Origin of the sequence: Ancylobacter gelatini (genome assembly GCF_022601675.1) — a bacterium.
Classification (GTDB): Bacteria; Pseudomonadota; Alphaproteobacteria; order Rhizobiales; family Xanthobacteraceae; genus Ancylobacter; species Ancylobacter gelatini.
Map to the genome: position 1 here is coordinate 334,908 of NZ_JAKVIL010000004.1, position 57,084 is coordinate 391,991.

Below are 57,084 nucleotides of genomic sequence, written 5' to 3' on the forward strand. Positions count from 1 at the left end.
ATAAGGGCCGGCGCGCTCCACCATCTCGATCAGTTCCGGCGTCGCCCCGCCGGCCGACAGCGCGCCGTCGATCGCCAGTTCGTCCACCGCGCGGGCGACATCCACCGCACTGGAGAGCACCTCCTCCAGATAGGCGCGCAGATCACCCAGCCGCTCGCGCTCAATGGTCAGTCCCGCCGCCATGGCGTGGCCGCCGCCCTTCACCAGCAGGCCGCGCTCCACCGCGCCGCGCACGGCGCGCCCGACATCGACGCCGGGGATGGAGCGCGCCGAGCCCGCTCCCGTGGTGCCGGTGAAGGCGATGGCGAAGGCCGGGCGGCCGAACTTCTCCTTCAGCCGCGCCGCCACCAGCCCGACCACGCCGGGATGCCAGCCCTGCCCGCTGGAGAGGATCACCGCCCCCTCCCCCGACAGCCCAAGCGCGGCGTCTGCCTCAGCCTCGGCCTGCGCCACGATGGCGCGTTCCACCTGCTGGCGCTCGGCATTGAGCCGGTCGAGTTCCACCGCCAGCGCAGCCGCCTCGATCGGGTCCTGGCACAGCAGCAGCCGGGCCCCGAGCGCGGCATCGCCGATGCGGCCGCCGGCATTGATGCGCGGGCCGAGCAGGAAGCCGAGATGCCACGCCTTGGGCGGGCCGGAAAGCCGGGCCGCGTCCATCAGCGCGGTCAGCCCCGGTCGCTGGCGCTTGCGGAGCTGGATCAGCCCCTTGGTGACATAGGCGCGGTTCAGGCCGATCAACGGCACCACGTCCGCCACCGTGCCGAGCGCCACCATGTCGAGCGCGGCAAGGAGGTCGGGTTCCGGGCGCGAGGGGTTCCACCAGCCGCGCCGGCGCAGCTCGCGCACCAGACCGACCGCGACGACGAACACCAGCCCCACCGCGCAAAGGTGGCCAAGGCCTGAGAGATCGTCCGCCCGGTTCGGGTTCACCAGCGCCGCGACCTGCGGCAGCTCTTCGCCGGTCTGGTGATGGTCGATCACCACCACGTCGAGCCCGATCTCATGAGCGCGGGCAAAGGGCTCGAAGCTGGCGGTGCCGCAATCCACCGTCACCAGCAGCGTCGCGCCATTGGCGGCCAGCGCCTCGATGGCGGGGATGTTCGGGCCATAGCCCTCGAATATGCGGTCCGGGATATGGAAGGCGGGATCCAGCCCCCCGGCGCGCAGCACCTCCACCAGCAGCGCGGTCGACGTCGCGCCGTCGACATCATAGTCGCCGAACACCGCCACCTGTTCGCCCGTCACCACCGCGTCGGCGAGCCGGGCGACGCAAGGCTCCATGTCGGTGAGCGTATCGGGATCGGGCAGCAGGCGCTTGATGGTCGGGTCGAGCCAGGCCTCCACCTCGTCTATGCCGACGCCACGCCCGGCAAGCACGCGCGCCAGCAACTCCGGCACACCATGGCGCTGGACGATGGCCATGGTCGCCTGCGCGCCGCGCACGTCGAGGCGCTCGCGCCAGAACCGGCCGATCACCGAACGGGCGACGCCGAGAAACGGCCGGGGTGCCGGGGCGGCGGTGGGAAGAACGAGACTCATGGGGAGAGATAAGCCTTAAGCCCGCCCCCGCGTCGAGCCCGGCGGCAGGAGATGCCGGCACATTCCGCGCCCGGAGGCCGGGGAGACGTCATTCAGCGGTCATCGAAACGTAGCGCAACGGACACGGGTGACGGTCAGGAAAGCCGCGTCGACCGCCCGGTCGATCGTCGACAAGGAGAACCGCTCATGTCTCGCACCCGCCTGCTCGCCAGCGCCGCGCTCGCGCTGATCGCTCTCAGCACCGGCGCGATTGCCGACCAGACCTTTCCGGCGACGCTCGCCGGCCATGCCGTGCTGCCCGCGGCCAGCTTCATCGAGATGCCGGCCGACGCGCCCGAGGACCTGAAGACCTGAAGACCTCCGGCAAGTTCACCACCGGCACCCGCGTCGAGGCGATCGGCTCGGTGATGGGCAAGTCCGCCGGGCGCCCCACGGGCGTGGCGCTGCCGTTCAAGGGCCAGCCGCGCCAGGGCCATTCCGGGATCAAGACCATGCCGGACGGCTCGTTCTGGATCATCACGGATAACGGCATGGGCTCGAAGGCCAACAGCCCGGATTCGGCGCTCTACCTCAACCGCTACGCCATCGACTGGAAGACCGGCAGCTTCACCCCGCTGGAGACCGTGTTCCTTACCGATCCCGACAGGAAGGTGCCGTTCCGCATCGTTCATGAAGGCACGGAAAAGCGCTATCTCACCGGCGCGGATTTCGACCTCGAGAGCTTCCAGATCATCGACGGGAACTTCTGGATCGGCGAGGAATTCGGCCCCTATCTGATCAAGGCCGACATGAGCGGCAAGGTGCTCGGCATGTTCGAGACCGTCGCCGGGGAGATGCCGGTGCGCTCGCCCGATCATTATGCCGTCGCCTCGGCCGGCGCGCCGAACGCCCCCGCCAGCTTCAATGCCCGCCGTTCCAAGGGGTATGAGGGCATGGCCGCCTCCAAGGACGGCAGGTTCCTCTACGCGCTGCTGGAGGGCCCGCTCTGGGACGCCGACAAGAAGGATTGGCAGAAGACCGCCGACGGGCGCGAATTCCTGCCCATCCTCGAATTCGACGTGGCCGCGCAGAAATGGACCGGCCGCATGTGGCAGTACGTGCTGGAGCGGAACGGCCTTGCCATCGGCGATTTCAACATGATCGACGCCACCACCGGCCTGATCATCGAGCGCGACAATGGTGAAGGCACCGCCGACAAGGCGTGCGCCGCGGGCACCAAGGGGCCGGACTGCTTCCACGACCTCGCGAAGTTCAAGCGCGTCTACAAGATCGAGATGACCGACGCCAATGCCGGCGGCCCGGTGCGCAAGATCGGCCATATCGACCTGATGAAGATCGCCGATCCCGACAAGCTGGCCCGTAAGCCGCTCAATGACGGCGTGCTCACCTTCCCGTTCTTCACCATCGAGAATGTCGATGTGGTCGACGCCACCCATATCTTGGTCGGCAACGACAACAACCTGCCGTTCTCGTCCTCGCGCGATCCGGCGAAGGCGGACGACAACGAGATGGTGCTGCTGGAAGTCGGCGATTTCCTGAAGGCGAAGTGAGGCCTCAACCGATGCACAAGCTCCCCGGGCGCGCGTCCGGGGAGCCCCGCGGTCTCAGGCGGTGTCGGGCAATGTCGGCGCGGTCACGGGCCGGCGCAGGATCAAGGCGACGCCGACCAGCATCACCAGTGCCCCGGCGATTTTCACCGGCGAGGGCGCATCGCCGAGCAGCACGATGCCCAGCAGCACCGTCAGCAGCGGGTTGAGCATCGAGAACGGCACCACTGAATTGATCGGGTAGCGCTGCAGCAGCCAGTACCAGATCCCATAGGCGACGATCGACGAGGCGATCGCGCTGTAGATCACCGCGATCCAGCCCCAGGGACTGGCGTAATTCGCGGTGAACCAGCGCTCGCCCTCCAGCAGCCAGGAGGCCGTGAGCACCTGCGGCACCGCGAACAGCGACGACCAGCCCATCATCGTCATGGGCGAGATGCCGGGAATCGACTTGATGATGAGATTGGTCACCGCCCAGGCCGTGGCGCTGATCATCAGCAGCGCGAAAGGCAGCGGCGACGGCATGGTCGGCCCGACCGCCAGCACCGCGATTCCCGCGACCGAGACCGCGAGCCCCAGCAGCCGCATCGGCCCCAGCCGCTCCTTGAGCACGAAGCAGGCGAGAACGGTGGCGATCGGCGCGCCGAGCTGGATGAGGATCGCGCTCGTGCCCGCCTCCGCACGCTCCAGCGCGAGGAACAGCACGCCGAAATGCAGGGTGCCGAAGGTGACGGACACCAGCACCACGCCTTTCCACTGGTCGCGCCGGATGCGGGTGAACGGCACCAAAAGCGCCGCCACCAGCGTGAAGCGCAGCGCGCTCATCAGGATCGGCGGGATATCCGCGACCCCGAGCTTGATGACGATCACGTTGAGCGCCCAGAACAGGACGACCAGCAAGGCGAGAAGCTTGAACCGGAAAGGCATGTCGGACCGCAAGGAAAGGCCCCGCCGCCGGAAGCGGTGGACGGGCCGGGAAGACTGTCGGGGAAGACGTCCTCCGCCGAATAGACCCGATCCCCGTCCCTGCATAGGACGATCATCCCCCGCGCGGTGCGCCGCGGCTGTGCCGTGGCGGCGACGACACGGCGCACCGAGGTGCAGGGGCACGATATCCTGGCTGGTAAAGGGCGCGAAAAGCGGGAGCCACCCTGCGACGTAGAAGTTGCGGGACATAGCGCAGCCGTCTCTTGCGGCTCGTGGATGACATCGCGACGGTTGACCGCGTGAAGAGCCGCCTTGCCGATGCCGGCGCGCGGCTGGAAAGTGGGTCGGCCGCCCTGCGTGACGCGCAGGCTGGACACCAATGAGGAGACGACACATGCGCACGTACCGCATTGCGGTGATCCCCGGCGACGGCATTGGCAACGAGGTGGTGCCGGAAGGCCAGAAGGTGCTGGAGGCGGCCGCCCGGCGCGCGGGGTTCGCTCTGGAGTGGCAGCATTACGACTGGTCGTGCGAGCGCTTCGCCAAGACCGGATCGATGATGCCCGCCGACGGGCTCGACCAGATCCGTCACACGGATGCGATCTATCTCGGCGCCGTCGGCTTTCCCGGTGTGCCGGACCATGTGTCGCTGTGGGGCCTGCTGATCCCGATCCGCCGCAGCTTCCACCAGTACATCAACCTGCGCCCGGTGAAGCTGCTCAAGGGCGTGGAGAGCCCGCTCAAGGGCCGCGAGGCCGGCGACATCGATTTCTATGTCGTGCGCGAGAACAATGAGGGCGAATATTCATCCATCGGCGGCCGGCTGTTCGAGGGTGCGCCGGAAGAATTGGTGATGCAGCAGTCCATCTTCACCCGCCGCGGCTGCGACCGCGTGATGCGCTACGCCTTCGAGCTGGCCGGCACGCGCAAGAAGCACGTCACCTCCGCCACCAAGTCGAATGGCATCAGCCACACCATGCCCTATTGGGATGAGCGCTTCGCCGCCATGGCGGCGCAATATCCCGACTTCCGGACCGACCATTTCCACATCGATATCCTGACCGCGCATTTCGTGCGCAATCCGGATTGGTTCGACGTGGTGGTCGGCTCCAACCTGTTCGGCGACATCCTCTCCGATCTTGGTCCGGCCATTGTCGGCTCGATCGGCATCGCGCCGGGAGGCAACATCAATCCCGAGCGGGATTATCCGTCGATGTTCGAGCCCGTGCACGGCTCGGCGCCGGATATTGCCGGCAAGGGGCTGGCGAATCCGATCGGCCAGATCTGGTCCGGCGCGATGATGCTGCGCCACCTCGGCGAGGAGAAAGCCGCGCTCGCCATCGAGGAGGTCATCGAGGAGGTGCTGGCCGAGCGCATCTGCCTCACCCGCGACCTCGGCGGCACCGCCTCGACGACGGAAGCCGGCGACGCCATCGCCGCCGCCGTGGCTGGACGCGACATCGGGTAGTCGACCATCAAGGCGAGGCGCGGGACGGTCGCACGCCCCGCGCCTTTGCTGGCGCATGGGGACGCTGAGGGGCGTTTTCTTTTTCGATCGCTGTTCTATGGTGCGCGCCATGCACGATCTCTCGCTCCTCGGCCGCCTCGCCTTCCGCCACACGCCCCCCACCAAGCCCGCCTTGCCGCCCGGCCGGCACGATCTCGGCCTGTTCGAGACACGCGACTATGCGCTGGTCGTGCCCGAGGGTATCGACCCGGCGCGGCCGACGCCGTTCGTCACGCTGTTTCATGGCGGGGGCGGCAGCGCAGAGAAGATCATGCCGATCCTGCGCCGGCATGCCGAAGAGCGCGGCTTTCTGCTGCTGGTGCCGCAATCGCTGCTGCCGACCTGGGACATCGTGATCGCCGGCAACGGTCCGGACCGCGAGCGGCTCGACATCGGCCTCGCCGAGGTCGCCTCGCGCTTCACGCTCGACCCCGCCCGCTTCGCCTTTGCCGGCCATTCCGACGGCGGCAGCTATTCGCTGTCCACCGGGCTCAGCAACGGACACGTCGTCACCCATATCCTCGCCTTCTCCGCCGGGTTCATGACCGTGCTGGCGCAGGAGGGCTCGCCCAAGGTGTTCATCGCCCACGGGCAGAACGACACCCAGACCCCGATCGCGACCGCCGGCCGCTCCCACGCCGCCAAACTGCGCGCGGCGGGCTATGAGCTCACCTATGTCGAGCACCCCGGCCCGCACGCCTCGCAGCCGGCGATGGTGCAACTCGGCGTCGATTACTTCCTGAGCCATCCCGGGCTCTGACCGCGGCAAACAAAAAGGCCGGCGCGATGGCCGGCCTTTCGTTGGTGCAGAGACGCGCGCCGAAGCGCGCAAAGACGTCTCAGCTCAGCGGCTTGACGCCCTTGGCGATCTCGGCCACGTCCGCGTCGATCTTGGCGAGGGTCGAGGCGAACGCCTCCGGGCTGTCCTTCAGCGCCTTCTTGATGTCCGACGCCCAGGTCGGGTGGCGCAGGGTGAAGGTGGTGGTGGCCGACGAGCCATACTTCTTCGACAGGTACATGTTGACCTTGAACGGCACCGGCTCGGAAGCCATGTAGCTGGTGGTCGGGTGCTCGGCGACGAAGCTCTTATAGGCTTCGGCGACCTCGCCGTACTTGCCGGCTTCGATCAGGGCGGTGTTGCTCTCGATCAGCGCGACGAGGGCGGCATCTCCGGTGAACATGGCGTCTTTCCTTCCCGTGGGTTGAGCGGCGAAACGGCCGAGGGCGCGCCTCAGCCGAGGTGGAACTTCGACAGGTCGCGGTGCTCGGCCTCGATCCAGCGTACCGTCCCGGTCGCCGAGCGCATGACGACGGTGTGGGTCTTCACCACGCCCTTCTCGTACTTCACGCCCTTCAGCAGGTTGCCGGTGGTCACGCCGGTGGCGGAGAACAGGCAGTCGCCGCGCACCATGTCATGGATGGTGTAGATCTTCTTGGGGTCGGAGACGCCCATCTTCTTGGCGCGCTCGCGCTTCTCCTCGGTGTCGAGGATGAGGCGGGTGTACATCTCGCCGCCAATGCAGCGCAGCGCCGCCGCAGCCAGCACGCCCTCGGGCGCGCCACCGGTACCCATATAGATGTCGATGCCGGTCTCGTCGGGGTTGGCGGTGTGGATCACGCCGGCCACGTCGCCGTCCGTGATGAGCTGCACCGAGGCGCCGGTCTTGCGTACCGCCTCGATAATGGCGGCATGGCGGGGGCGATCGAGGATCAGCGCGGAAATCTCGTGCGGCTTCACGCCCTTCGCCTTGGCGAGGGAGTGGATGTTGTCCGCCGGCGAGCCGTCGATGTCGATGGTGCCCTTCGGGTAGCCGGGACCGATCGCGATCTTGTCCATGTAGACGTCGGGCGCATAGAGCATGGTGCCGCCCTCGGCCATCGCCATGGTGGCGATCGAGCCGGGCATGTTCTTGGCGCAGAGCGTGGTGCCCTCCAGCGGATCGACGGCGATGTCGACGGCCGGACCCTTGCCGCTGCCGAGTTCCTCGCCGATGAACAGCATCGGGGCCTCGTCGCGCTCGCCTTCGCCGATCACGATGCGGCCGGCGATCGGCAGCCGGTTCAGCTCGCGGCGCATGGCGTCCACCGCCGCCTTGTCCGCCGCCTTTTCATCGCCGCGCCCGCGCAGCGCCGCCGATGCCACCGCCGCGCGTTCCGTCACGCGCACCAGCTCAAGCGTCAGAATGCGCTCCAGCAACTGATCGGGTTTGACCGTAATTTCCGCCATCGTCCCTGCCCTCAATCCTTCTCGATACGTATAACCTGCGGGGGCGAGGCGATCACACCATCGATCTCGATGGCGGCGATCGCACGGCGCACCGCGTCTTCCGTCGTCGCATAGGTGATCAACACCACCGGCGCGGGGTCTTCCGCGCTGTCGGCCCGATCCCCGCCATGCGGCCGGCCACGCCGGTGCTGCATTATGGACTCAAGAGAAATATTCTGCTCGGCCATATGGCGGGCAATCGCTGCCGCCGTTCCGGGCCGATCGACCGCGGCGAGACGGATATAATACCCACCTTCATGACGCTGGATTGCGGGCTTGCCCGCCGGCCGCAAATTGACCGCCGGCCAGCCGAAAACCGCGCGAGGCCGCGCCGTCGCAAGGTCGCACAGGTCGCCAACCACGGCGGACGCCGTGGCGTCGCCGCCCGCGCCGGGGCCGACCAGCGTCAGCGCAACCGCGTCGCCGTCCACCGCCACCGCATTGGTGACGCCGGAGACCTGCGCGATTGGCCAATGTTTAGGCACCATGGTCGGGTGAACCCGCAGTTCCACCGCCTCGCCGGAACGCGCGGCGACGCCCAAAAGCTTGATTCGATAGCCGAGTTCGTCGGCGGCATCGAGATCGGCAAGGGTGATGGAGCGGATGCCCTCGACATGGATCGCCTCGGGGTCCGGCTGCACGCCAAAGGCGAGGCTGGCCAGCAGCGCGAGCTTGTGAGCGGTGTCGAAGCCGTCGACGTCGAAGGTCGGGTCAGCCTCGGCATAGCCGAGCTGCTGAGCCTGGTCGAGGCAGCTCTCGAAGGAGAGGCCCTCATCCTTCATGCGGGTGAGGATGTAGTTGCAGGTGCCGTTGAGAATGCCCGAAACCCGCTCGACGCGGTTACCGAGCAGCGCCTCGCGCAGCGTTTTGACAATCGGAATGCCACCGGCCACCGCTGCCTCGAAGGCGATGCCGACGCCCTTCGCCTCCGCCGCGCGGGCCAGCGCGACGCCGTGATGGGCGAGCAACGCCTTGTTGGCGGTGGCGACGTCATGGCCGGCCTCGATAGCGGCCTCGACAGCCGCCTTCGCGATGCCGTCCGAGCCGCCGATCAGCTCGACGAAGACGTCGATGTCAGGATCGCGGGCAAGGGCGAGCGCATCGTCGAACCAGCGCACGCCGGAAAGGTCGCAGTCGCGATTGCGGTTACGGTCGCGTGCGCTGACCGCCACCACCTCGACCTTGCGGCCGGTGCGCGTGGCGATGTCATCCTTGCGGCGGGCCAGCATACGCACGACACCCGCACCGACCGTACCGAGGCCGGCGATGCCAATTCTGAGCGGCGGCGCCATGAGTAATGTCCGAACACAACAGAAAGCAGGAAACGGCACGGGCCCGGACGCAGATCCGAGCCGTCAGCGTACCGCGGCGAGAGGGACGACGTTGTGCAATGTTTCGGCGCCGGTTTCAAGGAAGCGCCGGACACTGCGCGCCGCCTGCCGGATCCGCTGCTCGTTCTCCACAAGCGCGATACGCACATATTCGTCGCCATGCTCGCCGAAGCCAACGCCCGGCGCCACCGCGACATCCGCCTTCTCGATCAGCAGCTTGGCGAATTCCACGCTGCCAAGCGCGCGGAACTTCTCCGGGATCGGCACCCAGGCGAACATCGAGGCGCTCGGCGAGGGAATGTCCCAGCCGGCCTTGCCGAAACTGTCGATCAGCACGTCGCGGCGCTTCTTGTAGACCCCGCGCATCTCGGCGATGCAGTCCTGCGGGCCGTTCAGCGCCGCGGCGGCCGCAACCTGGATCGGGGTATAGGCGCCGTAGTCGAGATAGGACTTCACCCGCGCCAGTGCGGCGATCAGGCGCTCATTTCCGACCGCGAAGCCCATGCGCCAGCCGGCCATGGAGAAGGTCTTCGACATCGAGGTGAACTCGACGGTGACATCCATCGCGCCCGGCACCTGCAGCACGGAGGGCGGCGGGTTGTCGTCGAAATACACTTCGGAATAGGCGAGGTCGGACAGCACGATCAGGTCGTGCTTCTTCGCGAAGGCCACAACATCGCGGTAGAAATCGAGATCGGCGACGCACGCGGTCGGGTTGGATGGGTAGCACAACACCAGCGCCAGCGGCGAGGGAATCGAATGCACCACCGCGCGCTCCAGCGCGTGGAAGAACTCGGGGCCGGGCTCGCAGGGCACGGAGCGGATCGCCGCGCCCGCCATCAGGAAGCCGAAAGCGTGGATCGGGTAGGACGGGTTCGGCACCAGGATCACGTCGCCGGGCGCGGTGATCGCCTGCGCCATGTTGGCGAAGCCTTCCTTCGAGCCGAGCGTCGCCACGACCTGCGTGTCGGGGTTCAGCTTCACGCCGAAGCGGCGCTCATAATAGGCCGCCTGCGCGCGGCGCAGGCCGGGAATACCCTTGGACGCCGAATAGCGATCGGTGTGGGGCTTGCCGATGGTGTCCTTGAGCTTCTCGATGACGTGCACGGGGGCATCCAGATCGGGATTGCCCATGCCGAGGTCCACGATGTCGGCGCCGGCGTTTCGGGCGGCGGCCTTCACGCGGTTGACCTGCTCGAACACATAAGGCGGCAGCCGGCGGATACGGTGGAAATCGGTCATCGGTCTCAAGCTCCAAGCCGCCTCTTTTCCTCACGAGGTCGGCGCATCGGGCGCTTCATATCATTGTTCGCGCGCCCGCACAGCGAGGGATCTCAGTCTAAAGTGGCAGCAGCGTGGCCCTGCGGTATTATGCGGCGCTACTGCCCAGCGCTGCCGTCATCCGGCTCGCTGTCCTGCTCGATCTCCTTGAGCAGTTGCTGCTCGCGCTGTGTGGCGAGGGTTTCGAGGTCGGTCTGCATCTTCGAGCGCGCGGCGGCGTCCATCACCGGGCGATCGCCGATCTGCGCGGGCGCGCCGAAGGTGGGATAGGCGGGCTTGGGGGCGTTGGGATCGGTCGTGGTCTTGCCCTCCTCCGGCCATCGGGTCACGTCCGGCAGCAGCGAATCGGCAACACCGGCGCAGCCGCCGAGCACAAGGCTGGCGGCCAGCAGTGCCGCCGCCGGCAGCACGCGCGGGTGCGTCTGAAGGCGGATCAAAGGGCGCGTCCAAGCGTCGCGCGCCGGTTCCAGGTCGCCATGTCTCGCCACGTCCGTCCTTCCACACTTGGCTCGTGCAGGATGCCGGAACGGGAGAAAGGCTCGCTACTCCCGAACGGCACGTCTATGATGCCTTCACCTATGAACGCACGCACCCTTGGGGACAAGCGTTGAGTGACCGAGACCCGACACGGCAGACCGTCCGGCGCGCCGCCAAAGTCAGCAAGAGCCCCGACCCGCGCGTTGCCGGCCTCCCCGCCAACGCACCGCAGGAAACCGGCAGGAACACGGCGAGCGTCGCGCCCTCCCCCGAATCATCGGCCACATCGGCCACGTCATCGGCGAAATCGGCCAAGCCTTCGGTGAAGCCGGCAAGATCGTCGGTGAAGCCGGCGCGTCCGGCCGCCAAGGCGGATGCTCCCCCGACAGTTGCTGCGGCCAAGGCCGTCGCAGCCAAGACCGTCGTCGCCAAGACCGCCGTCGCTCCTGCGAAGATGGCCGCCGAACCGGCCTCCGCTCCGCCATCGCGCACCCGAGGGCGCAAGCTCGCCCCGGTCGACGCGGCCCGGCCTGCCGCCAGCAAGGTGTCCGCGGCCCGCATCGCCGCCGCCAAGCAAGCTCTGGCCAAGGCCAAGGCCGCGCTGCCCCATGAACCGGAGCGGCCGGCCGGTCCGCGCGCGGCGAAGGTGAAGGCGAAGGCAGGCTCCGAGATGCCCGCCGCTCCCGCGCCGGCAACGCCCGAGACGGCGAAACCGAAGACCGCGAAATCGAAGACGGCCTCCACCAAGCCCGCCGCCCGTAGATCCGCCGCCGGCTCTGCCGGTGTCAGCACGGCGGCCGCCAAGCCTGCTCCCGTCAAGCCCGCTGCCGCGCCTCCGGCCTCCGCCATGCCGAAGGCGCCCTCCCCCGAAATGCTTGTGGCGCCGGCACCCAGGCAAGCCCCCTCCCCGGCGGTAGCCGCGCCCGCCGCGAAATCCGCTCCCGAGCCTCAGGAAACTCCCTCGCCGATTTCGATCGATTTCGAGGCCTTCGCCGGCAATCTCGCCCGGATGATCGAGGAGGGCGGCAAGGCCATGGCGGCCTATCTGCGCCCGCGCGAGGACGGCACCATCAAGGACGATGTGGCCGAGGACATCGCCGACGTCATGAAGACGCTCGGCAATGTCGCGGAATACTGGATGATCGACCCGCAGCGCGCGGTGGAAGCGCAGTCGCGCCTGATCGGCGGCTATCTCTCGCTGTGGTCCTCGACCCTCAAGCGGCTCGGAGGGGAGGAAACGGCTCCCGTCGTCGCCCCACCGGCCCGCGATGCCCGCTTTACCGATCCGGAATGGAGCAACAATCCGTTCTTCGACACGCTGAAGCAGACCTATCTGCTGACCGCCAACTGGGCGGAAAAGATGGTCGACGAGGCCGAGATCGACCCGCACACCAAGCACAAGGCGGAATTCTATGTCCGCCAGATCGCAGGCGCGGTCTCACCCTCCAATTTCGTGCTCACCAATCCCGAGCTGCTGCGCACCACGCTTGCCTCCAATGGCGACAATCTGGTGCGCGGCATGAAGATGCTGGCCGAGGATATCGAAGCCGGCGGCGGTGAGCTGAAGATCCGCCAGTCCGACCATTCCAAGTTCAAGGTCGGCGAGAACCTCGCCACCACGCCGGGCAAGGTGATCTTCCAGAACGAGCTGATGCAGCTCATCCAGTACTCGCCCACCACCGAGCAGGTGCTGCGCACGCCGGTGGTGATCGTGCCGCCCTGGATCAACAAATATTACGTGCTCGACCTCAACGCCGAGAAATCCTTCGTCCGCTGGGCGGTGGCGCAGGGGCTGACGGTGTTCATCGTCTCCTGGGTGAACCCCGACGCCTCTCTCGCCACCAAGGGCTTCGGCGACTACATGCATGACGGCGTGCTCCAGGCGATCGAGGTCGCCCGCAAGGCGGCCGATGTCGACGAGGTGCACACGGTCGGCTATTGCGTCGGCGGCACCATGCTTTCGATGACGCTGGCCTGGCTCGCCGCCGGCAAGCCGGGCGGCATCGCCGAGGCCGGCATCCGCTCGGCGAGCTTCCTCACCACCCAGGTCGACTTCACCTATGCCGGCGACCTGAAGGTGTTCATCGACGAGGACCAGATCTCCAGCCTGGAACGCCGCATGCTGGAATCCGGCGTGATGGAGGGCGGCAAGATGGCCCGCGCCTTCAACATGCTGCGCGCCAATGATCTCATCTGGCCTTATGTGGTGAATAATTACCTCAAGGGGCAGGCGCCGTTCCCGTTCGATATCCTGTACTGGAACTCGGACTCCACGCGGCTGCCGGCGGCGAACCACTCGTTCTATTTACGCAATTGCTACCTCGACAACCTGTTCGCCAAGGGCGCACTGAGGCTGGAAGGGCGCCAGCTCGACCTCTCGAAGGTCGCGCTGCCGATCTATTCCATCGCCACGCGCGAGGATCACATCGCGCCCGCGCAATCGGTGTTCCTCGGCATGCAGCTCTTCGGGGCGCAGAGCCGTTTCGTGCTGGCGGGCTCGGGCCACATCGCCGGCGTGGTCAATCCACCGTCGCGCGGCAAGTACCAGTACTGGACCGGCGAGACGCCAAGCGGAAAGCTGGAGGACTGGCTCGACAAGGCGCAGATACACCCCGGCTCCTGGTGGCCGGACTGGATGGGCTGGATCGAGGCGCAGGACGGCGCACGCGTGCCCGCCCGCATTCCCGGCGACGGGGCGTTCCCGGCGCTGGAGGACGCGCCGGGCAGCTATGTGAAGGTGAACGCGTGAGCGGCGGCGCCATATGCGCCTGGCTCGCCGTACCGGCGGTGCTGCTGAGCCTGGCCGCGGCGCCGGCCAGTGCCGCCAGCTTCGACTGCGCCCGGGCGCGACTGTCCGACGAGAAGGCGGTCTGCGCCGACCCCACCCTCTCCGCCCTCGATAGCGAGATGGGCGGGCTGTGGTTCGCCTATGAGCGCATCCCGCTGCTGATGGGCGGAAGCGCCGACCGCCGAGACGAAGCCCACGCCTTCCTGAGCGAGCGCGGGCGCTGCGCCGGCGACATTGCCTGCCTGACCCGCGCCTATCAGACGCGCATCACCGCCCTGCGCAAGAATCTCGGCGGCGCGCTCGACGCGCTGACCCGGCAGGCCAACTCCGACGGCGCCCCGGCGCCGCAGCCGGTGATCGATCAGGCGAGCGCCTATCTCCAGCAGTGCCGCAGCCTCGGCGGCACGCCCAAGGGCAGCCAGTGGCCGTTCATGATGAGCGCGGATCTCGACCGCGACGGCCAGCCCGATTATGTGCTGAACACGCAGAACCTTTCCTGCGAAGGCGCGGCCACCGCCTATTGCGCCAATGACGGCTGCGATGTCGCCGTCAGCCTGTCCACGGCCGGCTACCGGCCGGAGGGGCTGCGCGGCAGCGACCCGGTACTGGCCCAGAGCGCCAAAACCACGGCGCTCGAACTCTGGGTCGACCGTTTCCAATGTCCCGACGCCGCGCCGGAGGCGGCATGCTGGGGCACCTGGAAATGGGACGGCGGCAAGCTGAAGGCGAGCTACGCGGTGCGGGCGCGGTAGCCGGCACCACCTGAGGGGTGCCGGCGCTGACCGCGGTCAGGCGAGGAAGTCGACCACGCCGGTCTTGAGATCGTAGACGCCCCCAGCGAGGCGAACCTTGCCGGCCTTCCTGGCATCGGACACCAGCGTGCTGCCAGTGGCGACGGAACGGAGCACGAACTCGACATTGGAGCGGATTGCGTTGGTGACGAGGTCGCCGGACATGGTCTGCGCCTTCAGCACCGCCGGCAGGATCGGCTCCACCATCGCGGAGATGGCGCCGGGGAACTCGGCCTTTTCCGTCACCATCTTCACGCCGGCCTGGACGGCGCCGCAGCTGCTGTGACCCAGCACGAGCACCAGTGGCGCGCCCAATACCGCGACTCCGTATTCGATCGAGCCGAGCGCGGACTGGTCGACTGTGTTGCCCGCGACGCGGACGACGAAGAGCTGGCCGAGGCTGGCGTCAAACAGATGCTCGGGCGGCGTGCGCGAATCCGAGCACGCCACCACCACCGCGAACGGCGCCTGCCCGGCCGCGAGCGCGGAAATGCGCTCCGCCCCGCCGACCGGCACGCACGCGCCGCCCTTCACGAAGGCCTCGTTGCCGGATTTCAGGCGGGCGAGCGCCTCGTCCCCGCCGAGTGTCGTCTTGGCCTCGGGCTCCGCCGCGAAAGCCGTTGGGATGCCGACGCCGGCGGCAAGGCAGCCACAGGCGAGGGTCCGAAACAGGTTGCGACGGGACAGCATTTCGGAAGCAGGCATGGCGTATTCTCCCCCTTTTCATTGTGTTTGAGGGGGAACTTTCGGCATTATGGTACAGTGGGTCAACCGTGCCTGACCCCGCCTCTCCGGCAGGGCCGCGCCTTACGGGAACATGGCCACCTGTTCCAGCCCCAGCGTCTCGGGGAAGCCGAGCAGCAGGTTCATGTTCTGCACCGCCTGGCCGGAAGCGCCCTTCACCAGATTGTCGAGCGTCGAGATGATGATCACCCGGTCCGGCTGGCGATCCGCCACCACGCCGAGGAAGGTCATGTTCGAGCCCTTCACGAAGCGCGACTGCGGCACCTGGCCGAGCGGGAGCACATGCACGAACGGCTCGGCCTTGTAGAAGTCCGCCAGCACGCGATGCACGCCCTCCGCCCCGATGCCCGGGCCGGTCTTTACATAGATGGTCGCGTAGATGCCGCGGCTCATCGGAATGAGATGCGGCGTGAAGCTCGGCACGATGGAGCGGCCGGCGGACCTGGAATATTCCTGATCCAGCTCCGCCATATGCCGGTGGCCGCCGACGCCGTAGGCGTGCATGCCGTCGGTGACCTCGGTGTAGAGCAGGTTCTCCTTGGCCGCGCGCCCGGCGCCGGTCACGCCGCTCTTGGCATCGATCACGATATGGTCCGGCTCGATGGCGCCGGCCTCGATCAGCGGCACCACGGGCAGGATGGCGGTCGTGGTGTAGCAGCCGGGATTGGCGACGAGGCGCGCCTTGCGGATATCGGCGCGATAGAGCTCGACAATGCCGTAGACCGCCTCCTGCTGCAGTTCCAGCGCCTGATGCGGATGGCCATACCATTCCTCATAGGCGCCGGGATCGCGCAGCCGGAAATCGGCCGAAAGATCGACCATCCTGATGTGCGGCGCGGCCTCGAAGACCTTCTTGATCACCTGCTGCGTGGTGCCGTGCGGCAGCGCGCAGAAAGCGAGGTCAACCTTCGTCCAGTCCACCTCATCGATGGTGGTGAGCACGGGCAGGCTCAGCGGCGCGAATTGCGGAAACACGTCGGCCATGCTCTGGCCGGCCTTGCGGTCGGCGGTGAGCGCGACGATTTCCACGCGCGGATGACGGACCAGAAGGCGCACCAGCTCAGCGCCGGTGTAGCCCGAAGCCCCGAGTATCGCGATCCGCGCCCTGCTTTCCGTCATCTCACCGTCTCCTCGACATCCCGCGCGCGTCCGGCAGCGGGAAACGCGCATCTACACCCGATGGGTGTCGGACGGAAGACGGCGCGCCGCATGTCACCTCCTCGTTTGCCGGGGCTGTTTGGCGCACGGCGGCCTCGCCAGCGCGGCGCGGGCGGGAGCCATGCGGCAGGGCGCCTTGCTGCATGGCGCATAAAGGCCGATATAGAACGCTGGTGCCGGCTCACGGCTGCCGACAGGAAGCCGCGAATGATGACACCTAATGCCTTTCTTACCCTGGGCGTGCGCATGGCGCGGCTGGGCATCGACTCGCAGATCGTGGTTGCCGAACGCCTGTCGCGCTTTGCCCGTGGTGATCTTGATTCCGGGGTGGAAGCGATGCGCATGATCACCGAGAAGGCGCTGGCGCTCGCCGAGGTCAATGCCCGGATCGCGACCTCCGCCGCCGCCGGGCGGCTGGAGCATGCCGGTCCGGAAATCGTTGCCATGTATGGCCGCAAGGTGCGGGCGAACCGGCGCCGCCTGAAGGGTTAGCCCAGATGGCCGGGCGCCGGCGGGGTGATGCGTTCACGACCTGTTCCCCGCGAAGAAGTGGCCTGCCATACTATTGCCTGATCGAATCAGTCCACCGCCAAGCAGTCGCGAGCTTTCCTCTGCAATGTCGAATTCCGACGATCTGTTCGCCTCCGTGCCCCCGCCCGCCCCGCGCCCGGCGCCCGCAAGGGCCGAGCGGAGCCCCGCGCGGGCACCCGTCGCGGGAGGGTCGGCGGAAGCCGCCTATACGGCGGCCGACATCGAGGTGCTGGAAGGGCTGGAGCCGGTGCGGCGCCGGCCCGGCATGTATATTGGCGGCACCGACGAGAAGGCGCTGCATCACCTCTTCGCCGAGGTGATCGACAATTCCATGGACGAGGCGGTCGCCGGCCATGCCAGCTTCATCGAGGTGGAACTGACCGCGGACGGCTTCCTCGCCGTCACCGATAACGGGCGCGGCATCCCGATCGAGAACCACCCGAAATATCCCGGCAAGTCGGCGCTGGAGGTCATCCTGACCACGCTGCATGCCGGCGGCAAGTTCGACAGCAAGGTCTACGAGACTTCGGGCGGCCTGCACGGTGTCGGCGTCTCGGTGGTGAACGCGCTCTCCGACCTCTTGGAGGTCGAGGTTGCGCGCGGGCAGGTACTGTACCGCCAGACCTATTCGCGCGGCGTGCCGCAGGGCCCGATCGCGGAAGTCGGCCGGGTGCAGAACCGGCGCGGCACCCGCGTGCTCTTCCATCCCGACCCGCAGATCTTCGGCGCCGACGCCCGCTTCAAGCCCGCGCGCGTGTTCAAGATGGCGCGCTCCAAGGCTTATCTGTTCGGCGGCGTTGAAATCCGCTGGAACTGCGATCCGTCGCTGGTGGCGGGCACCGATGTGCCGGAAAAGGCCACCTTCCGCTTTCCGGGCGGCCTCAAGGACTATCTCGCCGCCGATATCGCCGGCCATACGCTGGTGCATGGCGATATATTTGCCGGCAAAACATCCCGCCCCGGCGGCCATGGTTCCGCGGAATGGGCGGTGGCGTGGCTGGGCGATGCCGACGGCTCGGTCGCTTCCTACTGCAACACCATTCCCACGGCTGAAGGCGGCACGCATGAGGCGGGGTTCCGCGCGGTGCTGCTCAAGGGCCTGCGCGACCATGCCGAGCGCACCGGCAACGCCAAGCGCGCCGCGATCATCACCGGCGACGACGTGATGGCCGGCTGCGCGGCCATGCTCTCGGTGTTCGTGCGCGAGCCGGAATTCCAGGGCCAGACCAAGGAGAAGCTCGCCACGGCCGAGGCCGCGCGCATCGTCGAAGCCGCGATCCGCGACCCGTTCGACCATTGGCTGGCCGGCAACCCCGTGCAGGCCGGACGGCTGCTCGACTGGGTGATCGAGCGCGCGGACGAGCGCCTGCGCCGCCGGCAGGAGAAGGAAGTCTCGCGCAAGAGCGCGGTGCGCAAGCTGCGCCTGCCGGGCAAGCTGGCGGACTGCTCCAACAATTCCGCAGCCGGCTCCGAACTTTTCATCGTGGAGGGCGATTCGGCCGGCGGCTCCGCCAAGCAGGCGCGTGAGCGCCAGAGTCAGGCCGTGCTGCCGCTGCGTGGCAAGATTCTCAACGTTGCCAACGCCACCCGCGACAAGCTCGCGCAGAACCAGCAGCTCGCCGACCTTTTGCAGGCGCTGGGCTGCGGGTCCGGCGCCCATTACCGTGACGAGGATCTGCGCTATGAGCGCGTGATCATCATGACCGACGCCGATGTCGACGGCGCGCATATCGCCTCGCTGCTGGTCACCTTCTTCTACCGACAGATGCCGAAGCTCATCGAGAACGGCCACCTGTTCCTCGCCGTGCCCCCGCTCTACCGCATCACGCAGGGGGCCAAGACGCTGTACGCTCGCGACGAGGCGCATCGCGACCAGATTCTGGCAAAGGAATTCTCCGGTCGCGGCAAGGTGGATATCGGCCGCTTCAAGGGCCTCGGCGAGATGATGCCGGCGCAGCTCAAGGAAACCACGATGAACCCGAAGACGCGCACGCTGCTGCGCGTCACCGTCGCGGACGCCGAGCGCTCGGCCACGGCCGACACGGTGGAGCGGCTGATGGGCAACAAGCCGGAGAGCCGCTTCGCCTTCATCTCCGAACGCGCCGCCTTTGCGAGCGACGAACTGCTGGACATCTGAGCGGCCGGCTCACCGTTACCGCCGCTCGAAGGCGATCCGCGCCGCCAGCATCAGGAAAATCCCGCCGGTCGCGACCTGGAACGCCCGGGCGATCCGCGCCCGGCTCATCAGCCAGCCGCCGATGCGGCCGGCGAACAGGCCGACAGCGACGTTCACCACCGTTCCGCCGATGTTGAACACCAGCCCGAGCAGCAAGAACTGCAGGAAGGTCGAGCCGCGCGCGGGATCGACGAACTGCGGCAGGAAGGCGAGGATGAACACCGCGACCTTGGGGTTGAGAACATTGACCACCACCGCCTCCCGGAAGGCGCGCCACGGCGTGCTGCGCCGCGCGCCCTCCGCCGACAGCTTCGGCGCCGGCGAGCGAAACGCCTGCACGGCAAGCCACACGAGATAGGCGACGCCGGCCCAGCGAATCGCCTCGAAGGCGCCGGGATGGGTGGCGAGCAACGCCGCCAGCCCCAGCGCGGCGGCCAGCGTGTGCACCATGCCCCCGGCCGCGATGCCGAAGCTCGCCGCCACCCCCGCGCGCGGGCCAGATTTCATGCCCTGCCCGAGACAGAACAGCATGTCATTACCCGGCGTCAGGTTGAGCGCCAGCGCGGCGGGAATGAAGACCAGAAACGTCTCGGCCGGAACGATCATGGATTTGCCCTTGCCATCATTGCGAGGGGGTTGGTGCCCGCAGTGGGGCACGGCAACAAGCGGCTAGTGATGAAACATCAGCGTTCAATCCCCAGCGTTTGGATATGGCGACTGCCCGCGCAGCCGTTAATCCCTGCACAGTCCGCCAACGACCCGCCGACTACTCCCCAGGTATCTCAATGGTGGGCCCCAGTACGAGATCGTCTGGCGTGTAGCGCTCGATCCGACCGGGGAGATAATAGATGTCGGACACTCGATCATGCTCGGCTACGGTCCACTCGGTGTTGCCCGCCTTTCGGACCCACAAGAAGGACGTCGCAGCCTCCCCGCTTTGCCGCTTCTCTCTGACGTCGGGCGTGATCCCGTTGACCAGCATGTCGGAAATGCGAGCCGCCACCGTGTCGGGAATCGGCTTGCCGCCCGTCGCCCATCGACGAGCCGTGCGAACATCGACCCCAAGCAGCTTCGCCAACGCCGCGGGCGAGAGGTTGAGTTTTGCGAGAGCTGCCTGAAGTTCGGCGAAGGTCATGGCAGCACACCTGTCAGCACATAGCGCAGGATCTGCACGACCTGCTCTGGTCGCTCGGCGACCGCGAGAGCTGCAGCATCGACCTCTTTCAGCGCATGCTGGTGTTCGGGCCCATGAAGTATGATCAGCGACTTGCCCAGGCCGGCTGCCATGCCGGCATCGAAGGCGGCGTTCCATTGCTTGTACTTCTCGCCGAACCGAACGACCACGACGTCCGCCTGCTCGATCCCACGGCGTGTTCGAATGGCATTGATCTGTGCGCCCTTGCGATCGTGCCAGAACTTGTTCGGCTCCGCACCGAGTATAGCGACGCCGCAATCATCACTCGCCGCGTGATCGGTGACGGGACCGTGGAAGGCGACGTCGAGATCCTTCGCGCCATCGATGATCTGCTCGCGCCAGTCGGTGTGGATCTCGCCGGACAGGTAAACTTGCAGCGTCATGACATGCCTCTCGCACTGTGCGTTGGCCCGGGATGTAGCAAACCGAGCCGCCTTTGACACCCGCCTGAGCCTAACCCTTACACGGCTGGCGGTGCTTCGGGCTGCGGGTCCACCGCGACGATCTTCATGGTGCCGGCGGGCAACTCCACCTCGTCGCCGACCCATTTGCCAAGCAGCGCGCGAGAGACCGGGGCATTCCAGCCGATGCGCCCGAGCTTCGGATCGGCCTCGTCCTCACCGACGATGCGGAAGCGCCGCTGCCGGCCCTCGTCATCCTCCAGCGTCGCCGCCATGCCGAGGGCAATGCGCTCCTCGCCCGGAACCGGCTCGACGAGTTCGGCGCTGGCGCGACGCTGCATCCAGTAGCGCAGGTCGCGCGCGGCGAACGCGGCGGCATCGAGGTCGCCGCCGGCCTGGGCACCGGACCGCGCCTCGCGCAGCCGCGCGATTTCAGCGTCGATCAGCGCGAGGCCGCGCCGCGTCACGAGGTTGCGACCCGCGCTCACCGGCCGTTCGGGCGGCGCCTCGGGCCCGCCATCTTCCTTCACGAAAGCCCGGCTCATGCTACGGGATGTCCTTCCGCCGTCCTCATTGTCGCAGCCCGCGCACCAAACCGGCACGCAAACTCTTGACAGCCGCGAAATCCGTTGACTTTCGGGGCTTTGTCCCTATGTTGCAACGCGTCGTCTTAACCTATCCGAACGATGCGCCCCGCGCGAAGACGATGCAGCCCGTCCCCGGTTACGGCTCGAGGGATCCGGTGAGCGGTGCGCTGCCGCAGAATTGATCCTAGATGCCTTTTAACGAATTGGGCCTGAGCGACAAGGTGCTCGCGGCTGTCGAGGCCACCGGCTATACCGAGCCGACGCCGATCCAGGCGCAGGCGATCCCGCATGTGCTCGCGCGCCGCGACGTTCTGGGCCTCGCCCAGACCGGCACCGGCAAGACCGCCGCCTTCACGCTGCCCATGCTGACCCTGCTCGAACAGGGCCGCGCCCGCGCCCGCATGCCGCGCACGCTCATCCTTGAGCCGACGCGCGAGCTGGCCGCGCAGGTGGAGGAAAACTTCACCCGCTATGGCAAGAACCACAAGCTGAACGTCGCGCTGCTGATCGGCGGCGTCTCCTTCGGCGACCAGGACGCCAAGCTGGTGCGCGGTGTCGATGTGCTGATCGCCACCCCCGGCCGCCTGCTCGATCATGTCGAGCGCGGGCGCCTGCTGCTCTCCGGCATCGAGATCCTCGTCATCGACGAAGCCGACCGCATGCTGGACATGGGCTTCATCCCGGACATCGAGCGGGTCTGCAAGCTGGTGCCGTTCACCCGCCAGACGCTGTTCTTCTCCGCGACCATGCCGCCGGAAATCCAGCGCCTCGTCGCGCAGTTCCTGTCGAATCCGGTTCAGGTCGAGGCGTCCCGCCCCTCCTCCACCGGCGAGAACATCACCCAGCTTCTGGTGGCCACCGGCCGCGAGGATTACGAGAAGCGCGAGAAGCTGCGCGAACTCATCGACAGCGCGGAAAACCTGCAGAACGGCATCATCTTCTGCAACCGCAAGAGCGAGGTTGCGGTCGTCCATAAATCGCTGCTGCGCCATGGCTACAAGGCGGTGTGTTTGCACGGCGACATGGATCAGCGCTCGCGCATGCAGGCGCTGGACGCCTTCCGCAATGGCGACGCCACGCTGCTGGTTGCCTCCGACGTCGCCGCGCGCGGTCTCGATATTCCGGCGGTCAGCCACGTCTTCAACTATGACGCGCCCCACCATGCCGAGGATTACGTCCACCGCATCGGCCGCACCGGCCGGGCCGGCCGCTCCGGCGCCGCGTTCACCCTCGTCACCCATGCCGACGTCAAGTCGCTGGCGGCCATCGAGAAGCTGATTGGCAAATCGGTCGAGTGGAAGGACGGCGTGGAACTCGGCGAGGCACCGCCGCGCGAGGCTCGCTCCAGCCGCGCCCGTCCCGGCAGTTCGCGCGGGGGTGAGGCCCGCTCCTCCGAGCGTGGCTCTTCCGAGCACAGCTCCGGCGAGCGCGAGCGCAAGGGCGCCCGTCCCGCGCGTCGTCGCGACGGCACCGAGCGTCCGGCGGCTCCCGCCGAGATCGAGGCGGCCGCCCCGGAACTGGTTCAGGACATCGAGCCCGCCGCCAAGCCGGCCCGCCGCAGCCGCCGCCCCGCCAAGGAAGCCGCTCCCGTCGAGGACGTCGCCAGCGCGGCCGTGCGCGAGCCCCGCGCCGAGCGTGCCCCGCACACGGCGTCCAAGGATGGATCGACCAGGCAGGCGCCGAAGAGTGGTGCCAAGGCGAGTCCGGCCCCGAGCCGTTCGCCGGTAACGCCGATCACGCCGCGCCGTAACGAGGATCGTCCGTCGTCACGTCACGACGAGCCGGCTGATACCTCACACCTGCCGGCCTTCCTGCTGCGCCCGGTGCGCATCAAGGCGGGCTGAGGCACAAGCCTCCGGCCCGCGATGTCGCGCGGGCCTTTTTCCAGCGTTTACAGCGGCCGGAAATCGCGGCTCACGGCGCTTTCGGCTGCGCGCGGGCCGCTTTGCGCCTCAGTTGCGCGGGAAACGCGGCCTCGCCATTCTCGGCCGGCGGCGCGGCGCGCAGAAGCGAGCGCACATGCGTGGTGAGCGCGGTCTTGATCGCGCCGGCATCGCTGGCTGACGCCCAGCCCGACAACGAGACCTCCACGCGGTCGAATGCCATACGCGTAATGGCCGCGGACGGTCCCGGCTGCGTCTTCACGCGCGGATCGTTTTCGAGAAAGCTCCTGGCCTGCGCCAGCAAGCCCTCCACATCGACATCCGGCTTTACTTCGACCACCAGATCGAACCGGCGCAGATCATAGGCCGACTTGTTGATGATGGGTGCGCCCCACACACGGCCATTGGGCATGAGCACCTGGACATTGTCGCCCGAGGCGATCTCGGTGGTGAACAAGGTGAGTCCCTTCACCGTGCCGGCCTGGCCGCCGACCTCCACCGCATCGCCGACGCGGAACGGACGGAACAGCAGCAGCATGACGCCCGCGGCGAGATTGGCCAGCGTGCCCTGAAGCGCAAGGCCGATGGCCAGCGAGGTCGCGCCCAGCACGGCGATGATGCTGGTGGTCTGGATGCCGAACCGCTGAAGCACGGCGACGCCGACGAACACCAGTACGCCATAGCGGCACAGATTGGCGAGGAAGCCGGCCACGGTGGGATCGACCCGATGGGTCGCGGCCAGAGCCCGCAACACCATGCGCTCAAGCACGCTGGCGATCCACCACCCGATGAGCAGCAGGCCGAGCGCGTAGACCACGTTCAGCCCATACAGAACAAAGAGATTGCCGAGTTCCTCGAAATTCATGCCGTGCTCCGTCATCGCTTATCTGACGGGTAACGGCTGAGACCGGCAGGGGTTCACTCGCCGCGGGGATTGCCCGGACGTCCGCGCCGGCGCGGGACGGTACGCGCGACGGCAGCCGCCCGCGCGACCGAAAGAGCGCGCGCGGCGAGACTGGCAAGTTCGTCGCCGTCATCCAGCGCACTCTCGGGCAGCGACCAGAAACCCATGGTCACCGGCTTGCCCTGCTTTTCATAGGTGAAGGCATGTCCGCCTGCTTCGCGCAGGCTCTGCGCCAAAGCGGGATCGGCTTTCAGATAAATCTGGCCGTCGACGCAGATCGCAATCATCAGCCCGTCGGCATAGATGCCGCTGCCGCCGAACATGGCGCGCACGCGGACGGGACCGAAGGCGGCAAAGGCATCCTCGATCGCTGCCGCGTCCATCGGAGGAGCCTCAGGCGCGCGGCTCGAAGCCCTCGGTGCGCACCGGGGTGATGGCCACGGATTCGCCGCAGCCGCAGGCCGAGGTCTGGTTCGGGTTGTTGAACACGAACTGCGCGGACATCTTGTCAGCCTTGAAGTCCATCTCGGTGCCGAGCAGGTACATGATCGCCTTGGGGTCGATCAGCACCTTCACGCCCTTGTCCTCGACCACCTCATCGAAGCGGCCGGCGGCCTCGGCGAATTCCATCGTGTATTCCATGCCGGCGCAGCCGCCATTCTTCACGCCAACGCGCAGGCCCACCACCGGCTTTTCAGAGCGGGCGATGATGGAGCGCACGCGCTCGGCGGCGGCGTCGGTGAGCCGCATGACGGGTGGACGGGAGCGGGGAAGGGCCATGTCGTTCATCTCCTAATCGACGCCGGTTCAAGGCCGGCGGATCGGTACGCTCAAGATGGGGTATCCGCGTGGCGCAGGCAAGGGCACAGGCGTCGGGACTGCCCCGCTCCCTCGTCAATGCGCAGCCTGGCCGTCATCAATAGTTCGGCCACAGCCCCGGCGTCGCGAGTTCCACCAGATGCCCGTCCGGGTCGCGGAAATAGAGGCTGACGCCCCCGCCCCTCCAGTCGACCCGACCCTCGATCTCGACCCCGGTGGCGCCGAGATGCGCCACCCATGCCTCAAGCGCCTCGGCGGGAATCGCCAGCGCGTAGTGCAACGGGCCGTGGCCGTCATGGGGCGGGATGGTGCCTTCCGCCATAGTCACCGGTTCCAGCGTCGCCCCGCGCAGGAACAGCAGCAGCACGCTGCCGGGACCGGCATTATAGGCCGCAATTCGGTCATCGGCGATCATCGGCTTCAGGCCGAGCACGTCCTCATAGAAGGCCCGGGCACGGGGGAGATCGTCGACATAGAGCCCGGTCTCCACCACGCCGGAGATCGGCGGCGCGGACATGCGCGACCTACCAGAGGTTCAGCGTCAGCCGCGCCTCTTCCGACATCCGGCCCTGATCCCAGGGCGGATCGAAGGTGAGGTTGACGTTGACGCCGGCGACGCCACCGACGCTTGCCACCGCGCCTTCCACCATGCCGGGAAGCTCGGCGGCGGAGGGGCAGTTCGGCGTGGTCAGCGTCATCTCGACGGCTACCTGGCGATCGTCGGTGATGTCGACCTTGTAGATCAGGCCGAGTTCATAGATGTCGACCGGGATTTCCGGGTCGTAGACGGACTTCAGCGCCGCGACGATCTCGTCGGTCAGGCGCTCAAGCTCGTCGGCCGGAATCGACGAGTCGATGGACGGCACATTCGGGCCGTCAGATGCAGCGGTCTCGCTCATGCGAACAGATCCTGAGCCTTGATGAGGGCGTCGGCGAGAATGTCGACCTCCTCATGCGTGTTGTAGAGCGCGAACGACGCCCGGCACGTCGCCGTTACACCATATCGCCCCAGAAGCGGCATTGCGCAATGGGTGCCGGCGCGGACGGCGACGCCGGCGCGGTCGATGATGGTGGCGATGTCGTGGGGATGGGCGCCCTCGATGTCGAAGGCGAAGATCGCGCCCTTGCCCGGCGCATCGCCATAGATGCGCAGCGAGTTGATCCGGGTCAGCCGCTCGCGGGCATAGGCGGCGAGCGAGGCTTCATGCGCGGCGATCCGTTCACGGCCGAGGCTTTCCATGTAGACCAGCGCCTCGCCGAGCCCGATCGCCTGAACGATCGGCGGCGTGCCGGCCTCGAAACGGTGGGGCGGCTCGCCATAGGTGACGCCCTCCTCGGTGACGGTGCGGATCATCTCGCCGCCGCCCTCGAAAGGCGGCAGCTTGTCCAGCAGCGCGCGCTTGCCGTAGAGCACGCCGATGCCGGTCGGTCCGTAGAGCTTGTGGCCGGTGATGCCGTAGAAGTCGACATCCAGATCCTGCACGTCGACCGGCATGTGCACGGCGGCCTGCGCGCCGTCGACCACCACCACCGCGCCGACCTCATGGGCGAGGCGGGCGATCTCCTTGATCGGCGTCACCGTGCCCAGCACGTTCGACATGTGGGTGATGGCGACGATCCTGGTACGCTCGGTGAGCAGCGCCTTGAAGGCGTCGAGGTCGAAGGCCCCGTCTTCCGTCACCGGCGCCCATTTGATCACCGCGCCCTTGCGCTCGCGCAGGTAGTTCCACGGCACGATGTTGGAGTGGTGCTCCATGATGGAGAGCACGATCTCGTCGCCCTCGACGATCGACTGGCCGAGCGAGGAGGCCACGAGGTTCAGCGCGCCGGTGACGGAGCGGGTGAAGATCACCTCCTCCAGCGACGGCGCGTTGAGGAAGGCGCGCACGCGCTCGCGGGCCTGCTCATAGGCTTCCGTCATCGCATTGGCGAGGAAGTGCAGGCCGCGATGGACGTTGGCGTATTCGTTCTCATAGGCGTAGCGCATGCGGTCCAGCACCTGGACCGGCTTCTGCGCGGAGGCGCCATTGTCGAGATAAACCAGCTTCTTGCCGTAGACCTGCTTCGACAGGATCGGAAAGTCCTGCCGCACCAGGTCCACATCATAGCGGTCGCCGGAAACGGCGGGGTGGAACGTGACAGGCTCACTCATCGAGTGCCCCTCCAAAGGGCGTCATCCCGGCCGTCGCGACGCGCAGAGCCGGGATCGCGGGCCGATAATGGCCCCCATTCCTTGAGAGCGATCCCGGATCGCGGCGGTGCCGCGTCCGGGATGACGACATCGGGTATCAGCCCCGCGCCCTGAGCCAGCCTTCGGCCCGCTCGACCAGCGCCTCGCGCAGCACGTCGTTCTCGACGAGTTCGATGGCCTCGCCGACGAAGGCCTGCACCAGAAGGCTTTGCGCCTCCTTGAGCGGAATGCCGCGGGCGCGCAGGTAGAACAGCAGGTCCTCGTCGATCGCGCCGCAGGTGGCACCATGGCCGCAGGCGACGTCGTCGGCGAAGATTTCCAGCTCCGGCTTGTTGTCCATCTCGGCATCGTCACCGAGCAGCAGCGCGCGGCTCATCATCCGCCCGTCGGTCTTCTGGGCGGCCTGGCGGACCACGATCTTGCCCTGGAACACCGCGCGGGAATTGTCATCCAGCACGTGCTTGAAAAGCTCCCGGCTCTCGCAGCCCGGCACGGTGTGATCGACGAACAGCGTGGAATCCACATGCTGCCGGTCCTTCACCAGCACCGCGCCGTTGAAGGCGACATGGCTGTCGGCGCCCGAGAGCGTCGCGTAAAGCGAGGTGCGGGCGACCGCCGCGCCACTCGAGAAGCCGAAGGTGTGAAGCTGCGCCTTGCGGCCGACATCGAACAGCAGCGTGGCAAGGTGGATCGCCGCGGCGCCCTCCTCCTGAAGTCGCACCACGTCGAGATGGGCCTCGTCGCCGACCACGAACTCGGTCGCCACATTCGCCTGATAGGCGAGGCCCTCCGGCCCTTCGAAGCTCTCGGCATAGGTGAAGTGCGCGCCAGCGCCGACGATCACCAGCGAGCGGGCGAAGCTCGCCGCCGCGATATCCCCGGCGAAGACATGCGCGACATGGACCGGGCGCTCGATCTGCGCGCCCGGCGCGACCGTGATGACGAGGCCATCGCTCGCCAGCGCCGTGTTCAGCGCCAGCGCCGCGTCGTAGCGCGCGGGCACGATGCCGCCGAGCTGGCCGAGAACCGCATCCCCGCTCGCAAGCGCGTCGGCGAGGGTGGCGATGGACAGCCCCTCCTCCAGGCCGTCGAGGTCGGACAGTTCCCGCACCACCGCGCCATTGGCGACGACGATGCGGCGCAGGTCCGCGCCGTTCAGCAGCCGCGCGCCGGCATCCGCGCGCGCCACGGTGGCGGGCGACGCCAGCGGCACCGCCTCGCGCATCAGGTTGCGCAGGTCGGTGTACTTCCATTCCTCGACGCGCCGGTGCGGCAGGCCATTCTCGACGAAGGCGCGGGCGCTGGCGCGGCGCAGATCGGCGAGTCGGCCGCCGCCGGTCTCGGGCAGGGAGCCGAGCGCGCTCACCAGCGCCTGCTCGGCCGGGGTCCTTATCGGACGGATATCAGCGTTCATCTCAGCCACCTCACGCCGCGTCCTGCTGGTACTCGGCATAGCCGTTGGCTTCGAGCTCCAGCGCAAGCTCCTTGCCGCCGGAGCGCACGATGCGGCCCTTGTTCATGACATGCACGAAGTCCGGGACGATGTGGTTGAGCAGGCGCTGATAATGGGTGATCACGATCATGCCGCGATCGGGCGAGCGCAGGGCGTTCACGCCTTCCGACACCACCTTGAGCGCGTCGATGTCGAGGCCGGAATCGGTCTCGTCGAGGATGCAGATCTTCGGCTCCAGAATGGCCATCTGGAGGATTTCCATCCGCTTCTTCTCGCCGCCCGAGAAGCCGACATTCACGCCGCGCTTGAGCATGTCCGGGTTGATGCCGAGCGCGCCGGACTTGGCCTTCACCAGCCGCAGGAAGTCCGGGGTGGAGATTTCCGCCTCGCCGCGCTTCTTGCGCTGGGCGTTCAGCGCCGCGCGCAGGAAGGTCATGGTGGCGACGCCGGGCACCTCGATCGGGTACTGGAAGGCGAGGAACACGCCCTTGGCGGCGCGCTCGTCGATTTCCATCTCCAGCAGGTCCTCGCCGTCGAGCGTCACCGAGCCGTCGGTGACCTCATAGTCCTCCTTGCCGGCGAGGATGTAGGACAGCGTCGACTTGCCGGAGCCGTTCGGCCCCATGATGGCGTGTACCTCGCCGGGGTTCACCTTCAGCGAGAGGCCCTTGAGGATTTCCTTGCCCTCGTCGCCGTCGATCTTGGCGTGGAGGTTGTCGATTTCGAGCATGGCCATGTCATTCGTTCCGTTGTCTGGAACCCGATCCGTGCGTGGCCGGCTACGTCCGGTCCTGACGAATGCGAGGGTTCGGCATCTTCCGAAGGGCGTCATGCCCGGACTTCAAGCCGGGCATTCGCGTCGTGTCGGGTCTCAGCCCACCGAGCCTTCGAGGCTCACCGAGATCAGCTTCTGCGCTTCCACCGCGAACTCCATGGGGAGTTGCTGGAGCACGTCCTTGACGAAGCCGTTCACGATCAGCGCCGTCGCTTCCTCAGGGTCGAGGCCGCGCTGGCGGCAGTAGAACAGCTGGTCCTCGGAGATTTTCGAGGTCGTCGCCTCATGCTCGAAATGCGCGCTGGAGTTCTTCGACTCGATATAGGGCACAGTGTGCGCCCCGCACTTGTCGCCGATCAGCAGGCTGTCGCAGTTCGTGAAGTTGCGCGCCCCGGTCGCCTTGCGGTGCGCCGAGACGAGGCCGCGATAGGTGTTGTCCGAGTAGCCGGCGGCGATACCCTTGGAGATGATGCGGCTCGACGTGTTCTTGCCGAGATGGATCATCTTGGTGCCGCTGTCGACCTGCTGGCGCCCGTTCGAAATCGCGATCGAGTAGAACTCGCCCTGCGAATTGTCGCCGCGCAGGATGCAACTCGGGTACTTCCAGGTGATGGCCGAGCCGGTCTCCACCTGGGTCCAGGAAATCTTGGAACGGTCGCCCCGGCAGTCGCCGCGCTTGGTGACGAAGTTGAAGATGCCGCCCTTGCCGTCCTTGTCGCCGGGATACCAGTTCTGGACGGTGGAGTACTTGATCTCGGCATCGGCCAGCGCCACCAGCTCGACCACGGCGGCGTGGAGCTGGTTCTCGTCACGCATCGGGGCGGTGCAGCCTTCGAGATAGCTCACATAGGCGCCTTCATCCGCGATGATCAGCGTGCGCTCGAACTGGCCGGTATTGCGCTCGTTGATGCGGAAATAGGTCGACAGCTCCATCGGGCAGCGCACGCCCTTGGGCACGTAGACGAAGGAACCGTCGGAGAACACCGCCGAATTCAGCGTCGCGAAGAAGTTGTCAGTGACCGGGACCACCGAGCCGAGATACTTCTTCACCAGCTCGGGATATTCGCGGATCGCCTCCGAGATCGGCATGAAGATCACGCCGGCCTTCGCGAGCTCCTCCTTGAAGGTCGTGGCCACCGAGACGGAATCGAACACCGCGTCCACCGCGACACGCGAGCCGCCGGCGCTCTCGATGCCGAGCAGCGCGTCGCGCTCGCGCAGCGGGATGCCAAGCTTCTCATAGGTCGCGAGAATCTCCGGGTCGATGTCGTCGATCGAGAGTTGGCTCGGCCGCTTGGGCGCGGAATAGTAATAGAGGTTCTGGTAGTCGATGGCGGGATAGCTCACGCGCGCCCAGTCAGGCTCGCGCATGGTCTGCCAGCGACGGAACGCCTCCAGGCGCCATTCCAGCATCCATTCCGGCTCATTCTTCTTGGCCGAGATGAAGCGAACGGTGTCCTCGTCGAGCCCTTTCGGGGCCTTTTCCGACTCGATGTCGGTGAAGAACCCGTATTTGTACTGATCGACGTCGATAGAGCGGACCTGCTCCACTGTCTCCTGTACGGCCGGCATCGTCTCTCTCCTCTCCCACGCGGGTTCAAGGCCCGCGGGTCAGGTCAACAAGTCCTCGACACGGGACACCGCACGGGCGGCGCCCGGATTGTTTTCGTCCCTATGCGGCGCGCGAGCGACGCAGGAGACCCGGCATCACCCGGCGGAACACGCCAAGCGCCCGGTCGACATCCTCTTCCCCGCTCGACCAGCCGAACGACAGGCGGAAGGCCGAGCGCGCGATGCGCTCAGGCACCCCCATGGCGGACAGCACATGAGAGGGGCCGACCTTGCCCGACGAACAGGCCGCGCCGGCGCTCACCGCCAGCCCCGCCAGATCAAGCGCAATCACCATGGTCTCCGCCGGCACGCCGGGCAGGGACAGGCTCGAGGTGTTCGGCAGCCGGTCGACGTCGCCGACCAGCAGGACAAGCTCGGGAAACTCGCACCTTAGAGCGCTTTCAAGCCGATCGCGCAAGGCAGCGATACGTATTTGTTCTGATTCTAAACTAGCTGCGGCAACCTGCGCCGCCGCCCCGAAAGCCGCGATCGCCGGCACGTTCTCGCTACCCGCGCGCAGCCCGCGCTCCTGCCCGCCACCGCCGATCAGCGCAGCCGGGCGAAGCTCCTCGTCCACCAGCACCAGAGCACCCGCCCCGGGGGCGCCGCCGATCTTGTGCGCGGACACCGACAACAGGTCTACGCCGAGCGCGCGCGCATCCACGCTGATGCGACCGGCGGCCTGCACCGCGTCGCTATGCACCAGCGCGCCATGGCCATGCGCCCGGCGCGCGGCTTCCGCCACAGGCTGCACCACGCCGGTCTCGTTATTGGCCAGCATGATCGACACCAACGCCCGCCTGCCAGCAGCGGAATGGCGCCCCAGCGCCGCCTCCAGTTCGTCGAGGTCCAGCCGCCCGCGGGCGTCGACGGGAAGCACCTCCACCCGGTCGGGCGCAAAACGATGGCCGCGCAGCGCGGCGGAGTGCTCCACCGCGCTCACCAGCAGCACATCAAGCACCTGGTCCTCGCCCCCGCGCTGATAGTGCGGCGTCAAAGCCAGCGCATCGGCCTCCGTGCCGCTGGAGGTGAACACCACCCCGCGCGGCCCCGCCCCGACCAGAGCGGCGACACGAGCGCGCGCGACGTCGATCTCGCTGCGCGCACCGCGACCCTCGCCATGGATCGACGAGGGATTGCCGGTCGCGGCAAAGATTTCGACAACCGCCCGCACCGCCTCGGGGCGAACCGGCGACGTTGCATTGTGATCGAGATAGACGCGTTCGTTCATGTCATCCACGGGCTCGAAATCCGGCCGGCCCACCTAAATGGGAAAAGCCTCGCTGAAGGGGCCGGCCTTTCGGAATGCTTGCAAAAAAGGGCCATCTCCTTCATAGCTTGGCCAACTCTTCTGCTGCCGGAATATATCGTGTCGCACAATTGAATCTGCAACCGATGCAATCCAGCGTAGAATATTAGAATTATTCTAATAAGTTAAGGTCCCTACCCTGTGTCGTCAAGGCGCCGGCGGTAATCAGGAGCCCGGAGGGGACGAGCGCGGATCATCCGCTCGCTGTTTCCAAAGGACCACGATCCGGCCCGCGCCGCACCCCCAAGGTCACGAACTTCATGCCTGAGGTCATTTTTACCGGTGAGAAGGGGCGGCTCGAAGGCCGCTACCAGCCGGCCAAGACGCGCCGCGCGCCGATCGCCATCATCCTGCACCCGCACCCCCAGTTCGGCGGCACGATGAACAACCCGGTCGTCTACAACCTCTATTACCAGTTCGTGAACCGGGGTTTCTCGACTCTGCGCTTCAACTTCCGTGGCGTCGGCCGCTCGCAGGGCTCGTTCGACCATGGACAGGGCGAACTGGCGGACGCCGCCGCCGCGCTGGACTGGGCGCAGTCGATCAACCCGGACGCGCGTGCCTGCTGGATCGCCGGCTTCTCCTTCGGCGCCTGGATCGGCATGCAGTTGCTGATGCGCCGCCCCGAGGTGGAGGGCTTCATCTCCATCGCCGCGCCGGCGAACCTGTATGACTTCTCGTTCCTCGCCCCCTGCCCGTCATCCGGCCTGTTCGTGCATGGCGACAAGGATGCGGTGGTGCCGTTCTCCGCCGTCACCGGCCTCGTCGAGAAGCTGAAGACGCAGAAGGGCATCGTGATCGACCAGCAGACCGTCCCCGGCGCCAACCACTTCTTCGATGGCAAGACCGAGGACCTGATGGAAGTGATCGGCGGCTATCTCGACAAGCGCCTGCCCGGCACCGCGATCAAGAAGATCACCGCGGCCTGAGGGTTCGACCACGGCCTTGCGCCTGCCACCACATACGAAAAGCCCGGCGCTCATCACGCCGGGCTTTTTGCTATGCGGGGGTGGCGCGACCTCAGTTGAGGACGAGACGGACCGGGCTGCTGACCGTGAGACGATCGCCATGGCGGGCGATCTCGACCACACTTTCGGCGGTCTCAACCGCACCGGGAACCGAGAAGCTCACGGCCTGCTCGGGCTGCAGCGTAGCCGCGACGCGGATCGGCGCGCCGCCGGCGACGCTCAGCGTGGCGACGACATGGTAGCCGTCCTCTTCCGAGGTGTAATAGGCCACGCCGTTGACGTAGCCGATATTGATGATCTGCGCCGCTTCGGGGCGAAGGCCTGACGCCTTCTCGTCCGCCCGCGCGGGAGCGAGCAGCGCGATGGCGAGAAGGGCGGCGATCAGGCCGAGCGGGATGAGGTCGCTCACAAGCTCAAGCGGGCGAAAAGACGTGCGCATCTAAGGCTCCACAAGGTTCTGTCCAGGCGTGTTGATTGGGAAGCTGCCTGCCTGGCGAGCCGGACTTCCGGGAGCCCTCAAGATAAGCGAAAAATGGTGCAGCGCATCATTCATGTATGCATTGCACCATTGCATTTCAGGAATATTGGGGCGACTTGTCGCAATATTCAGTTTTTCTGAATCATCGATTCAGATGAATTATGCCGATCCCGATACTGGCCGTTCGTTTCCGACGATCACCCCGCCGGTCATCGGCTCCGGCACCCCGGTGGTGCCGGGAAAGCTCAGCGGCAGACCCCGCAGGCTGCGCACCGCGAGGAAGGCGAAGGCCTGCGCTTCCATATCGTCGGACGACCAGCCGACCTCATCGGCGGTCTCGGTTTTGATGCCGGTGCGCTCGCCCAGCATGCGCAGTAGCGTCAGGTTATGCGCACCGCCGCCCGCAGCGATCATCCGTTCCGGCCGTGCCGGCAGGAAGCGCAGCACGGCCCCGACACAGGCGGCGGTAAGCGCGCTCAGCGTCGCCGCGCCATCCGCCGTGCTCATGCCGGCAAGGCCGCCGTGCTCCTCGACCCAGCCACGGAAATCGTTGCGATCGAGCGACTTCGGCGGCGAGCGGTGAAAGAACGGGTGCCCGAGCAGCCGTTCGATCGCCGCCTCGTCCACCTTCCCGGCTTTGGCGATGGCGCCGTCCTCGTCGAAAGGCAGGCCGGTGCGGGATTTAACGAAGTCGTCGACCAGCGCATTGGCCGGCCCGGTATCGCAGGCGATGGGATCGCGCATGCCGTCGATGTAAGAAATGTTGGCAACACCCCCGAGATTGAGCACCAGCAGCGGCTGGGCCGGTCCGAGACCACGCGCCAGCGCCCGATGATAGACCGGCACCAGCGGTGCACCTTGTCCGCCGGCGGCGACATCGGCGGCGCGCATGTCGTAGACCAGCGTCGTCTTGTCGGTCGTCAGTCCTCGCGCCGCCCGCGCCAGTGCCGGACCGTCGCCGATCTGCACGGTCAGCGCGATTTCCGGCCGGTGCAGCACGGTCTGGCCGTGATAGCCGATCACGTCAACGTCGCGATAGGCTGGGAACTCTTTGAGAAAACTGGCCAGCGCCTGGGCATGGCGCTCGGTCGAGAGCCGCTCGGCGCGCGCCAGAATGCCCGGCCGCGCGTTCCGATCGGTCACCTCCCGCGCATCGGCAATCGCGCGGAACAGCAATTCCCGCGTTTCGGAAGCGTAGACATAGGTCCGCCCCGGCCCGAACAGGCGAATGTCCTCGCCGTCCGTCTCGATCAGCGCGACATCCACTCCGTCCAGCGACGTGCCGCTCATCAGGCCGATGGCTTTATGGAAGGCCGACATCTGCGTTCCTCGGGGTGCTTTCGCTGCGTGAAACTGGTACATCACCGGCCCGCTCCTAAGATCGCGTTGATGATACCGGGCCCGTCATGACCAAGTTCCGTTCCGACTTCCTCCGCACCATGCATGAGCGTGGCTTCGTTCATCAGCTTTCCGATGAATCCGGCCTCGACGACCTGCTCGCCAAGGAAAGCGTGACGGCCTATATCGGCTTCGATCCGACCGCGCCCTCTCTGCATGCCGGCGGGCTGATCCAGATCATGATGCTGCACTGGCTGCAGGCGACCGGCCACCAGCCGGTCTCGCTGATGGGCGGCGGCACCGGCATGGTCGGCGATCCTTCCTTCAAGGAAGAGGCGCGCAAGCTGATGACGGTGGAGACCATCGAGGACAACATCGCCTCGATCAAGCGGGTCTTCGCGAACTATCTCGACTACAGCAGCGGCCCCAAGGGCGGCGCGCTGATGATCAACAATGCCGAATGGCTGCGCGAGCTGAACTATCTCGAATTCCTGCGCGATGTCGGCCGCCACTTCTCGGTCAACCGCATGCTGTCCTTCGACAGCGTGAAGACGCGGCTCGAGCGCGAGCAGTCGCTGTCCTTCCTCGAATTCAACTACATGATCCTGCAGGCCTACGACTTCGTGGAGCTGTCGAAGCGCTACGATGTGCGGCTGCAGATGGGCGGCTCCGACCAGTGGGGCAACATCGTCAACGGCATCGACCTCGGCCACCGCATGGGGACAAAGCAGCTCTATGCCCTGACCTCGCCGCTGCTCACCACCTCCTCCGGCGCCAAGATGGGCAAGTCGGTGAACGGGGCGGTGTGGCTGAACGCCGACATGCTCGGCCCCTACGAGTTCTGGCAGTACTGGCGCAACACCGAGGACGCCGACGTCGCGCGCTTCCTCAAGCTCTACACCACGCTGCCGATGGACGAGATCGCCCGGCTTTCGGCGCTGGCCGGCTCGGAGATCAACGAGGTCAAGAAGATCCTCGCCACCGAGATCACCGCCATGCTGCATGGCCGCGCCGCGGCGGAGGCGGCGGCGGAGACCGCACGCAAAACCTTCGAGGAAGGCGGCGTCGCCGCCGACCTGCCGAGCGTCGAGGTGCCGGCGGGCGAACTTGAGGCCGGGATCGGCGTACTGGCCGCCTTCGCGGAGAAGGCCGGATTGGTCGCCTCCAATGGCGAGGCACGCCGGCAGGTGAAGAGCGGCGGGCTCAAGGTGAACGATGCCACCGTCACCGACGACAAGGCCGTTCTGACCCCGCGCGACCTGACGCCGGAAGGCGTGATCAAGCTGTCCTTCGGCAAGAAGAAGCACGTGCTGCTGAAGCCGGTCTGAGGACCGGCGCGCACGGAACGCGCGGCCTCACGGCGGCCACGCCGGGACGAGGCCGGCACGTTTGAGGCTTGAGGGGGCGACCGCGGGAACGCGTCGCCACCCGCCCGCGCAGCGCCCGAAGGGCGGCCGCCGCCCTTGCAACCTAGCGCGGCGGGATCAGAGCCGGCGGGCTTGGGTCCGGGGCCTGACGGTATTCGAAGATCTTGCGCAGGAAGCCCGGCGCCACGGCGGAGATCGGATTCATGCGCAGGGTCGGCCCGGCCATCGGCCCGACGATCTCGTAGGTCACGCCGACCAGCCCTTCATTGGGACCGCCGCCGAGGAAGAAGCCGAGCACCGGCAGCTTGCTGAACAGGTTGTTCAGCCCGTAGGCCGGGACATAAGTGCCCTGCACCGACATCCGGTCATTGGCGAAATCAAGCGTGCCGTCAAAGGTCGAGCCGATCTGCGGCCCCCAGATCGCGCCCTCGCGGATATTGAGCTGCTCGGCCGAGCGCTGGAACGTGACCTGCAGCTTGTTGAACGCCACCGCCGAGCCCGGCTGGAGCGAGCCGTCGCGCCCGGCCGAAGGCGCCGCCGCGATCAGACGATCGAGACCGGGTTCGCCCCGGATCACGAAATCGCGCATGTTGACGACGCCGCTCTGCGGCGAGCCGTCGCCGGTCGGCGCATCGACATCGATCCACAGATCGCCGCTATAGATGCGCGCATAGAGATTGATGAAGCGCAGCAGTGCGCCGGCATCGGAGGTAGCGACCCGCAGGCGCGGCTTGCCATTGCCGCCGGGGGTCAGTGTCCCCACGACCTTGCCGTCGCGGCCGACCAGCGCCGAAAGATCGAAGGCGCGCAGATTGCCGTCGCGGCGCGACATCTTGAGCGCGGCCTGGCGCATCGCCTCGCCATTGTTACCGGCCACCACGCCAAGTTCGACATCAAGATCGATGTCGAGCGGCTTCTCGTCCTTGCGGCCGGCGATCGGCGCCTCCAGCAGGTTCTTGAGATAGGACCGCGCCTCGATCACCTCGCCGCGCACCACGACGTTCATCACGCCGGAGGCCGCGGAGACCTTCACGCTGGCCTTGTCGCCATCCGACAGTGCGAAGGTCGGCAAATTGGCGCTGACCAGTGAGGCCTTGGAATCGAGCTCCACGGTGCCGCGAATATTGACGCCGCTGCCGGTGACCACGAGGTCGTCGAGCCGGGTGCCGGTGGCGGTCACGGTGGCGCGCGCGGTCAGCCGCGCGGGCTTGCCGGCCGGCTTCGACCAGCCCGGCACCAGCTCGGCGAGCCGGGCGGCGGTCAGGTCGAGGTCGACATCGGCGGTCTTGCCCTTGGACGTAATCGCGCCGGTAAGCTTCACCCCGACCACGCCGGAGAGGCCCGCCAGATCGAGGTTGAGCTTGTTGCGCGCAGCATCGTCCAGCTTGGCCTCGACCACGAACGTTGCGTCGTTGTCGGAGGTGTTGCGCGTGTACTCAAAGCTCGCCGGCGCGCCGCCGAACTTGCCCTGCCCGCGCAGCACCGTCGCCGCCGGGGTGACGAAGGCCCGCACCGTGGCGTCGTCGAGGCGCTGGCCCAAGAACACCTTGTCAGCGCTGAAATCGGTGAGGTCGGCCTCAAAGGAGTAATCGATGTCGCCGGCGGTTATGTTGTCGGACAGCGTGACATTGATCTGCGCCACGCCCTTGATCGCGCCGCGCACCAGATTATGGTCGAACTGGTCGCCGGCCGGACCGCGCAGCGGTGGCATCGAGGCGAGTTCGAGCGCGGCGGCGGCGGGGCCGTCGACGCCGATCTTGAGCTTGGCCGTGGGGCGTGCCGGCGCGGTGTCGGGAACGTCGAACACGCTCTCGGGCAGGTTTATCCGCCGCCCATCCGGCGTGTCCATCGCCGCATTGCTGGCGACGACATGCGCGGTGCGGCCGGTGATCTGAACAGCCACATCGGCGCCCTGGATCAGCGGAAGCTTCGGCACCGGCCGGAACACGCCATTGCTGCCGGCAATGTTGATGGTGAGCTGATCGCCTTCCAGCGGCCGGTCCTTGTTGCCGATCGAGGTGAGCGGCGCATGGACGTTGATTTCCGCCTTGGTCACGTCGCCCGAGATGAAATGGTCATAGACCCAGCGGCGCACCGGCGGGGCGGCCACCACCGGCCAGAGCCGCAGCAGCGAGGTCGCCGTCATCGGCGTCGCGGCAAGCTTGAGGCCCAGGAAGGGCTCCGCAGCACCAAGGTCGAGTTCGGTACTCAGGTTGATCCCGCCCTGTGGGCCCTTGAGCACCGCGTTGTCGACGGTCAGGCGCTGGGCGCGCGGGTCGAAGCGGACATCAAGCGAGATGTCGTCGAGCACCAGCGGCGGCACATTCTCGGCATGGGGCCCGCCGCCGGTGAAGCGGGCATCGGCCTTGGTGACGTGCAGCGTCCAGTCGCCATCCGCCGTGTCGGGCGCATCGATGATGGCGGCCAGGTCAAGGTCGAACGGCCCGGCGTGGATCGCGAGCGGGCTCAGCGTCAGCTCGCGACGCCTCGGATCGACGCTGAAATCGACCGAGACCTCGTCGATGATCATGCGCCCATCCGCATCCGCGCCGACCTGAAACTCTCCCGCACCAGCCACCAGCCGGCCCTGTGTCGCGAGCAGCACGCCCTGCGCGTCGATCGCGGACTTGACCTGGAACGACAGCGGCGAGGTGGCGATCATGGCGGCATCGGCCTTGCCGGCGGCGATCATCAGGTCGCGCGGGGCCAGATCGCGCACCTCGAAGCCGAGGGCCCGCCGGCCATTGGCCAGCGCGCCGACCGTCGCGCGTGCGGACCACGGCCCATCCGTTCCGCCGGCGGTCATGTCGAACATCATGCCGCCCTCCGCCGGGCGCGACACACTGAGATCGATATCGTCGAAGGTCCATTGCTGGCCGCTGACCTCGCTGCGCACCACCAGCACGCCCTCCTTGAGGCCGATATCCGTGAGGTCACCACCGTCGAGCCCGCCATGGTCGATATTGGCGGCGAGCGCGGCGAGCGCATCCAGCCGCAGAGGGCCGAGCGGGGCGGCGTCGGCAAGCGGGGTGCCGGAGGGCGTGGCCGGGCCGGTCTCGGTCGCGACATCCGGCGTCGCCCCGGCATCGGCGGGAGCGGGCGGGGCCTTTTCGGTGAGCGGAGTGGCGACGGACGGGGTATGCAGCGGCTTGCTGCCCTCGCCGGTGGAAATCGTGAGTTCGCCCCTCGCGTTGATCCAGATCGTGAGTTTCACGCCCACGAGATCGATGCGCCGGGGCGTCACCGTCCAAGGGATCAGCCGGTCCTGAAGCTGCACATCGGCCTGCGGGGCGGTGGCGATCACATCTCCGGCGCTGTCGCGCACCGTGATGTCGCTGGCGCGCAGCACCATGCCGCCCTCGCTGGCCCGGTCGGCTGCGATGGCGCCGATCTCCACCGTGCGGCCCTCGCCCAGCCGCGCCTCAAGCGCGCGCTCGACATAGGGCCGCGCGATATCGACGGTGATGGTGCCGGTCACGAACAGGAGGTAGATCGCGAGCACGCCGAGGGCGATGAGCCCGCCGAATCCACCGCACGACCAGCCGCAAATGCGCAGCCAGCGGCGGCGGCCGCGCACCGGCGCCTCGCAGGCGGCCCGAGCGACACGCCGCAACCGCGGACGCTTCACGCCCGTCGGGCGCGTGGCGTGCTTCGGACGGGCGGCAGCCTTGGGCGTAGTCACCTCCTTCATCGACAGCTTGATTCTCCTGCGGGCGACGCCATTCTGCCCGCTCCCCTGGCGGACGGCGACACCTATAAATACGACGCCACTGACAATTAGCTGACGAATTCCGGCTTCAACCGGGATCCCGCATCCCGTGCTACAGCCGATCACCTCAAAAACCGACGAAAGGAAGGCAGATGGCGACGATCGACGTGGGCGCACCGGCTCCCGACTTCACCCTAACCGGCGATGACGGCCACCCCATCAGTCTTTCCGCGCAGGCCGGCCACAAGGTCGTGCTGTACTTCTACCCCAAGGCGGGAACCGAGGGCTGCACGCTGGAAGCACATGATTTCAACAGGTTACGTGACGAATTTGCGGCCGCCAACACCGTCGTGATCGGCATTTCCGCCGATCCTGACAAGGCGATTGCCCGTTTTCGCACCAAGAACGGCCTCGCCTTCCCGCTCGCGGGCGATACCGAGCACAAAGTTCTGACCGCCTATGGCGTCTGGGCGGAAAAATCCATGTATGGCCGCAGCTTCTGGGGCGTGGTGCGCACCACGCTGCTGATCGATACCGACGGGCGCATCGCCCGAATCTGGCCAAAGGTGAAGGTCGCCGGCCATGCCGAAGAGGTGCTGGCCGCCGCGAAGGCGCTGTGACCGGCGGCCGACTCACCTCGCCGCAGTCGTCATCCCGGGCGGCAGAAGGCCGCCCCGGGGGGTGATGACGAACGGGACGCGCGCCCGGCCTTCAGTCCACGTCGTCGATGCTGGCCGGGCCGCCGCCATAGGCGCGCTGGGCCAGCGCCGCTTCCATGAAGGGATCGAGGTCGCCGTCCAGCACTTCCTGCGGGGTGCCGGAGGTCACGCCGGTGCGCAGGTCCTTCACCAGCTGGTAGGGCTGAAGCACATAGGAGCGGATCTGGTGGCCCCAGCCGATATCGGTCTTGGCGGCCTGGTCAGCGGCGGCCTGCGCCTCGCGCTTCTTCAGCTCCATCTCGTAGAGTTTGGCCCGGAGCATTTCCCACGCCGTGGCGCGGTTCTTGTGCTGCGAGCGGTCGCCCTGCGCCACCACGGCGATGCCGGTGGGAATGTGGGTGAAGCGCACCGCCGATTCGGTCTTGTTGACGTGCTGGCCGCCGGCGCCGCCCGAGCGCATGGTGTCGATGCGCAGGTCGCTTTCCTTGATGTCGACCACGATGCGGTCGTCGATCACCGGATAGACGTCGACGCTGGCGAAGGAGGTCTGGCGCCGCGCGTTCGAATCGAAGGGCGAAATCCGCACCAGCCGGTGCACGCCGCCCTCGGTCTTCAGCCAGCCATAGGCGTTGTGGCCCTTCACCAGAATGGTCGCGGATTTCAGCCCGGCGGTTTCGCCCGCGCTCTCCTCGATCAGCTCGACCTTGAAGCCGCGCCGCTCGGCCCAGCGCGTGTACATGCGCAGCAGCATCAATGCCCAGTCCTGGCTGTCGGTGCCGCCGGCGCCGGCATGGACTTCGAGGTAGCTGTCATTGGCATCGGCCTCGCCCGAGAGCAGAGCCTCGAGCTGGCGGCGGGCGACCTCGCCCTTGAGCTTGGCGAGCGCGCCGGCGGCCTCGGTGACGATGCTCTCATCGCCCTCCATCTCGCCGAGTTCGATCAGTTCCACATTGTCGTTGAGTTCGCGCTCGATGCGCTCCAGCGAATTGAGCCCGTCCTCCAGCGTGCCGCGCTCCTGCATCAGCTTCTGCGCGCGCTCGGGGTCGTTCCACAGGTTCGGGTCCTCGGCGAGCGCATTCAGCTCGGCAAGTCGGGCCTTGGAACGGTCGAAATCGATGTGCTGCCGCAACAGGCCGGCGGCTTCCCGGATTTCGTCGACGCTCGCGGCGAGCTCGGCGCGCATGATGGTCACTCTCGTCAAGGGAGGCAGAAGGCGGCGGAAAATAGAGAGGATGCGCCAAGCTGTAAACCGCCCTCCTGCGCGCGTCCCCCTCAGTCCGCCACGCCGCGCCCCCGGTTCAGCAGCGCGCGCGAGAGCGGCTTGCCCGCCTCGCTGCGCAGCACCACCGATGTGGTGACCATGCCGAACCGGCCGATGGAATCGACGATGGTTGCCAGATCCTCGGGGGCCGGCACGATCGCCTTGAGCACGAAGCAGTCGTCGCCCGTGACACGATGCACCTCGACGATGGCCGGCAGCGCCGCGAACGCCTTCAGGCAGGCCGATATGTGCTCATGCGCGGTCTTGAGCCGGATAATCGCCGTCATGCGCAGGCCCACCGCAGCGAGATTGATCCGCGCACCATAGCCCTCGATGACGCCGCGCTCCTCCAGCCGCTTCACCCGCTCGGAGACGGCGGGCTGGGAGAGCCCGATGCGGCGGCCAAGCTCGGAGAGCGGCATGCGCGCGTCCTGCTGCAGCGCGTCGAGAATGTCCAGGTCGCGGGCATCGAGCTCCGCCGGCGGGTGCCTGCGTGGAGAAAGTGGGATCTGCCTTGAATCCATCGCCGGAAACCTCAAAACGCCGATGATCCACCATGTCACGCACCGACCGGCTTTGTCATGCTGGCCGCCCAAGCAACGGAGACGACAATGCGCCTGATCGGCATGCTCGATTCGCCCTATGTCCGCCGCGTGGCGGTGTCGATGAAGCTCATGGGGCTGCCGTTCCACCATGAGCCTGTGTCGGTGTTCCGCCATTTCGACGGCTTCGCCGCCATCAACCCGGTGGTGAAGGCGCCGAGCCTGGTCACCGATGACGGGGTGGTGCTGATGGATTCGACGCTGATCCTCGAATTCGTCGAACGTCTCGCGCCGGAAACGCAGCGGCTCACGCCGCCCGACATCGCCGCCCTCGCCCGCAACCAGCGCCTCACCGGGCTTGCGCTCGCCGCCTGCGAGAAGACGGTGCAGATTGTCTACGAGCACGAGCTGCGCCCCTCGGAAAAGCGCCACGCGCCGTGGCTTGAGCGCGTCGAGGGCCAGTTGCGCGCCGCCTACGCGCTGCTGGAGGCCGAGACCGGCGAGGGGTGGCTGGTGGACGAGCGGGTGAGGCAGGCCGATGTCAGCGCGGCCGTGGCCTTCAGCTTCACCCGCTTCATCCTGCCGGAGGAGACGCTGGCGCGGATCGGCTTCGACGCGCTGGAAAGGCTCTCCGCGCTCACCGCACGGGCCGAAGCGCTGCCGGAATTCCGGTCGACGCCGATGGAGTAACCGAGCACCCGCATGGACCGAAAGAAAATGGCCGGGATCGCTCCCGGCCATTCGCATCTCGTTTTCCGGTCGATCTGGCGCGTCAGTACAGCCCGCCGGTCCCGCTGGTTCCGATGGCGCGATCGGCCTCGGGCGAGACGCCGATCGGGCGGCCGGTGGAATCGGTGGCGCCGATCACCGAATAATTGTCCGGCGGGGCGGTGCCCGGCTTGAACGCTTCGAGGATCGAATTCTCACCGGACCCGGCACGCAGGCCGGTCTTGGGGTTGATGCGGATCAGCTTGATGCCGGGCGGCACGCGGAACGGCACGGCCGGCCGGTCCGCCAGCGCCACCTTCATGAAGTCGCGCACCACCGGAGCGGCGAGCAGGCCGCCGGTCGAACCCTTGCCCATTGGCTTGGGTGTGTCGAAGCCCAGATAGACGGCGACCACCATGTCGGGACTGAAGCCAACGAACCAGGCGTCCTTTTCCTCGTTGGTGGTGCCGGTCTTGCCGGCGATGGGCTTGCCCAGTTCCTTGAGCGCCGTGCCGGTGCCGCGCTGGACCACGCCTTCCATCATCGAGGTGAGCTGATAGGCGGTCATCGGGTCGAGCGCCTGCTCGCGGCGGTCGATCAGCGTCGGCTCGGGCTGGTCGCTCCACTTGTCGGCATCGCAGCCGCGGCATTCGCGCTCGTCGTGGCGGTAGATGGTCTTGCCGTAGCGGTCCTGGATGCGGTCGATCAGCGTCGGCTTGATGCGCTTGCCGCCATTGGCGAACATCGAATAGCCGCCGGCCATGCGCATGGCGGTGGTTTCGCCCGCGCCGAGCGACATGGAGAGCACCGGCAGCAGATTGTCGGAAATGCCGAAGCGCTTGGCGTATTCCACGATGGTCGGCATGCCGAGATCATTGGCGAGCCGGACGGTCATGACGTTTCGCGACTGTTCGAGACCGAATCGCAGCGTCTGCGGGCCGTAGAACTTGCCGGAATAGTTTTCCGGCCGCCACGTGGCCTGCCCGGCCTGGCTGAGTTCGAACGGCGCGTCCATGATCACGCTGGAGGGGGTGTAGCCATTGTCGATGGCCGAGGCATAGACAAACGGCTTGAAGGACGAACCGGGCTGGCGCATCGCCTGGGTGGCGCGGTTGAACTGGCTCTCGTCGAAGGAGAAGCCGCCGACCAGCGCCAGCACGCGGCCAGTCCACGGGTCCATCGCCACCAGCGCGCCCTCGATCTGGGGCTGCTGGCGCAGGCGCCACTGGCCGTCCTTGCCGTCGACTTCCTCGACATAGACCACGTCGCCGGGCTTCAGCACCGCCGCCACGCCGCCCTTCTTGCCGCGCAGGGCCCATTTGACGCCGTCCGGCGTGATGATGCCGACATCGCGCTGCGCGGAGAGCGTGCCGGAACGGTCGCGCTGCGGCTGCAGGCCGATACGAGCGGAATCGGCGCTGGCCTCCAGCACCACGGCAAGCCGCCAGGGAATATCGGTGAAGGCGCGGACATCGGCGAGGCGCGCGCCCCAGTCGCCGGCGGTGTCGATCCGGGTCACCGGGCCGCGCCAGCCGCGCTGTTCGTCATAGCGGGTCAGCCCGTCGAGCAGCGCCTTCTTGGCGGCGAGCTGGAGCTTGGGATTGAGCGTGGTGCGCACCGAGAGGCCGCCGCCATACAGCTTGTCCTCGCCATAGCGCTCGAAGATCTCGCGGCGGACTTCCTCGGCGAAATATTCCGCCGAGAAGATGTGCGCGCCGGTCGGCCGCACGGTGACGGCGAGGTCGGTCGCCTTGGCGTCGTCGGCTTCCTTCTGGGTGATGTAGCCGTTCTCGGCCATGCGATCGATGACCCAGTTGCGGCGCTCGACGGCGGCTTCGTGGCGGCGGAACGGGTGGTAGTTGTTCGGGCCCTTGGGCAAGGCGGCGAGATAGGCGGCCTCGGCGATGGACAGCTCGGCAACCGACTTGTCGAAATAGAGCAGCGAGGCGGCGGCCACGCCATAGGAGCCGATGCCGAGATAGATCTCGTTGAGATAGAGTTCGAGGATCTTGTCCTTGGAATAGGCGCGCTCCATGCGCAAAGCGAGCAGCGCTTCCTTGATCTTGCGATCGATCGAGACCTCGTTGGTCAGAAGGAAGTTCTTCGCCACCTGCTGCGTGATGGTGGAGGCGCCCTGCGGGCGGCGGCCGGAGCCGTAATTCTGCGCGAAGGCATAGGCGGCGCGGCCGATGCCGGTGATGTCGATGCCGCCGTGGGAATAGAAGTTCTTGTCTTCGGCCGCGAGGAAGGCGTCGATCACGCGCTTGGGGATGCTCTGGATCGGCAGATAGAGCCGGCGCTCCTTGGCATATTCGGCCAGCAGCGACCCGTCGGTGGCGTGGATGCGCGTCATCACCGGCGGTTCGTAATTCTGGAGCTGGGAATAATCGGGCAGGTCCTGCGAGAACTTCCAGACGAAGTACCCGGCCACCGCTCCACCAACGACGAACAGAATCGTGCCCAGGGCAAACACAAAACCCAGAAAACGCAGAAGCAGCCGCATCCGGCCTTGCCCTCTCGAATTGCCGGCGTGGGCCGCTTCGCCCGACGCGCTATTTTCTCGTTATTCGCCCAAGGGCACCGTGTGCGGGGCAACTATGGCCACATCGCGACCAGCAAGGCCAGTCGCGAGCTAAGGCAGGCCGGTCGTAGGCGCCATTGCCGCAGGCGTCGCCACCGGCGCCGATTCCAGCGGCTTCTGCGCCGCGAAATAGGCCTCGATCGCGGCAACCATCGCCGTGGTCACCTTAGCCTGCCAGTCCTCCGATGTCATGAGTTCGAGGTCGCGTCTGCTGGAAAGATAGCCGAGCTCGAACAGCACGGAGGGCACGTCGGGCGCCTTCAAAACCTTGAAGCCCGCCGATTTCAGCGGCGATTTATGCATGCGCGCCGCCTCCCCCACATTGCCGGCCAGCGTGCGGGCGAAATGGGCGGAGAAATTGCGGGTCTCGCGCTGGGCGAGGTCGAACAGGATACCCGCCACATCCGCCGGCTCCTCGGAAAGGTCGAGCCCGGCGATCATGTCGGCCTTGTTCTCCGAATCGGCGAGGCGCTGCGCCTCGGCGTCGGAGGCGCGGTCGGAGAGCGTGTAGATGGTGGCCCCGCGCACGTCGCCGTCGCGCGAGCCCAGCGAATCGGCATGCAGCGAGATGAAAAGCCGCGCCCCGTGCTGCTGGGCGGTGCGCACCCGCTGGCCGAGCGCGACATAGGTGTCGTCCTCGCGGGTCATCAGCGGGCGGTAGCGGCCGGTCTCGTTCAGCTTGTCGCGCAGCAGCATCGCGATCTTGAGCACGAGCTCCTTCTCGGTGACGCCCATGGCCGGGTTCACCGCGCCCGAATCGATGCCGCCATGCCCGGGATCGATCACGATCACCGGGCGCGGATCGCCGGCGCTGATGATCACCGGGGCGGCATCGACGGCCTGCGGAACCTGCCGCACCGGGGCGGCGACGGTCTTGAGGAAGCTGACGCGATCGGTCTTCACCAGGTCGATCACCAGTCGCGCCGGCTGCCCGTCCATCGGCTCCAGCACGAAGGCCTTGTCGATAGTGACCGGCGCGTTGAGATCCATCACGATGCGCGCCTTGCCCGGAGCGAACAGGCCGAAGCGATAGGCCGAAACCAGTCCCCGCCCGTCCTGGCCCGCCGACGACGGCAGGCTGAAGATGGTGTCGGGCACATCGACCACCACACGATAGGGATCGGCCAGTGTGAAGGCGCCGAGCGGCACCGAGCGGGACAGGTCCATGACGAGGCGCGTGCGCTCGGAATCACCGGCCAGCCGGGCATCGGTGGCGACCGCGGGTCCGTCGGCAGCCTGCACGGAACCGGGCGCCGCCAGCGCAAGCGACAGGACAAGGCCCGCCACCGCCGCGCAGAAGCCTGCATGCACCGTCGCCCTGCGCCAACCCTCGCGCCACATCATTGTCAGGACAGAGCCTCCCGCGCGTTGACCGCACTGTGTCTCCCTATCTAACCGATTAGAAAGCGCGGGTTAACCGGCCGTTAACCCGCAAAACGCGCCGCGCGCCGCGACGTGGCCGCCGCGCAACGCCGCCCGCAGACCAATCGCACGCGATCCTTGCCAAATCGGCACGCATGCCGCTATTAAGGGCATGCATATGGTTCGAATTCCGGGTCGCTCGCTTGGTGTCCGGCTTTCGCTCCCCGACGGCGCGGGGCGGCCCAGCGATGGAGCGGCCCGACATCCAGCCCCGACCAAGCCCGAAGTGCCGGGCGCGTGGCGTGCGCATGTGGAGGCCCGGACCCATGGAGGTTCTGGTCGGCCCGCCGAGGAGAGCGAGACTGCCGACGCCGTTTCCGAGCCTTCGGGCGCAGTTCCGACGCTTGCCCCGCATCTTGCGGGCGCGCCGCGCTTCATCGCAGCCATAAGCCAGAGCCGGACCTGTCACATGGGTCGCGGTTCCCTAGTGTTCGGTCGAGGTATGGACGGCAGCAAACGATGACGCGTCAGCCGGCAGGTGCAGATCAGGTGCGAGGCGGATTTTCCCGCCCTGCGCGCGATCGCCGCGCCGTGGCGCCGACAGCGCGTTTGCGCCCCGCATGCGAGGCGCTCCGCCCCCCTGGCCCGTTTTCCATCACCGCCTACAGGCACGGCCCCAGCCGTCCGGCTCCGACAACGGAGCGGATGCCGCCGTGCGCGCAGATGAGAGTTCAATGGCCAACAAGATGCTTATCGACGCCACCCATCCGGAGGAAACCCGGGTGGTGGTGGTGCGCGGCAGCCGAGTCGAGGAATTCGACTTTGAAGCCGCCAACCGCAAGCCGCTCCGCGGCAACATCTACCTCGCGAAGGTAACGCGGGTAGAGCCCTCCCTCCAGGCCGCCTTCATCGAGTATGGCGGCAACCGGCATGGCTTCCTCGCCTTCAGCGAGATCCATCCCGATTATTATCAGATCCCCGTTGCCGACCGGCAGGCCCTGCTGGCCGAGGAAGAGCGCCAGCAGCGCCGCGACGCCGAGGAAGAAAACGAGGACAAGCCCAGGGGTCGCCCCCGCCGCAGCCGTGGCGCAGCCAAGTCCGCATCCGGCGACGAGGCCGTTTCCGAGACTGCGGCCGATGGCGAAGCAGAGGCCGAGGCCGATGCCGATGCCGAGGAAGGTTCGCGCTCTTCGTCGCGCCGCGCACGCCGCCGCCCGTCCGCCGATGACGAATCCACCGGCGAGGTCGAGGAAGTCGCCGGCGAGGAAGAGATCGTCGACGAGGTCGGCTCCGACGACGCGCTGGAAGAGGTTCCCGAGCGCGCCGCCCCGCGCGGCCGCGCCCGTACCTACAAGATTCAGGAAGTGATCAAGCGCCGGCAGATCATGCTGGTGCAGGTCGTGAAGGAAGAGCGCGGCAACAAGGGCGCGGCGCTCACCACCTATCTGTCGCTCGCCGGCCGCTATTCGGTGCTGATGCCCAACACCGCGCGCGGCGGCGGCATTTCCCGCAAGATCACCTCGGCCGAAGACCGCAAGCGCCTCAAGGAGGTCGCCTCCGACCTCGAAGTGCCGGAGGGGATGGGCATCATCCTGCGCACCGCCGGCGCCAATCGCACCAAGGCGGAGATCAAGCGCGACTTCGAGTACCTGCTGCGGCTGTGGGAGAATGTGCGCGAGCTGACGCTCGGCTCGACCGCGCCCTCGCTGGTCTATGAGGAAGGCTCGCTGATCAAGCGTTCGATCCGCGACCTGTACAACAAGGACATCGACGAGGTTCTGGTCCAGGGCGACGAGGGCTATCGCGAGGCCAAGGACTTCATGCGCATGCTCATGCCGAGCCATGCCAAGAACGTGAAGCCCTACAAGGATTTGCAGCCGGTCTTCACACGGTTCGGCGTCGAGAGCCAGCTCGACGCGATGTTCCTGCCGATCGTGCAGCTCAAGTCGGGCGGCTACATCGTCATCAACCCGACCGAGGCGCTGGTCTCGATCGACGTGAACTCGGGACGTTCGACCCGCGAGCACAATATCGAGGACACGGCGCTCAAGACCAACCTGGAAGCCGCCGAGGAAGTCGCCCGCCAGCTGCGCCTGCGCGACCTCGCCGGGCTGATCGTCATCGATTTCATCGACATGGACGAGAAGCGCAACAACCGGGCGGTGGAGCGCAAGCTCAAGGATTGCCTGAAGAACGACCGCGCGCGCATCCAGCTCGGCCGCATCTCGCATTTCGGCCTGATGGAGATGAGCCGCCAGCGCATCCGCACCGGCGTGCTGGAAAGCTCCACCGAGGTCTGCCCGCATTGCGGCGGCACCGGCCATGTGCGCTCCTCCGCCTCGGTCGCGCTGCAGATGCTGCGTGCAGCGGAGGACATGCTCCAGCGCTCCAACACGCACGACCTCATCATCCGCACCCGCGCCGAGAACGCGCTCTATGTGCTGAACCACAAGCGCGCCCATTTGCATGAGCTGGAAGTGCGCTTCGGCGTCTCCATCGCCATCACCGCCGATGCCACGCTGACCGGCCTCACCCCCTTCGCCATCGACAAGGGCGACGCGGTGGCGAATCCGATCCCGCTGCCGCGTCCGGCGGAGCTGGTAATCGAGCCGGAAGAGGAGGATCTCGCGGCAATTGCCGAAGAGGAGGTCGCCGAATCCGACGAGGAAGCCGCTGAGGCCGCACCGCGCGCCGAGGCCGAGGCCGAAGCAGGCCAGCAGGACCCGCAGGGCGATGGCGGCCGCCGCCGTCGCCGCCGCCGTCGCCGCCGCCGTGGTGGCGGGAACGGCACTGGCGGGCCGCAGAACGAAGGCGGTTCGAACGGGGACGCTTTCGGCGACGATGAGGGCGACGAGAGCGACGACGGTTCGGACGAGGAGACCGGCTCGGTTTCCGACGACGCGTTCCCGGCTGAGCAGGCCGAGATCGCCGCCGCCCCGGTTTCGGGCGAGGACGCCGGGCAGGTGCTTGCGTTGGCCGAGGACGCGTCCGCTTCGATGGCCGACGTCCCGGTGACCGAAGAAACGCCGGACGCCGTGGCAGCAGAAGCGACCACGGAGGAGGCGCCGACCGAGGAGGCTCCCGCCGAGGAGCCCAAGCCCCGCCAGCGCGGACGCCGTGGCGGACGCCGCTCACGCGCCGACAAGGCGGCGGACGAGGCTGCCTTGGCCACGTCCACCGACGCAGCCGCCGAGCCGGCCACCGACACCGCGCCAGTGGAAGCCGCTCCGGCTGAAGCTGCACCGGTCGAGGCTCCCGCCCCCGTCGCGACTCCGCGCCGCCGCCGGTCCACTGTCCGCGAAGCGGCGCCGGTCATCGCGACTGAGACCGCCGCATCGGTGACGCCGGAAGCGCTCGCCACCGAACCCGCGCCGGTGGAAGCCGGCCCGGTCGAGGGCGACGTCAACGCGGCCCCGGAGGCACCCGCCGAAGCTCCGGCTTCGGAGACCCCCGCCCCCGAGACGGTTGCCGAGACCCCCGCAACCCCGCCATCCGATGATCCTGATCGGCCGCGCCGCTCCGGCTGGTGGAACCGCAAGCTGTTCGGCGCCTGAGCGCGTCGCCGCACTGAAAAAACAAAGGCCCCGGAGATGATCCGGGGCCTTTCGTCTTTATCGGTGACTGTCTCACCCCCGACGCAGGAAATCGCCGATGCGCGCCACCGCCTCGCGCATATCCATCGCCGATCCGGCATAGGACAGCCGCAAATAATGGTGGCCGCGATGCGGGTCGAAATCCACGCCCGGCGTTGCCGCCACATGCGCCTCGTCGAGCAGACGACGGGCGAAGGCGGCGGAATCATCGGTGAAACGGGATACGTCGGCGTAGAGATAGAATGCGCCGTCCACCGGCAGGAACTCGGGAAGTCCGGCGGCAGGCAGTCCGGCAGTGAGAATGCGCCGGTTTTCCTCATAGCCGTGCTTGACCTCCTCCATCTCCGCCGCGCCGTCGAACGCGGCCTCGGCGGCGATCTGCGAGAGGGTCGGCACGGAGATGGTCAGGTTCTGCTGGAGCCGCTCCGCCGCGCGCACCAGCGGCGACGGCAGCACCATCCAGCCGACACGCCAGCCGGTCATGCAGAAATATTTCGAGAAGGAATGGATGACCGTCACGTTCGGCGAGAGCGCGGCGGCGGTGGTGGCGGGAAAGGCATAATCGAGCCCGTGGTAAATCTCGTCCGAGATGAAGCGGATGCCCAGCCCCTCGGCGGTGGCGATCAGTTCGGCCAGCGCCTCCGGCCGCATCATGGTACCGGTCGGATTGGCCGGGCTCGCCACCAGCACGCCCTTGAGCGGGCCTTGCGCATGCGCGTCGGCAAGCGCCTGCGGCGTGATGACCCAACGTGAGGCGGCGTCGGTCTCGATCAGCACCGGCTCGCAGCCGAGCGCGGTGAGAATATGGCGATAGGGCGGGTAGCCGGGATTGGCGATCGCCACCCGATCGCCCGGCTCGAACATCGACAGGAACGCCAGCACGAACCCGGCTGACGAGCCGGTGGTCACCACCACCCGCGACGGGTCGAGGTCTAGGTCGTAGGTCTCGCGATAATGCCGGGCGATGCGGGCACGCAGGGAAGGGATGCCGAGCGCGGCCGTGTAACCAATGCGTCCGTGCTCCAGCGCCCGGCGCGCTGCTTCCCGCGCGGCGTGAGGGGCCGACGCCGCCGGCTGGCCGACCTCCATATGGATGACATGCCCGCCCGTCGCCTCGATCCGCGCGGCACGCTCCATCACGTCCATCACGATGAAGGGCGCGATCTCGCTGCGGCGCGAGGCGTTGGTGGGCACCGCCGCGACGGCGTCGGGCGTGAGCGGTAAAGAAAGGCTCATGGAAGCTACCTATCCAGGGTGGTCGCCGCACCCCCGCCGTATTCTACGGGTCGTGTGCGGCCTCCCGTTCAATTGAAGATGATCAACAGGCCCTTGACCCCTCGATCGTTGGGCGTCAGGTCTGAAGTCCCGGCATGCAAGCGATGGATGATGCTTCTGTCACGCAATGACAACCCCCCGTTTCGGCGGACGGCTGGCGCGCCCGCGTGGCGCGGCATCCTGCGCGCGAGCGCGCGTGGCCTTGGGTTGGCTGCCGCGTTGACGGGTATTATTTCACCGTTTCTGTCCATGCCCGCTCTCGCCCAGGCCCGCGTTCCAGGCGTGATCCGCGATGCCGAGATCGAGGCGCTGATGCGCGACTACACGCGCCCGATCTTCAAGGTCGCGGGGCTCAGCCAGCAGAACATCAAGGTCGTGCTGATCGGCAATGATTCGTTCAATGCCTTCGTGGCGGACGGCAAGCGCATCTTCATCAATACCGGCGCGCTGAAGCAGGCCACGACCCCGAATGAGATCATCGGCGTCCTCGCGCACGAAACCGGGCACATTGCCGGCGGCCACCTCGCCCGCATGCGCCAGCAAATGGAATCGGCCCAGACCGCCGCCATCGTCGCCATGCTGCTGGCAGCCGGCGGCGTCGCGGCCGGAGCGGCGAGCGGGGCGAATGTCGGCGGCGCGGCGGCGGGCGCGATTCTCGGCCCGCAGGAAGTGATCCGCCGTTCACTGCTGGCCTACAAGCGCAGCGAGGAACAGGCTGCCGACCGCTCGGCGGTGACCTATCTCAACGCGACCAAGCAGTCCGCCCAAGGCATGCTGAAGACGTTCGAGCGCTTTCAGAGCGACCAGCTCTTCATCAGCCAGCGCGTCGACCCCTATCTGCTCAGCCATCCCATGGCGACCGACCGCATCCAGTCTCTGGAGACGCTGGCCCATGCCAGCCCCTATTTCAACGCCAAGGATTCGCCCGAGCTTCAGGCCCGGCACGACATGATGCGCGCCAAGCTGGTCGGCTTCACCCAGCCCCCGGACGCGGTGTCCCGCATTTACGGCCAGCAGATCACCCTGCCCGCGCGCTATGCCCGCGCCATCTCGGCCTATCGCTATGGCAGTATCCCGGACGCGCTCCGCCAGATCGATGCACTGATCGCGCAGAATCCCGGCAATCCGTATTTCCAGGAGCTGAAGGGTCAGGCCCTGCTGGAGGCCGGCCGGGCGAAGGAGGCGGTGCCGCCGCTGCGCCGCGCCGTGCAGCTTTCCAACGGCCACCCGCTGATCCGCATGCTGCTCGGCCAGGCTCTGGTGGCGAGCAATGACAAGTCGGCTATGGACGAAGCGGTACGCGAGCTGAATTTCAGCCTGCAGCGCGAGCCCGATTCGCCGACGGGCTGGCGCTACCTTGCCATGGCCTATGGCCAGCGCGGCGACATACCCAATGCCGATCTCGCCTCCGCGCAGTCGGCCTTCACCGGCGGCGACTTCAAGCTCGCCCGCGAACTCGCCGCCCGCGCCCGCACCAAATTTCCACTCGGTTCGCCCGGCTGGCTCAAGGCCGACGACATCGTGAACTTCAAGCCCCCCGTCGACGCGCGCGGTCGGCCGCAGCAATGATGCCGCGCGCGCCAGTCGAACCGACGCCTCATCTGGAGATACCCATGTCGCTGCCTTCCCTCGTCCGCACCGCCGCGCGCGGCCTGGCTGCCGGATGCCTCGTGCTCGGCCTCGCCGCCGGCTTCGCCCCGACCCCTGCCCAGGCGCTCGACGCGGCCCAGCGCAAGGAGTTCGAGGGTGTCATCCGCGACTACCTCATCAGCAACCCGGAAGTGATCCAGGAAGCCATCGGCGAGTTGCAGAAGCGGCAGGCTGCTGCCGAGGCCGCCCAGCGCGAGAAGGCCGTGGCCGAGATGAAGCCGCTGATCTTCGATTCCCCGCGTGGCAGCGTCATCGGCAACCCGGACGGCGACGTCACGCTGGTCGAGTTCTTCGATTACAATTGCGGCTACTGCAAGCGCGCGCTCGGCGACATGGTCGAGTTGCTGGACAACGACCCCAAGCTCAAGATCGTGCTGAAGGAATTCCCGGTGCTCGGCCCCGGCTCCGTGGAAGCCTCGCAGGTCGCGGTCGCGGTGCGGCTGGTCGCTCCCGACAAGTACCTCGCCTTCCACAAGAAGCTGCTCAGCGAGCGCGGGCAGGCCAACAAGGCCAAGGCACTGGAAGCCGCCGAGGCGGTCGGCATCGACCGCGCCGCGGTGGAGAAGAAACTCGCCGATCCGGAAGTGGCCGCCACGCTGCAGGAGAGCCTTCAGCTTGCCGACGCGCTCGGCATCGACGGCACGCCGAGCTATGTCGCGGGCGAGAGCGTCATCGTCGGCGCGGTCGGCCACGGCCAGCTCAAGGACGTGATCGCCTCCGTCCGCTCCTGCGGCAAGGCCAAGTGCTGATCGAAAACGTGGCGGGCGCGGCGGGTGGCCATCTGAGCCGATTCGTCGCGCCGGCGCCGGGAGCTGGGGGTTAGTAACCCTCAACGCAAGCCGGGGCTTGGCGTGCGGGCAGGCATTGCCTATAACCCCGCGGCTGTCCCGGCTTCCGCCGCGCGACGGCGACCGGCTGATCGAGACCCGATGTCTGACATCATTCACGTCATCAACGGACCGAACCTGAACCTGCTCGGCACGCGCGAGCCGGAAGTCTATGGCCGCGCCACGATCGCCGATGTCGAGGCGGCATGCCGGGAGACCTGCGCAGGCCATGGGTTCGACCTGGTTTTCCGTCAGTCGAACCATGAAGGCGAGCTTGTCACCTTCCTGCAGGAAGCGCGCGGCTCGCTCGGCGTCGTGCTCAACGCCGCCGCCTATACCCACACCTCCGTCGCACTTGCCGACGCGATCAAGGCCGTCGGCCTCAATGTCGTCGAAGTGCACCTGTCAAACGTCTTCGCGCGCGAGGCCTTCCGCCATCATTCCTATATTTCGCCGGTTGCCCGTGGGGTGATTTGCGGGCTGGGGATCGACGGTTACCGGCTCGCCATCCACGCGCTAGCCGCAAGCCGTGGAAACTGAGGGAGACGGGCGAGCGACCGTCACGGGATCATGATGAAAACAAACAAGCCGGCCATTGACCCCGCGCTGGTGCGCGAGATCGCAACTCTGCTGTCCGAAAGCGACCTTACCGAGATCGAGGTCCAGCACGAGGATCTGCGCATCCGCGTGGTACGCGCGGCTCCCACCGTCTATGCCGCCCCGGCGCCCCTCGCGGTGGCGCCCGCCGCCGCTCCGGCTCCGGCCGCCGCGGCCCCTGCCCCGGCCGCTGCCGACCCCGCCAAGCATCCCGGCGTCGTGCCCTCTCCGATGGTCGGCACCGCCTATCTCGGTCCCGAGCCCGGCGCCCGTTCCTTCGTCGATATCGGCTCCGTGGTGAAGGAGGGCCAGACCCTGCTCATCGTCGAGGCCATGAAGACGATGAACGCCATTCCCGCTCCCCGCGCGGGCACCGTCACCCGCATCCTCGTGGACAATGCGCAGCCGGTCGAATATGGCGAGCCGCTCATGATCATTGAATGAGGACCGCTGGAATGTTCAGCAAGATCCTCATCGCCAATCGCGGCGAGATTGCCCTGCGCGTGCTCCGGGCCTGCAAGGAGCTCGGCATTGCCACCGTCGCGGTGCATTCCACTGCCGACGCCAACGCCATGCACGTCAAGCTCGCCGATGAGAGCGTGTGCATCGGCCCGCCCCCCGCGCGCGACAGCTATCTCAACATTCCCGCGCTGCTCGCCGCCTGCGAGATCACCGGGGCCGAAGCGGTGCATCCGGGCTATGGGTTCCTCGCCGAGAACGCCCGTTTCGCGGAAATCCTGATCGACCACGGCGTGCAGTTCATCGGGCCCAAGCCCGAGCACATCCGCATCATGGGCGACAAGATCGAGGCGAAGCGGACCGCCAAGAAGCTCGGCATTCCCTGCGTTCCCGGTTCCGAAGGCGGCATTTCCTCCGACGAGGAAGCCGCCAAGGTCGCCGACGAGATCGGCTTCCCGGTGCTGATCAAGGCAGCTGCCGGCGGCGGCGGGCGCGGCATGAAGGTCGCGCGCTCCTCCGAGGAACTGTCCTCCGCCCTGTCGCAGGCGCGCTCGGAAGCCCGCGCCGCCTTCGGCGACGATGCGGTCTATATCGAGAAATATCTCGGCACCCCGCGCCACATCGAGATCCAGGTGCTCGGTGACGGCCAGGGCAATGCCATCCATCTCGGCGAGCGCGACTGCTCGCTGCAGCGCCGGCACCAGAAGGTGTGGGAAGAGGCCCCCTCGCCCACCATCACCGCCGAACAGCGCGCCCGGATCGGCGAGACCGTCTCCAAGGCCATGCGCGACATGAAGTATCTCGGCGCGGGCACCATCGAGTTCCTGTACGAGAACGGCGAGTTCTACTTCATCGAGATGAACACCCGCATCCAGGTGGAGCATCCGGTGACCGAGGCCATCACCGGCATCGACCTGATCCGCGAGCAGATCCGCGTCGCCACCGGCGAGGCGCTCGGCATCGAGCAGAAGGATGTGGTGCTGCGCGGCCATGCCATCGAGTGCCGTGTCAATGCCGAGCACCCGCGCACCTTCCGCCCCTCGCCGGGGCGGATCGACAACTGGCACGTGCCGGGCGGACTCGGCGTGCGCGTCGATTCGGCGGTGTATCAGGGCTATACGATCCCGCCCTATTACGACAGCCTCGCCGGCAAGCTCATTGTTCACGCCAATACGCGCGAAGAATGCCTCGCCCGCCTCAAGCGGGCGCTGGACGAGTTCGTGGTGGAAGGCATCGAGACCACGCTGCCGCTGTTCCGCGAGCTGGTGCGCAACCCTGACATCCAGCGCGGCGCCTACGACATCCATTGGCTGGAGCATTTCCTCGCCGAAGGCGAGCCGGCGAGCTGATCCTCGCTGAAATGACCGGCGGCGCCTTCACAGTGCCGCCGATCTTCGTCATGCTGCGGACATGTCACACCCGCGCGAACATCAGGTCGAGATCACCCCGGAAGTCCTGCTGAAGGCCTATGCCTGCGGTATCTTCCCGATGGCGGAAAGCGCCGACGATCCCGGCCTGT

49 protein-coding genes and 1 pseudogene (2 of these 50 running past the window's edge) are annotated in these 57,084 nt (G+C 67.2%); 19 read left to right on the plus strand and 31 right to left on the minus strand.

What is annotated here, in order from left to right; all coding sequences use genetic code 11:
• A protein-coding gene (gene recJ, locus MKI84_RS09895; RefSeq protein ID WP_241619089.1) for a single-stranded-DNA-specific exonuclease RecJ crosses the window boundary here: on the minus strand, positions 1-1,539 show its 5' portion. It extends 282 nt beyond the left edge of the window; only the first 1,539 of its 1,821 coding nucleotides appear in the window; the start codon lies at positions 1,537-1,539; its stop codon lies beyond the left edge, outside the window.
• A gap of 186 nt (positions 1,540-1,725) precedes the next feature.
• Here recJ and MKI84_RS09900 point away from each other — a divergent pair.
• Positions 1,726-3,089 (plus strand): annotated as a pseudogene (locus MKI84_RS09900) (esterase-like activity of phytase family protein).
• A gap of 54 nt (positions 3,090-3,143) precedes the next feature.
• Here MKI84_RS09900 and MKI84_RS09905 read toward each other — a convergent pair.
• Positions 3,144-4,013, minus strand: a complete 870-nt coding sequence (locus tag MKI84_RS09905) for a DMT family transporter (RefSeq protein ID WP_241619091.1) — start codon at positions 4,011-4,013, stop codon at positions 3,144-3,146.
• 394 nt (positions 4,014-4,407) lie between these two features.
• Here MKI84_RS09905 and MKI84_RS09910 point away from each other — a divergent pair, with 394 nt between their 5' ends.
• Both MKI84_RS09910 and MKI84_RS09915 read left to right on the plus strand, forming a co-directional pair.
• Positions 4,408-5,481, plus strand: coding sequence for a tartrate dehydrogenase (locus tag MKI84_RS09910; RefSeq protein WP_241619093.1), 1,074 nt, complete (start codon positions 4,408-4,410; stop codon positions 5,479-5,481).
• Positions 5,482-5,590: 109 nt separating this feature from the next.
• Entirely contained in the window at positions 5,591-6,280 is a 690-nt protein-coding gene (locus MKI84_RS09915) for an alpha/beta hydrolase (protein ID WP_241619096.1), read from the plus strand.
• 79 nt (positions 6,281-6,359) lie between these two features.
• Here MKI84_RS09915 and MKI84_RS09920 read toward each other — a convergent pair whose 3' ends face one another.
• From MKI84_RS09920 to MKI84_RS09940, 5 genes are all read right to left on the minus strand, one after another.
• Positions 6,360-6,701, minus strand: a complete 342-nt coding sequence (locus tag MKI84_RS09920; RefSeq protein WP_241619099.1) for a hypothetical protein — start codon at positions 6,699-6,701, stop codon at positions 6,360-6,362.
• A 50-nt stretch (positions 6,702-6,751) separates the two neighbouring features.
• The gene (gene glpX, locus MKI84_RS09925; protein ID WP_241619102.1) at positions 6,752-7,747 is read right to left on the minus strand and encodes a class II fructose-bisphosphatase; all 996 of its coding nucleotides are present in this window, start codon (positions 7,745-7,747) and stop codon (positions 6,752-6,754) included.
• Positions 7,748-7,758: 11 nt separating this feature from the next.
• Positions 7,759-9,078, minus strand: a complete 1,320-nt coding sequence (locus tag MKI84_RS09930) for a homoserine dehydrogenase (protein WP_241619105.1) — start codon at positions 9,076-9,078, stop codon at positions 7,759-7,761.
• A 63-nt stretch (positions 9,079-9,141) separates the two neighbouring features.
• Positions 9,142-10,359 (minus strand): LL-diaminopimelate aminotransferase, encoded by a 1,218-nt coding sequence (locus tag MKI84_RS09935; RefSeq protein ID WP_241619107.1) that lies wholly within the window; start codon positions 10,357-10,359, stop codon positions 9,142-9,144.
• Positions 10,360-10,496: 137 nt separating this feature from the next.
• Positions 10,497-10,835 (minus strand): hypothetical protein, encoded by a 339-nt coding sequence (locus MKI84_RS09940; protein WP_241619109.1) that lies wholly within the window; start codon positions 10,833-10,835, stop codon positions 10,497-10,499.
• Between the two features lie 1,049 nt (positions 10,836-11,884).
• Between MKI84_RS09940 and phaC the strand changes: the two genes are divergently transcribed.
• Both phaC and MKI84_RS09950 read left to right on the plus strand, forming a co-directional pair.
• Positions 11,885-13,624, plus strand: a complete 1,740-nt coding sequence (phaC, locus tag MKI84_RS09945) for a class I poly(R)-hydroxyalkanoic acid synthase (protein WP_241619221.1) — start codon at positions 11,885-11,887, stop codon at positions 13,622-13,624.
• Positions 13,621-14,415: a lysozyme inhibitor LprI family protein gene (locus MKI84_RS09950; protein ID WP_241619111.1), complete on the plus strand. Its 795-nt coding sequence runs from the start codon at positions 13,621-13,623 to the stop codon at positions 14,413-14,415. Before phaC ends, MKI84_RS09950 begins: the two co-directional genes overlap by 4 nt.
• A 36-nt stretch (positions 14,416-14,451) precedes the next feature.
• Here the strand turns inward: MKI84_RS09950 and MKI84_RS09955 are convergent, their stop codons facing one another.
• Positions 14,452-15,159, minus strand: coding sequence for a carbonic anhydrase (locus MKI84_RS09955; protein ID WP_241619113.1), 708 nt, complete (start codon positions 15,157-15,159; stop codon positions 14,452-14,454).
• A 102-nt stretch (positions 15,160-15,261) separates the two neighbouring features.
• Positions 15,262-16,317, minus strand: a complete 1,056-nt coding sequence (gene argC / locus MKI84_RS09960; RefSeq protein ID WP_241619115.1) for an N-acetyl-gamma-glutamyl-phosphate reductase — start codon at positions 16,315-16,317, stop codon at positions 15,262-15,264.
• A gap of 246 nt (positions 16,318-16,563) precedes the next feature.
• On the opposite strand from argC, the gene MKI84_RS09965 reads away from it, so the two are divergent.
• Both MKI84_RS09965 and parE read left to right on the plus strand, forming a co-directional pair.
• A complete protein-coding gene (locus MKI84_RS09965; protein ID WP_241619116.1) occupies positions 16,564-16,848 on the plus strand; it encodes a hypothetical protein in 285 nt (94 codons plus the stop codon).
• 124 nt (positions 16,849-16,972) lie between these two features.
• On the plus strand, positions 16,973-19,024 hold the full coding sequence (parE, locus tag MKI84_RS09970; protein WP_241619118.1) for a DNA topoisomerase IV subunit B: 2,052 nt from the start codon (positions 16,973-16,975) through the stop codon (positions 19,022-19,024).
• Between the two features lie 15 nt (positions 19,025-19,039).
• Here the strand turns inward: parE and MKI84_RS09975 are convergent, their stop codons facing one another.
• The 4 genes from MKI84_RS09975 to MKI84_RS09990 all read right to left on the minus strand — a co-directional run bounded on the left by MKI84_RS09975 (position 19,040) and on the right by MKI84_RS09990 (position 21,204).
• The gene (locus tag MKI84_RS09975) at positions 19,040-19,669 is read right to left on the minus strand and encodes a LysE family translocator (protein ID WP_241619120.1); all 630 of its coding nucleotides are present in this window, start codon (positions 19,667-19,669) and stop codon (positions 19,040-19,042) included.
• A gap of 160 nt (positions 19,670-19,829) precedes the next feature.
• A complete protein-coding gene (locus tag MKI84_RS09980; protein WP_241619122.1) occupies positions 19,830-20,198 on the minus strand; it encodes a helix-turn-helix domain-containing protein in 369 nt (122 codons plus the stop codon).
• Complete coding sequence (locus MKI84_RS09985) at positions 20,195-20,641, minus strand: YtoQ family protein (protein ID WP_241619124.1); 447 nt, start codon at positions 20,639-20,641, stop codon at positions 20,195-20,197. Before MKI84_RS09985 ends, MKI84_RS09980 begins: the two co-directional genes overlap by 4 nt.
• Positions 20,642-20,718: 77 nt before the next feature.
• Complete coding sequence (locus MKI84_RS09990) at positions 20,719-21,204, minus strand: GreA/GreB family elongation factor (protein ID WP_241619126.1); 486 nt, start codon at positions 21,202-21,204, stop codon at positions 20,719-20,721.
• Between the two features lie 230 nt (positions 21,205-21,434).
• Between MKI84_RS09990 and MKI84_RS09995 the strand changes: the two genes are divergently transcribed.
• Entirely contained in the window at positions 21,435-23,090 is a 1,656-nt protein-coding gene (locus MKI84_RS09995; protein ID WP_241619128.1) for a DEAD/DEAH box helicase, read from the plus strand.
• Positions 23,091-23,160: 70 nt separating this feature from the next.
• Here MKI84_RS09995 and MKI84_RS10000 read toward each other — a convergent pair whose 3' ends face one another.
• The 10 genes from MKI84_RS10000 to MKI84_RS10045 form a co-directional block, all read right to left on the minus strand.
• Positions 23,161-23,994, minus strand: a complete 834-nt coding sequence (locus tag MKI84_RS10000; protein ID WP_241619129.1) for a mechanosensitive ion channel family protein — start codon at positions 23,992-23,994, stop codon at positions 23,161-23,163.
• Between the two features lie 53 nt (positions 23,995-24,047).
• On the minus strand, positions 24,048-24,416 hold the full coding sequence (locus MKI84_RS10005) for a TfoX/Sxy family protein (protein ID WP_241619131.1): 369 nt from the start codon (positions 24,414-24,416) through the stop codon (positions 24,048-24,050).
• A gap of 10 nt (positions 24,417-24,426) precedes the next feature.
• On the minus strand, positions 24,427-24,813 hold the full coding sequence (locus MKI84_RS10010; RefSeq protein WP_241619133.1) for a HesB/IscA family protein: 387 nt from the start codon (positions 24,811-24,813) through the stop codon (positions 24,427-24,429).
• 136 nt (positions 24,814-24,949) lie between these two features.
• Positions 24,950-25,369: a VOC family protein gene (locus tag MKI84_RS10015; protein ID WP_241619134.1), complete on the minus strand. Its 420-nt coding sequence runs from the start codon at positions 25,367-25,369 to the stop codon at positions 24,950-24,952.
• Between the two features lie 7 nt (positions 25,370-25,376).
• Positions 25,377-25,751, minus strand: a complete 375-nt coding sequence (locus MKI84_RS10020; RefSeq protein WP_241619136.1) for an SUF system Fe-S cluster assembly protein — start codon at positions 25,749-25,751, stop codon at positions 25,377-25,379.
• A complete protein-coding gene (locus MKI84_RS10025) occupies positions 25,748-27,004 on the minus strand; it encodes a cysteine desulfurase (protein ID WP_241619138.1) in 1,257 nt (418 codons plus the stop codon). The genes MKI84_RS10020 and MKI84_RS10025 overlap by 4 nt, the downstream gene beginning before the upstream one ends.
• Positions 27,005-27,140: 136 nt before the next feature.
• On the minus strand, positions 27,141-28,457 hold the full coding sequence (sufD, locus tag MKI84_RS10030; protein WP_241619140.1) for a Fe-S cluster assembly protein SufD: 1,317 nt from the start codon (positions 28,455-28,457) through the stop codon (positions 27,141-27,143).
• A gap of 10 nt (positions 28,458-28,467) precedes the next feature.
• Positions 28,468-29,232 carry a Fe-S cluster assembly ATPase SufC gene (sufC, locus tag MKI84_RS10035; RefSeq protein ID WP_241619142.1) on the minus strand — a complete coding sequence of 255 codons (765 nt, stop codon included), beginning with the start codon at positions 29,230-29,232 and terminating at the stop codon, positions 28,468-28,470.
• A gap of 135 nt (positions 29,233-29,367) precedes the next feature.
• Positions 29,368-30,843 carry a Fe-S cluster assembly protein SufB gene (gene sufB, locus MKI84_RS10040; protein WP_241619144.1) on the minus strand — a complete coding sequence of 492 codons (1,476 nt, stop codon included), beginning with the start codon at positions 30,841-30,843 and terminating at the stop codon, positions 29,368-29,370.
• Positions 30,844-30,943: 100 nt separating this feature from the next.
• Positions 30,944-32,113, minus strand: coding sequence for a cysteine desulfurase family protein (locus tag MKI84_RS10045; RefSeq protein WP_241619146.1), 1,170 nt, complete (start codon positions 32,111-32,113; stop codon positions 30,944-30,946).
• Between the two features lie 338 nt (positions 32,114-32,451).
• Between MKI84_RS10045 and MKI84_RS10050 the strand changes: the two genes are divergently transcribed.
• Positions 32,452-33,120, plus strand: a complete 669-nt coding sequence (locus MKI84_RS10050) for an alpha/beta hydrolase (protein WP_241619148.1) — start codon at positions 32,452-32,454, stop codon at positions 33,118-33,120.
• Between the two features lie 91 nt (positions 33,121-33,211).
• Here the strand turns inward: MKI84_RS10050 and MKI84_RS10055 are convergent, their stop codons facing one another.
• Positions 33,212-33,598: a hypothetical protein gene (locus tag MKI84_RS10055; protein ID WP_241619150.1), complete on the minus strand. Its 387-nt coding sequence runs from the start codon at positions 33,596-33,598 to the stop codon at positions 33,212-33,214.
• 198 nt (positions 33,599-33,796) lie between these two features.
• Complete coding sequence (locus MKI84_RS10060) at positions 33,797-34,957, minus strand: anhydro-N-acetylmuramic acid kinase (protein WP_241619152.1); 1,161 nt, start codon at positions 34,955-34,957, stop codon at positions 33,797-33,799.
• A gap of 86 nt (positions 34,958-35,043) precedes the next feature.
• On the opposite strand from MKI84_RS10060, the gene tyrS reads away from it, so the two are divergent.
• Positions 35,044-36,303 (plus strand): tyrosine--tRNA ligase, encoded by a 1,260-nt coding sequence (gene tyrS / locus MKI84_RS10065; protein WP_241619154.1) that lies wholly within the window; start codon positions 35,044-35,046, stop codon positions 36,301-36,303.
• A gap of 142 nt (positions 36,304-36,445) precedes the next feature.
• Here tyrS and MKI84_RS10070 read toward each other — a convergent pair whose 3' ends face one another.
• The gene (locus tag MKI84_RS10070; protein ID WP_241619156.1) at positions 36,446-40,033 is read right to left on the minus strand and encodes a DUF3971 domain-containing protein; all 3,588 of its coding nucleotides are present in this window, start codon (positions 40,031-40,033) and stop codon (positions 36,446-36,448) included.
• Positions 40,034-40,203: 170 nt separating this feature from the next.
• Between MKI84_RS10070 and MKI84_RS10075 the strand changes: the two genes are divergently transcribed.
• The gene (locus MKI84_RS10075; protein ID WP_241619157.1) at positions 40,204-40,671 is read left to right on the plus strand and encodes a peroxiredoxin; all 468 of its coding nucleotides are present in this window, start codon (positions 40,204-40,206) and stop codon (positions 40,669-40,671) included.
• Positions 40,672-40,762: 91 nt separating this feature from the next.
• Here MKI84_RS10075 and prfB read toward each other — a convergent pair whose 3' ends face one another.
• A complete protein-coding gene (prfB, locus tag MKI84_RS10080; RefSeq protein ID WP_241619159.1) occupies positions 40,763-41,893 on the minus strand; it encodes a peptide chain release factor 2 in 1,131 nt (376 codons plus the stop codon).
• 89 nt (positions 41,894-41,982) lie between these two features.
• A complete protein-coding gene (locus tag MKI84_RS10085) occupies positions 41,983-42,495 on the minus strand; it encodes an Lrp/AsnC family transcriptional regulator (RefSeq protein WP_241619162.1) in 513 nt (170 codons plus the stop codon).
• Between the two features lie 87 nt (positions 42,496-42,582).
• Here MKI84_RS10085 and MKI84_RS10090 point away from each other — a divergent pair, with 87 nt between their 5' ends.
• Complete coding sequence (locus MKI84_RS10090) at positions 42,583-43,203, plus strand: glutathione S-transferase family protein (protein WP_241619164.1); 621 nt, start codon at positions 42,583-42,585, stop codon at positions 43,201-43,203.
• Between the two features lie 82 nt (positions 43,204-43,285).
• On the opposite strand, the gene MKI84_RS10095 is transcribed toward MKI84_RS10090, so the two are convergent.
• The gene (locus tag MKI84_RS10095; RefSeq protein ID WP_241619166.1) at positions 43,286-45,724 is read right to left on the minus strand and encodes a penicillin-binding protein 1A; all 2,439 of its coding nucleotides are present in this window, start codon (positions 45,722-45,724) and stop codon (positions 43,286-43,288) included.
• Positions 45,725-45,853: 129 nt separating this feature from the next.
• On the minus strand, positions 45,854-47,146 hold the full coding sequence (locus tag MKI84_RS10100; protein ID WP_241619168.1) for an N-acetylmuramoyl-L-alanine amidase: 1,293 nt from the start codon (positions 47,144-47,146) through the stop codon (positions 45,854-45,856).
• Positions 47,147-47,898: 752 nt separating this feature from the next.
• On the opposite strand from MKI84_RS10100, the gene MKI84_RS10105 reads away from it, so the two are divergent.
• Positions 47,899-50,718: an Rne/Rng family ribonuclease gene (locus MKI84_RS10105; protein WP_241619170.1), complete on the plus strand. Its 2,820-nt coding sequence runs from the start codon at positions 47,899-47,901 to the stop codon at positions 50,716-50,718.
• 72 nt (positions 50,719-50,790) lie between these two features.
• Here MKI84_RS10105 and MKI84_RS10110 read toward each other — a convergent pair whose 3' ends face one another.
• Positions 50,791-51,993, minus strand: a complete 1,203-nt coding sequence (locus MKI84_RS10110; RefSeq protein ID WP_241619172.1) for a pyridoxal phosphate-dependent aminotransferase — start codon at positions 51,991-51,993, stop codon at positions 50,791-50,793.
• Between the two features lie 147 nt (positions 51,994-52,140).
• Between MKI84_RS10110 and MKI84_RS10115 the strand changes: the two genes are divergently transcribed.
• The 6 genes from MKI84_RS10115 to aat all read left to right on the plus strand — a co-directional run.
• A complete protein-coding gene (locus tag MKI84_RS10115) occupies positions 52,141-53,601 on the plus strand; it encodes a M48 family metalloprotease (RefSeq protein ID WP_425353822.1) in 1,461 nt (486 codons plus the stop codon).
• 44 nt (positions 53,602-53,645) lie between these two features.
• Entirely contained in the window at positions 53,646-54,431 is a 786-nt protein-coding gene (locus tag MKI84_RS10120; protein ID WP_241619175.1) for a DsbA family protein, read from the plus strand.
• 180 nt (positions 54,432-54,611) lie between these two features.
• A complete protein-coding gene (gene aroQ / locus MKI84_RS10125) occupies positions 54,612-55,049 on the plus strand; it encodes a type II 3-dehydroquinate dehydratase (RefSeq protein ID WP_241619177.1) in 438 nt (145 codons plus the stop codon).
• Between the two features lie 33 nt (positions 55,050-55,082).
• Positions 55,083-55,550 carry an acetyl-CoA carboxylase biotin carboxyl carrier protein gene (gene accB / locus MKI84_RS10130; RefSeq protein WP_425353823.1) on the plus strand — a complete coding sequence of 156 codons (468 nt, stop codon included), beginning with the start codon at positions 55,083-55,085 and terminating at the stop codon, positions 55,548-55,550.
• Between the two features lie 11 nt (positions 55,551-55,561).
• Positions 55,562-56,914, plus strand: coding sequence for an acetyl-CoA carboxylase biotin carboxylase subunit (gene accC / locus MKI84_RS10135; RefSeq protein WP_241619180.1), 1,353 nt, complete (start codon positions 55,562-55,564; stop codon positions 56,912-56,914).
• 61 nt (positions 56,915-56,975) lie between these two features.
• Positions 56,976-57,084 carry the beginning of a leucyl/phenylalanyl-tRNA--protein transferase gene (aat, locus tag MKI84_RS10140; protein WP_241619182.1) on the plus strand. Its footprint extends 569 nt past the window's final position, so 109 of the gene's 678 nt are visible here — the first part of the coding sequence; the start codon lies at positions 56,976-56,978; its stop codon lies off the right edge, out of view.

Bases quoted from the DNA above. Each gene is read 5' to 3' on its own strand.
- MKI84_RS10075 (WP_241619157.1), top strand. From the start codon at position 40,204: ATGGCGACGATCGACGTGGGCGCACCGGCTCCCGACTTCACCCTAACC.
- accC (WP_241619180.1), top strand. From the start codon at position 55,562: ATGTTCAGCAAGATCCTCATCGCCAATCGCGGCGAGATTGCCCTGCGC.
- MKI84_RS10070 (WP_241619156.1), bottom strand. From the start codon at position 40,033: ATGAAGGAGGTGACTACGCCCAAGGCTGCCGCCCGTCCGAAGCACGCC.
- MKI84_RS09930 (WP_241619105.1), bottom strand. From the start codon at position 9,078: ATGGCGCCGCCGCTCAGAATTGGCATCGCCGGCCTCGGTACGGTCGGT.
- MKI84_RS09915 (WP_241619096.1), top strand. From the start codon at position 5,591: ATGCACGATCTCTCGCTCCTCGGCCGCCTCGCCTTCCGCCACACGCCC.
- MKI84_RS09905 (WP_241619091.1), bottom strand. From the start codon at position 4,013: ATGCCTTTCCGGTTCAAGCTTCTCGCCTTGCTGGTCGTCCTGTTCTGG.
- MKI84_RS09975 (WP_241619120.1), bottom strand. From the start codon at position 19,669: ATGATCGTTCCGGCCGAGACGTTTCTGGTCTTCATTCCCGCCGCGCTG.
- MKI84_RS10025 (WP_241619138.1), bottom strand. From the start codon at position 27,004: ATGAGTGAGCCTGTCACGTTCCACCCCGCCGTTTCCGGCGACCGCTAT.
- MKI84_RS10100 (WP_241619168.1), bottom strand. From the start codon at position 47,146: ATGATGTGGCGCGAGGGTTGGCGCAGGGCGACGGTGCATGCAGGCTTC.
- accB (WP_425353823.1), top strand. From the start codon at position 55,083: ATGAAAACAAACAAGCCGGCCATTGACCCCGCGCTGGTGCGCGAGATC.
- MKI84_RS10020 (WP_241619136.1), bottom strand. From the start codon at position 25,751: ATGAGCGAGACCGCTGCATCTGACGGCCCGAATGTGCCGTCCATCGAC.
- sufD (WP_241619140.1), bottom strand. From the start codon at position 28,457: ATGAACGCTGATATCCGTCCGATAAGGACCCCGGCCGAGCAGGCGCTG.
- MKI84_RS10115 (WP_425353822.1), top strand. From the start codon at position 52,141: ATGATGCTTCTGTCACGCAATGACAACCCCCCGTTTCGGCGGACGGCT.
- MKI84_RS10000 (WP_241619129.1), bottom strand. From the start codon at position 23,994: ATGAATTTCGAGGAACTCGGCAATCTCTTTGTTCTGTATGGGCTGAAC.
- parE (WP_241619118.1), top strand. From the start codon at position 16,973: ATGTCGAATTCCGACGATCTGTTCGCCTCCGTGCCCCCGCCCGCCCCG.
- MKI84_RS10120 (WP_241619175.1), top strand. From the start codon at position 53,646: ATGTCGCTGCCTTCCCTCGTCCGCACCGCCGCGCGCGGCCTGGCTGCC.
- MKI84_RS09965 (WP_241619116.1), top strand. From the start codon at position 16,564: ATGATGACACCTAATGCCTTTCTTACCCTGGGCGTGCGCATGGCGCGG.
- MKI84_RS10105 (WP_241619170.1), top strand. From the start codon at position 47,899: ATGGCCAACAAGATGCTTATCGACGCCACCCATCCGGAGGAAACCCGG.
- MKI84_RS09910 (WP_241619093.1), top strand. From the start codon at position 4,408: ATGCGCACGTACCGCATTGCGGTGATCCCCGGCGACGGCATTGGCAAC.
- sufB (WP_241619144.1), bottom strand. From the start codon at position 30,843: ATGCCGGCCGTACAGGAGACAGTGGAGCAGGTCCGCTCTATCGACGTC.
- MKI84_RS10060 (WP_241619152.1), bottom strand. From the start codon at position 34,957: ATGTCGGCCTTCCATAAAGCCATCGGCCTGATGAGCGGCACGTCGCTG.
- sufC (WP_241619142.1), bottom strand. From the start codon at position 29,232: ATGGCCATGCTCGAAATCGACAACCTCCACGCCAAGATCGACGGCGAC.
- MKI84_RS10010 (WP_241619133.1), bottom strand. From the start codon at position 24,813: ATGGCCCTTCCCCGCTCCCGTCCACCCGTCATGCGGCTCACCGACGCC.
- MKI84_RS10045 (WP_241619146.1), bottom strand. From the start codon at position 32,113: ATGAACGAACGCGTCTATCTCGATCACAATGCAACGTCGCCGGTTCGC.
- MKI84_RS09985 (WP_241619124.1), bottom strand. From the start codon at position 20,641: ATGACGCTGCAAGTTTACCTGTCCGGCGAGATCCACACCGACTGGCGC.
- aroQ (WP_241619177.1), top strand. From the start codon at position 54,612: ATGTCTGACATCATTCACGTCATCAACGGACCGAACCTGAACCTGCTC.
- MKI84_RS09920 (WP_241619099.1), bottom strand. From the start codon at position 6,701: ATGTTCACCGGAGATGCCGCCCTCGTCGCGCTGATCGAGAGCAACACC.
- MKI84_RS09990 (WP_241619126.1), bottom strand. From the start codon at position 21,204: ATGAGCCGGGCTTTCGTGAAGGAAGATGGCGGGCCCGAGGCGCCGCCC.
- MKI84_RS09995 (WP_241619128.1), top strand. From the start codon at position 21,435: ATGCCTTTTAACGAATTGGGCCTGAGCGACAAGGTGCTCGCGGCTGTC.
- MKI84_RS10085 (WP_241619162.1), bottom strand. From the start codon at position 42,495: ATGGATTCAAGGCAGATCCCACTTTCTCCACGCAGGCACCCGCCGGCG.
- prfB (WP_241619159.1), bottom strand. From the start codon at position 41,893: ATGCGCGCCGAGCTCGCCGCGAGCGTCGACGAAATCCGGGAAGCCGCC.
- MKI84_RS09935 (WP_241619107.1), bottom strand. From the start codon at position 10,359: ATGACCGATTTCCACCGTATCCGCCGGCTGCCGCCTTATGTGTTCGAG.
- tyrS (WP_241619154.1), top strand. From the start codon at position 35,044: ATGACCAAGTTCCGTTCCGACTTCCTCCGCACCATGCATGAGCGTGGC.
- argC (WP_241619115.1), bottom strand. From the start codon at position 16,317: ATGACGGAAAGCAGGGCGCGGATCGCGATACTCGGGGCTTCGGGCTAC.
- phaC (WP_241619221.1), top strand. From the start codon at position 11,885: ATGATCGAGGAGGGCGGCAAGGCCATGGCGGCCTATCTGCGCCCGCGC.
- MKI84_RS10090 (WP_241619164.1), top strand. From the start codon at position 42,583: ATGCGCCTGATCGGCATGCTCGATTCGCCCTATGTCCGCCGCGTGGCG.
- MKI84_RS10015 (WP_241619134.1), bottom strand. From the start codon at position 25,369: ATGTCCGCGCCGCCGATCTCCGGCGTGGTGGAGACCGGGCTCTATGTC.
- MKI84_RS09980 (WP_241619122.1), bottom strand. From the start codon at position 20,198: ATGACCTTCGCCGAACTTCAGGCAGCTCTCGCAAAACTCAACCTCTCG.
- MKI84_RS10005 (WP_241619131.1), bottom strand. From the start codon at position 24,416: ATGGACGCGGCAGCGATCGAGGATGCCTTTGCCGCCTTCGGTCCCGTC.
- MKI84_RS10095 (WP_241619166.1), bottom strand. From the start codon at position 45,724: ATGCGGCTGCTTCTGCGTTTTCTGGGTTTTGTGTTTGCCCTGGGCACG.
- MKI84_RS09955 (WP_241619113.1), bottom strand. From the start codon at position 15,159: ATGCCTGCTTCCGAAATGCTGTCCCGTCGCAACCTGTTTCGGACCCTC.
- glpX (WP_241619102.1), bottom strand. From the start codon at position 7,747: ATGGCGGAAATTACGGTCAAACCCGATCAGTTGCTGGAGCGCATTCTG.
- MKI84_RS10055 (WP_241619150.1), bottom strand. From the start codon at position 33,598: ATGCGCACGTCTTTTCGCCCGCTTGAGCTTGTGAGCGACCTCATCCCG.
- MKI84_RS10050 (WP_241619148.1), top strand. From the start codon at position 32,452: ATGCCTGAGGTCATTTTTACCGGTGAGAAGGGGCGGCTCGAAGGCCGC.
- MKI84_RS10110 (WP_241619172.1), bottom strand. From the start codon at position 51,993: ATGAGCCTTTCTTTACCGCTCACGCCCGACGCCGTCGCGGCGGTGCCC.